We start from the raw sequence: 49,653 nt of genomic DNA on the forward strand, positions 1-49,653 counted from the left end.
AAGCTTGAAACATAAGCTCCCGACAACAAGCCTGCTTTAAGGGTAACTTTATAAAGCCCCTGGAAAATCTAATTTTTTCGGGGTTATTCCCTCCTAAAGCTGTTGTATAATAACTTTAGGTTCTTTATGAACCGGACGTGGTTAACGGATTGCTGCTGTCAATCAACAACAGTTATCCCCTGCGAAGCAAGGTATTCAGCGAGTTGAGTCCTCGTCATTACCCTTTTAGCCTTTTTAGGCTTCTTCGCAGTCATGTAGCCGTCAGTTTTGTAAGGCTCGTCCTTACTTAAGATGTGCCAGATGGCAGTCAGGAACATCTTACAGATTGCGATGATGGCTTTCATGTAACCACGTCTGCTTTTTATACGGTTAAAGCGACTTGTAATTTCCGGGTGGTCTTTTGAACGCACAACTGATCTGGCAATATTAACCAGCAGCGGTTTCAAATATTTCCCTGCCCGGGATATTTTTCTGCCTTTTACCTTGTGGGCACTTGAATCATGGCTCGGACATACACCTGCCCATGAACAAAGATGTCTGGCCGAAGGAAATACACTCATGTCCGGACCAATTTCTGCCAGCACCCGCATAGCGGTAAATGGGTCCCTGTCAAATCCTGGGACCGTCCTGATCAGCTCCAGCTGATGAGCATAGGGTTTCATTCTCTCTGCAACGTCCTGCTTGAGCACTGCTTCATCTTTCACAGTTCTATCTAACCTGCTGAAGGCCACTTTGAGTTTGGACAAAGAAGATATATCTACAGATGATGCCTTTGCTACTGCTTCTTGGATAACAGGGATTGGCGTCTTGCATCGTTTTCCAATGAATGGGGCCACATTAAATTTCTCACCAGGATGATTAAGCATATAGTCAATGATTGATCTTGATGTCTTCCCAAATACATCTGAAAAAACAACATCAAGCTTGATGCCTTCCCCAGTTAAGCAATTCAGTATGCGGTTTTTCTCTCCAGTCATTGCATTATGAATTTTCTGGCAGTACCGAATTGTTGACCTCATGATTCTGAATTCTTTTGATGGAATAAAACTTGCAACCACACGTCCACTGGCATAGGATTTTGCAATCCATTTTGCATCAGCGGGATCACTCTTTTTACCTTTTAATGGTTTGGTGTACTTGGGATGAGACACAAGGGGATGTAATCCGGCTTCTTCCGCTGCATCATATATTGGATGCCAGTATTGTCCGGTAGACTCCATACATACATCATGACAGTTTTTGGAAATGATCCAATCAGTCATTTTCTTCAGGTCTTTGGGATACGTAGTAAACTGGGCGGTATAATATTTAACCGGACTGTCACTATTGTCATAGATAAAGACGGCTGCAAATACTGATTTCTTATGGACATCAAGCCCACAGCATATGGGATGAATATATTCATTCCTGTCACCAATTTCTATGCGTTCATGCATTGCATCTTTCCTCCTTTCTACAATAAGGATAAATAAAGAAGTAAAGGTGAATGTAGCGGACATTGACTGATCATTCTGAATCAATCGAGACGATTGTACAAAGATATAAGCTTACGGGCTCTGTTGCCGGGCCGAAGCCTGGCGGCACCAATTTTCAATTCCAAAGAATGATCTCCATATTTAATTGAACGGGGTAGTTGCTGCCACAGCCCCACCACTCAGCTCCACGGGTTTATGTAGTATATCCGCCCATCCACCATAAGTATGTACCCCAATAGGGGATAAAACCAATAGAAAGTGATGTTAGACAACTCCCGTTTCTTTGATATTCAGTGGCGCACCGCGCCCAATCTCTAATTGAGGAAAAGACAAAATTGAGATGATTCCATTTTCTGCGTATTTTCCTTAACGATAAATCTGCGGTATCTATACACAATGCTTCCCGCCGCTTCTAGGGAAGCACTGATTAATTCATAGAGTCTGCTTTTATAAGAATTTTTATGCACTGCTTCGTCATGGGACTCCTTAAATAGCTCGCTATTCGCGTCGTCCCATTCCTTGCATTGCATAAAAATCCAAGAATAAAAGCAGACAGTGATTTAATCAGCGCTTCCCTAGCGAACCTGTTTTCCCAGAAGGAAGGAGACCATCATGGAAAGACCTTATATTATCTGTCATATGGAAACGAGCCTGGACGGCAAAATCATGGGAAAGTATCTGTGGCTCCCCGGCCCGGAGGGTGTGGAGGATTCCTTTTATGCAGTGCAGAGGAAATTTAATTTCCAAGCCATCATCATGGGACGCACCACCATCGATGACAACAGGACCCTGTACAAAAAGCCGGAAATCTATGAAAATGCCGTTCCCCTGCCGGAGGGAGATTTCCTTACCGGCGCCAAGGGGCCCTTCCTCATAGCGGTGGACGGGAAGGGAAAACTGGCCTGGGAGGAAAAGAGGGCCGAGGAAAACGGGATTTCCATGGACATTGTGGAAATCCTGACGGAATCTGCTTCCATGGGGTACAAAGATTTTCTCCGCCGGAAAGGTATCAGTTACCTGATCTGCGGCAAAGACAAGGTGGACCTTCCCCTGGCCTGCAGGAAAATCAAGAACCTCCTCCATGTGGACACCATGATTTTGGGCGGCGGCGGCGTGCTGAACTGGAGCTTCCTGCAGGCCGGACTGGCAGATGAGGTGAGCCAGGTCATAGCGCCTGCCGCCGACGGCAGCTGCCATACCCAGACCCTTTTCATGGCAAAGGAAGGCCTTTCCAAAGACCAGCCCCTCCGTTTCAGGGCCCTTTCTTCTGAAATCATGGCTGACGGCGCTGTGTGGATTCGCTGGAAGGTGGGGGAAAAGTCAAACTATGATTTTGACAGGGACCCCGATTTCCGGGCAGTGCAGGAAATGATTCACGCCAATCGTTCATAATTGCAAGGAGGCCCCATGAAAGCCATTGTAATCGGTGCCACCGGCGCGATAGGGCAGGATCTGGTGAAAACGCTTCTCTATGATGACCGTTATGAAACGGTGACCACCTTTACCCGTCGTCCTCTGGGTTTTACCCATCCCAAAATCCAATCATTTATCGTTGATTTCAACCTTCCCGACACCTGGTATCATCTGGTGCAGGGGGATGTACTTTTCTCCGCCCTGGGTACGTCTTTGAAACAGGCGGGTTCTAAAGAAGCCCAGTACCGGGTAGACCACGACTACCAGCTTTCCTTTGCCCGGGCAGCCAGGGAAAACGGCGTGCCCCATATGGTGCTGGTTTCGTCGGTAGGAGCAGACAGTTCTTCCCATTTTTTCTATTTGCAATTAAAAGGGCTCATCGAAAAGGATGTGGAAGCTCTCCAGTTTCCCAGCCTTACCATTTTCCGGCCCCCGTCCCTGATTCGAAAGCATGCCAAAAGGCCGGCTGAAACGGTGTCGGTGAAACTGCTTCAGCTGGCCAGCAGTCTGGGACTTTTCAAAGCCATGACTCCTGTGCCTACGGAATCGGTGGCCCGGAAAATGGCGGATGAAGGCGCTCATCCTTCGGAAGGCGTGGAAATTCTTTCCGCCCAGGAAACAAGGGGATAAATGGACACGCCTGCGGTGTGAGGGTTCATTGGACACGCCTGCGGCGTGAGGGGCGACGGGACTTCGTCCCGAGGGTTCTAAAGGTTCTTAGGTTTGACGGCCCTTTGGGCCGAGGGTTGTGGTATCGCCCTCTTGGGCGATGAGTATGAAGTCAGCGTTACGGGATTTACTTTCGGTGTCATATGGCAAAATAGGCATGACGATGATCAGCCACCTCCGGTGGCTTTCCCCCCTTTGGTGCCTTACGGCACCACCTTTCCCCCGCAAGCGGGGGCACTACAAAGCTCCGTTATGCTATGAGCTGCTTATGAAAGGACTGCTTTTCAAAGCTTTATTGTCCCACCGCTCCGCGGGGGGAAGGTGGTGGCGCCAGCCACCAAAGGGGGATTGCATTTCCGACGCCCGCAGGGCGGTTGTTAAGGTTTTATACAAACTGGCGCCTTATATAATTTAGAGGCGCCCTACAACAACCCTCGCCCCTAAAGGGGAAACAACTCACTATGATTTGTGCGTCGCTTTGCTCCTTCAAATCATGTTCGCTGTGCACGCCAAAGGCGCGTCAAACTTAAGCCCCTTAAGAACCTTCGGCCCAGCGGGCCGTCAACCCTCAATCCCCATAGGCGCTTGTTCATAGGCCCACCGGCTCACTGCTTTTTCGCCAGGGAGGGATTTCTTGTTTCTGCAATCCAGGCGGTAAAGTCTTCCGGCGACACATGGAGTACTCTTTCTGCCCAGGGTTTCCATTTTTCTGATTTCTTCCGGCTGTGAACGATATCTTCCGTCTTCACTCCGGTGTGCTGTTCCAGAAGATAGGCCAGGCGGATCCAGTGGTTGGAATAGCCTTCTTCCAGAAGGGTGAGGGCCCTTTGGGCGGAAATGCCGTAGAACCGCTCCAGCCGCTCTGCCCGGTGGAGAAGATAGGTTTTTTCGTAGACTGCTGCCGTAAGGCCCAGTTTCTTTTTTATCACGCCCCAGGGATCGTCCTTCCGCATGGCCAGAATGTCTTCCATAGAGGCTTCGGAGAGGCAGGAAAGAAGGGCCGCCTGGTCTACGTCGCCAAAGCGGAATCCTCTGTCCAAGGCAGCCTGCACTCTGTCTTCGGGGATTTCATATTTGAAATGGATGCTCCGGACCTGGTCTTCGGGAGATAGGGATGCTCGTTTCATACAAATGTCCTTTCTTTTATGAAAATATATCATGAATTTTTCATACTTTATTAATATACTATATTTCCCACTTTTCTGTGATACCTGATAGGCATACAGGGAATCGTTTCCTGCTGAAGTGGACCGCTGCGGCCCCATGACGCTCCCGTCATTTCGAGCACAGCGAAGCGGAGTCGAGAAATCTCCTGTCTGAAAGGTTTCCTATGGTGATGACACACATTGAACCCACGCCGGACAGGAAACTTTATGAAAACAAAAATCCCCTCCTTCATGGAGAGGATTTTTTGATTTCATATCAGATTACAGGCCGAATCTGGCGAAGATTTCGTCCACGTGCTTGAGCATGGGTTTGTAGTCGAAGCAGGCTTTGATTTCTTCGGGGGTGAGGTACTTTCTGACGTCTTCGTCTTTGCAGAGGTTTTCGTAGAAGTCTTCTCCCTGGAGCCAGCGTTTCATGGCGTTTCTCTGTACCCAGCGGTAAGCGGTGTCTCTGTAGGCGCCTTTGGCAACCAGGGCCAGGAGGACTCTCGGGCTGTAGATCAGGCCGCCGGTAAGGTTCAGGTCAGCCATCATCTTTTCCGGATAAACCAGCAGTTTGTCGATGAGGCTGGTGGTCTGGTCAAGGATGTAGTCAAGGGCAATGGTGGCATCGGGGAGGATCACTCTTTCTACAGAGGAGTGGGAAATATCTCTTTCATGCCACAGGGGGATGTCTTCGAAGGCAGGGAGGCTGTAGCCCTGGATAAGGCGGGCCATGCCGCAGATTCTTTCGGATTTCACGGGGTTTCTCTTATGAGGCATAGCAGAGGAGCCTTTCTGCTTGGGGCTGAAGTATTCTTCTGCTTCTCTGACTTCCGTTCTCTGGAGATGACGGACTTCCAGGGCCATCTGGGAGAGGACGCCGGCAATGACGCCCAGGGTGGCTACGTATTCTGCATGATGGTCGCGCTGTACGACCTGGGTAGCAACGATTTCCGGTTTCAGGCCCAGTTTTTTGCATACGTATTCTTCTACGAAGGGATCGATGTCTGCATAGGTGCCTACGGCGCCGGAGAGTTTGCCTACGGCCATTTCGTCAGCGGCCCGTTTCATGCGGTCGATGTTCCGGAGGGTTTCGGAGTACCAGAGGAGGAGTTTCAGTCCAAAGGTGGTGGGTTCTGCATGAACGCCATGGGTTCTGCCGATAGTGGGGGTATGTTTGAATTCTACAGCTCTTCTCTTCAGTACTTCTGCCAGTTTTTCCAGGTCGTCGATGAGGACTTCGGAGGCCTGTTTGAGCTGTACGTTGAGGCCGGTGTCCTTCACGTCGGTGGAGGTGAGGCCCATGTGGATGTACTTGGCTTCGTCTCCTACGTGTTCACCTACGTTGGTGAGGAAGGCGATAATGTCGTGGTTGATTTCGCGGTCAATTTCATGGATGCGGTCTACGTCAAAGTCTGCTTTGGCTTTGATCACTTCCACTGCTTCCTTCGGAATGCGGCCCAGTTCAGCATTTGCTTCGCAGGCAGCGATTTCCACATTCAGCATGGTCTGCCATTCATTTCTTTCGTTCCAGATCTTTTCCATGACCGGACGTGTGTACCTTGGTATCATTTGTCAGATTTCTCCCTTCGGTTTCCCAATGCGGGCGCAGATTTCGCGACCCACCACTACACCGGCGGCGGAGGCCTGTGCCAGGCCCCTGGTGATGCCGGCTCCATCACCAATAGCGAAGAAGTTGGGGATCTTCGTTTCCAGCTGGTTTGAAAGCTCGATGCGGGAGGAGTAAAATTTCACTTCCACACCATAGAGAAGGGTGTGCCGTGAATTGGCTCCCGGCGCCACTTTATCCAGCGCTTCGAACATCTCCATAATATCCTTTAAGAAGCGATATGGCAAGACCAAAGATAAATCTCCCGGTGTGGCAGAGGGCATGGTGGGGTGCACCAGACCCCGGCGGATACGTTCTGCCGTGGACCGCCTTCCGTCCCGCAGGTCTCCCAGCCGCTGCACGATGGGGCCGCCGCCCAGCATGTTGGCCAGGGAGGCAATGTACTTGCCGTATTCGATGGGTTCGTGGAAGGGCTGGGTGAACTGTTTGGAAACGAGAATGGCGAAATTCGTATTGCCGCTTTTCTTATGGGCATAGGAATGGCCATTCACCGTCATAAGGCCGTTGTTGTTTTCTGTTACCACAAAGCCGTAGGGGTTCATGCAGAAGGTACGCACCCGGTCGTCAAAGGATTTGGAGAAATAAACCAGTTTGGATTCATAGCAGATGTCGGTGATAGGTTCATAGATTTCCGCCGGAGATTCCACCCGAACGCCGATATCCACCGCATTGGAGGCGGTATGGAGCCCCAGGCTCTCCGCTTCCTTCGTGAACCATTCGGCGCCGTCTCTGCCCGGTGCAGCCACCAGGTATTTGCAGAGATAGGTCTCGCCGCCGGCTATGACGCCTTCCACCTTCCCGTCCTTAACCAGGATATGGTCCACCGGACAATTTGCCTTCACCGTCACATGGGAAGGGAAGCTGTCCCGCATGTGGGTAAGGATTTCCCCATTCACGTCGGTGCCCAGATGACGAATGCGGGCCGGAATGAAGGCCAGATCCGCTGCGGCCGCCTTCCTTTTCAGCTCGTGAATCTTATCCCGGTGCTCGTCGCCGTACACCTGGCGCCCCTCGCCGCCGAACCGGCAGTATACGGAATCCACATAGGAAATGAGCCGGGCCAGTTCGCCCTTATTCATATAATCATCCAGATTGCCGCCATAATCGGTGGTCAGCGTGAGCTTGCCATCGGAAAAGGCGCCAGCACCGCCCCAGCCGGACACGATATTGGCCCGACGGTCAGCGGCCGGTGCTGTCCTGTCCCTGTTTAAGGCAATGCGCTCCCGGATATCCAGGCCCTTCTCCAGAATCAGAATGGAAAGGCCCGTATCCGCCAACTCAAGTGCGGTAAAAATACCGGCAGGACCGGCACCGATAATGACTACATCATAGGATTTTGCCATAAAAAACACCCCGTTTGCATAAAATCATCCTGCTTTATCACGCATATGCGCTTTCTGGGGGAAAGCAGGCAACAAAAAAGCCCCATCCGGGGCCGGATAACCTGAAAAGATTATCCCTTTTTTCATTTTACAGAAACGGAAAGGAAAAAGCAAGGGGAAAAGGGGCCGCTCCGCGGCCCGGGTTCAGAAAGGTTCAGAAGGTTCAGAGGGTGGTGTTTTCCAGTATTCCCGTAGGGGCCTGCGCCTGCGGCGCAGAGAGGCATATGGCATCCATCGGGCCTCTGGCCCTCGGTGCCAAGGGTTGTGTAGAAAGGTTGCATCGCTTCGCTCAGGAGGCGACAGCGGCTCTGCCGCTGAGGGTGGTGGATTGCCCTACGGGCGATAAGGTATATATTATGTAGTTTCCTGTCCGGCTTGGAGCCGCTGCGTTTCAACTCGATAGGAAACTTTTGGGTACAGGAGATTTCTCGACTCCGCTTCGCTTCGCTCGAAATGACGGGAGCGGCATGGGGCCGCTGCGTGCCGCCTCAGCAGGAAACTTTTTACACTAAAAAATCCCGCCGGCCATGAAATTCATTCTTGTCCGGCGGGATATATTATTTCTTATCGTCTACGAAAATCCGCTGGGCTGCTTTGTAGCTCAGGGAAATGTCTCCTTTAGGTGTTTCCAGAAGGATGGGGCCTTCGTAGGGTTCTTTTTCCTTCACTTTGACTTCCATGTCAATGTCGATGCCCCGGCTCTGGAGGTAGTCCATGAGGCTGTAGTCTTCCATGATACGGCGGATGTGGGTGGTATCTCCTACTTCCAGATCAGCCAGCCGCTCGCGGGTGATTCCCAGACGGCTGCCATCTTTTCGGGGGATGGGATCGCCGTGGGGGCAGTGGGTGGGGTGGTTCAGGTAGGCTTCCAGTTTTTCAGAAAGAATGTCATTGGTCTGGTGTTCCAGTCCTTCCGCCATTTCATGGGCCTGGCTCCAGGAGAAGTGGAGGTAGTTTACCAGGAATACTTCCCACAGGGCATGGTAGCGGAGCAGGCGGCCTGCTTCTTTCCGGCCCTTTCTCGTCATCTTGCTTCCCTTGTAGGCTGTATAGTCCACATATCCCTGTTTCTGCAGTTTTGTGATCATCTCACTCACCGAAGGAGGGGAGACCTGGAGGGTCTGCGAAAGTTCCTTATTTGTGACAATATCATGGTTTTCGCTGAGCAGATATATTGCCTTTAAATAATCTTCCTTGCCCGATGTCATGATAGTACCTTCTTTCTCCTAAAGAAAAACAGAGTTGAAAATATGTGAAAAGTAGATTTGCCTCCTATTCATTTTTTATTATAGGCGCTATTCATAACAAGCACAAGAGAAAAAATAAATTTTTGCAGTATATGAGAGAAGGGCACGCTATGGACACACCTTCGGTGTGAAGGTTGACGGGGCTTCGCCCCGAAGGTTCTGAAGGTTCGTAAGTTTGACGGGGCCTTTGGCCCCGAGGGTTGCGGATTGCCCTGCGGTGCACAGCGAACACATTTTGAAGGAGCGCTAGCGACGCGCAAAATGTAGTGAGTCGTTTCCCCTTTAGGGGGCAATGCTTATAAAGTCAGCGTTACGGGATTGGCTTTTCTGTGTCATAGGGCTTGATTGGTATTCTGGTGATTAGCCGCTGCGCGGCTCCCCCTTATCCGGCTGCGCCGGACTTTCCCCCATCCGGGGGACAGAATAAAACACCGCGAAACATTCTCTTCATAAGCATCTCTACAGTAAGCACGGGTTGTTGTGCCCCCTCGAAGAGGGGATGGCAAAGGAACTAGATTCATAGGGGAGCTCTGCGACCCGCGAATCCAGTGACATGCTTCCCACCGGGCAAGGTGGTGGCGCCAGCCACCAAAGGGGGATTGCATTTCCTCGCCCGCAGGGCGGTTGTATGGTTTTCGCCGCCAAAGGCGGTATAAAAAATGGCGCCGAAGGCGCCGTACCTCGCCAGCGCAGCGATACTATATAACTCCCGAGGGCGGAGCCCTCAACCCGACCGGGAGGCGTCAGCCGGTCCCGGACAGAACCCTGGCAGCCCAGGGCCGAATGGCCCGGCGGCTGGCTCAACCCTCACGCCCGTAAGGGCATGTCAACCTTCGGGAATACTGTCCATCATGCCGCTGCCAAAGGGCAGCGAACAGCCGCTAGCTATCTATGGTCTTTGGCTTCTTCTTTGGCCAGGCGGTCGCAGAGTTCGTTATACCTGGTACCCACATGGCCTTTGACCCACTGGAAGAGGATGCGGTGTCTTTCCATGAAGCCGTCGATGGCTGTCCACAGGTCCCGGTTCAGCACCGGTGTGCCCTGCACGGTTTTCCAGCCGTTTTTCTTCCATTTTTCTACCCAGCCTTTGGTGAAGGCCTGCTGGAGGTACTTGCTGTCGGTGTGGAAGGAAATGGTGTGGACTGTGCCGTCGTCTGCCAGTTTCAAGGCTTCATAGGCCGCCCGAAGTTCCATGCGGTTATTGGTGGAGGAAGGCTCGCCGCCGGTTAATGTGAGCAGTTCTTTTCCTTCGCAGCTCAGGAAGACCGCCGCAAATCCTCCGGGACCGTCGGGGTTCACCAGGCAGGAGCCGTCGGTGTAGATGGTAAGCTCTTCGGGCAGGGAAAGGGCCATGGAAACGCCGTTATAGGAAAGGATACTGTTATCCAGGGGGTGGATGTGGGGCGGGTAGAGGACTTCCTGTTTCCTGATGTCGGGGATTTCTTTTTTGGGAGCCAAGACGGGGGCATGGGAGGCTTCCTTCACCGGTTTTCCGTACCAGGCTTCCGCTTCCTCCCGAGTCACAAATCCTTTGTACACAGCGCCGGGAAATCCCTGCACCTGTTTCTGGCAGTCCGGCCAGTTGTAGTAAACCCCCGGATTTTTACCTTTTTTGACAATATAATATTTCTTTTTGGCCGATGTTTTGAAATTTTTACGCTGCATATCTATTTCCTGTTTTGAAAAAAGAAGCGCGGATTCCTGAAAGAATCCGTGCTTGTTTACAATATAACAGTTCCGTCTTCCACCATTTTCCAGAAACAGAAGAGGGTGGCCCTGGTATCTTCCAGACTGTCATGCCAGGCGCTGCCTTCATAGCCGTAGTAGCCGGCGCAGGTGATGAGCTTCTGGTACCGGTAGTGGCCATACTGATTCAGGGGAAGATTCTTTTCTTTTCCGTAACGGTCGGAGAAGGGGCCCATGAGGTCGATGGCCCGAAGCTGCCTGCGGCCGGGGACGAAGACGCCGTTCTGGCGGAGCATTTTCAGATCGAAGAAAATGTTGTATCCCACCACTATCCGGGCATGGCGGAGAAGATGGGAAATAGCTTCCTTCCGCTCCCCTATGGAGGGCTTGTCCGCCACCATGGCCGGCGTAATGTGGTTCACCGCCATGGCACCGGGCCAGCTTACCGTGTGGTCTGGTTTGAAATATTCATTCATGAGCACCTGGCCCTGGCCGTCAAGGATAGACACCTGCAGAAGCTCTGCGTCTCCCAGAAAGCCGGTGGTTTCCGTATCCAGTACAAGAATGTCGCTTTTATTCATTCTGGTCACTTCCTATCAAAAAAGCGCAGCCTTCCCTGCGCCCTGACTACTCTTCTTCCCAGGCTGTTTCCCTGCGGTAAGCAGCTCCATTGGGAAGGTCTTTATTTTTCATGGAATGGCGGAGTCTCCTGTTCAGCAGGGTCCGTATTTTCTTCTTTGTGCCGTTCCTGCTGGGCTGTATCTTTTCCATGTCTTCATCTTCCATGATTTTTTCCGTCTTTTCTTTGCCGTACATCTTTCGGGCATACTGATTGGGCCTGGTCTCCCGGGTCACTTTCTGCGGTCTTTTCATGGCGTGATTCCTTTCTAGTAATAATCGTTTTCATTGTATCACACTTGGTCAGGGAAGTCATTGAGAAAATGCAGAGGGCGGCTGACGCCTTTGGACACGCCTGCGGCGTGAGGGTTCAGAGGGGAAGGGTTCTTAAGATTGACCGGCCCTTGGCCGGAGGGTTCTTAAGTTTGACGGGGCCTTCAGCCCCGAGGGTTGTGGATTGCCCTGTGGGCAATGCTTATAAAATCAGCGTTACGGGATTTACTTTCAGTATCATATGGCATAGTAAGCATTCTGGTGATTAGCCGCTACGAGGCTCCCCCTTATCCGGCTGCGCCGGACTGTCCCCCATCCGGGGGACAGAATAAAACACCGCAAAACATTCTCTTCATAAGCATCTCTACAGTAAGCACGAGTTGTTGTGCCACCTCCAAGAGGAGGAAAGGTGGTGGCGTTAGCCACCAAAGGGGGAATCTCCATCACCCGCCAGGGCGGTTATCAAGGTTTTATCATAAGAGGGCGCCTTCTATAAATGTAAGGCGCCCTCCACAACCCTCAGCGGCAAAGCCGCTGTCAAACTTAAGAACCCTCGGGGCGATAGCCCCGTCAAACTTTAGAACCCTCAAGCCCCATAGGGGCTTGTCCATAAGGCGTGTCAACCTTCGGGAATACTGGAAAGCACCGCCTTTTGAACCCTGTGAATTCCTGTGAACAGTGATTTCTACTACCCCTAGTAGGTTCAAAAGGATTTTCTCCCATTATCTTGTGAATGTACAGAAGGGGAAAGAGATGGTAAAATTAAGTTATTCACAAGATTCTTCACTTATGAACAGCTTTATTCAAAAGCTGAATTTTCCGTATTTATCGGATTTTACAGAATTTTCCGCGAAAAACTTTTTCACAGAAATTCACAGGTATTCACATATTATCCAAAGGAGATATTATGGATTTTTTTCTGCTTTGGGAACAGGTGCTGGACTACATTAATAAAAATGACAGCCAGTACTATCAGATGTTCTCATACAATGTATTTCCCACATCCATGACCGACACCACCCTGGTCATTACGCCCAATAAGCCTTACCTGGTGCGGTGGATCAACGGAGTGTACAGGGAAAAGCTGGAGCAGATTGTGAGCCGGATTGCGGGAAAACCGATGAAGGTGGAAGTGGCCCCGCCTCCTGATTCCACGGCTCCCTCACCGCAGATGCCGGTGCCTCCGGCACAAAAGGAAGCAGCGGCTCCCTCTCCGGCGCCTGCCGTTCCTCTGCCGGAGGATGAAGAGCCTCTTCCAACACCGGTTCCGCAGCCCCTTCCGGAAACACCGGCAACGGACCCCTTCCCGAAGGAAGTGGCGCCGCCCGATTTCTCCAACCTCAAACCGAAAACAGCGGACCAGGTGACTCTGCCGGATATCCGGAATTATGAAAGTCTCCACGAGCCTTCCCTTTTCGATACGCTGGGGACTACGGTGGAGACGAAGAAAAATTTCCAGCCCAATCCGGTGAACGAGGAATACACCTTTGAAACCTTCGTCCACGGCAACTGCAACGAAATCGCCTACCAGGCCGCCTATGCGGTGGCCCAGACCGCCACCAATCCGAACCAGGCGGACCAGAAGATGAATCCTCTTTTCATCTACGGCCCGTCGGGACTGGGGAAGACCCATCTGCTTCATGCTATCTGCAACTATATCCATACTTATAAGCCCAGCCTGTCGGTGCTCTTCGTTTCCAGCGAAACCTTCACCAACGAGCTCATCGATGCCATCCAGAACCACACCATGCCCAAGTTCCGGGCCAAGTACCGGAATCTGGATTTCCTCCTCATCGACGATGTGCAGTTCTTCGGCTCCAAGGATTCCACCAAGATGGAAATCTTCAATACCTTCAACGAGCTTTTTGATAAGAAGAAATACATCATCATGACCAGTGATCGCACGCCATCGGACATTGACAAGCTGGAGGACCGTCTGCAGAGCCGCTTTTCCAGCGGCCTGGTGGCTCCCATTTCACCGCCGGACTATGAAATCTGCTGTATCATCCTGCAGAAACGGGCGGAAAAAATGGGCATCACCCTGCCCAAGGATGTGGTGGACTACATTGCCAGCCACATCAATACCAATGTCCGTGAGCTGGAAGGGGCCTTCAACAAGCTGGTCACCTTCTCTCATATTAAAAAGGAACCTATTACCCTGTCCTTTGCCCGGGAAGCACTGAAGGACCAGATTCCCATTGAAAGCGGACAGGAGCTCACCGTAGATTTCATTATCGACACGGTATGCAAGTACTACGGCGTGAAGAAAGAAAAGCTTCTGGGAAACGGCCGCCCCAAGAGGATCGTCATTCCCCGGCAGATTGCCATGTACCTCTGCCGCAACGAGCTTCATGAATCCTATCCCACCCTCCGGGACTGCTTCAAGCGCAAGGATCATTCCACCGTCCTCTATGCCTGCGAAAGGGTAGAAAACGATATGGCCAAAGACCCCCAGACCCGGGCCGCCGTGGAAGCCATAAAGAAACTGCTTCGAAACAGGTGAGCCATAGTGCGGCCTGTATTATATAGGAAGCACTATCACCCCTAAGTACAGCAGGAAACGTTCCTCCTGCCCCTTCTCAAATGACTGTGAATAATGGGACCAGGGGCAGGGGATATTCCTGTTAACACACTGTGAATAAAGGGGATTTCCCAAAAAGCTGTGAATTCTGTGAATAGCGAAAAAAGTTATTCACTCCTTTCTGACAAACCGGGAAATTCGAGAAAATCTGGATTTTCACAAAGTTATTCACTTTTTCACAGCGTACTACTACTACTACTACTATCTTTTATATATCCCCGTCGTTTTTTAAAGGAGCTGCCATGAAAGTCATCTTCAACAAATCCGATCTCGTCAGTACCCTGGATCGTGTCCAGCGGGCTGCTCAGACCAAAGTCACATCCAATACAAATAATGGATTTTTCATTTCTGCTGCCGGAGGGAACATTCTCATCCAGGCCAATGATTACACCATCGGTATCAAAACCTCCTGTCCTGCCAACATAGAAGAAGAAGGAGTTACCGTCATTGCAGCACCTCAGCTGCAGAGCACCATTCGCATGATGCCGGCAGGAGACATTACTATGGAAAAAGGAGACCATGAAAATCTGGTTTCCTTCCAGAGCGGATCCTATGTATCCAAATTTCCTACCCGGGATCAGGTAGAATTTCCGGATGTACAGGAAATGGACCATCGGAACCACTGCCTGGTGAAATGCAGGGATTTTGCAGACATGGTATCCCTCGTTTCCTTTGCTGCTGCCAATGACAAACAGAAACCCATTTTTTCCGGTATTCTTTTTGAAGTCACAAAGAACACCTTCACCATGGCTGCTACCAATACCCATCGCTTGGCAGCCAAGGAAATTACCCTGGATGAAGAGGCGGCAGCAGAAGGCCGTTTCATCGTTCCTGCCGGTATCCTTTCTGACGTGAGCCGTATCCTTCCACTGGATGACGACACAGCCCAGGTAGAAATTTCCTGGTCCAAGAACCATGTGGCCTTCACCTTCGGAGACACCTACTTCATTGCCAGCCTGGTGAACGGGGAATATCCGGACTACCACCGCATTATCCCCACCCATTTCGATGCTCGGGCAGAAGTAAACCTGAAGGACTTTGAAGAAGCAGTCCGTTTCGTGAGCCCCATTTCCAGAGACATGAGCTACCAGACCATTAATTTCCATTTCGAAGGAGACACCCTGGAAATCTTCGAAGAAGATCCGGACATCGGCAAGGCGGACACCTCCATTCCCGTGAAACTGGAAGGAGACAATATCAGCCTCACCTTCAACTGCAACTACATTGAAGACATTCTGAAACATTCCAAAGGGGACGTGATCATTCTGAATCTGCAGAAAGCAGGCCCCATTGTGATTGAACAGGAAGAGGACAAGAGCTACAGCTACATGCTCACCCCTATGAGAGGAAGGAAATACTGATGAAAGATATCCCGATTTACGGAGACTACATCCAGCTGGACCAGTTTCTGAAAAAATTAGACTATATTTCCTCCGGTGGAGAAACCGGCGCCTTTCTGGAAGGACATACCATCACCCTGAATGGAAACAAAGTCCATGAAAAAAGAAAGAAAATCAGAAAGGATGATATCCTTTCCATTGACGGCGAAGAATTCCACATGACCGGGGCCTAGCCATGAAATGCAAATCCCTCCGCCTCATCCAGGTGAGAAGCTTTCAGGACTACAAGGTGGAGCCCTCCCCGGGGCTCACCCTTTTCACCGGTCCCAACGGCAGCGGCAAAACGAACCTCATCGAAGCCCTGTCCTATGCCTCCACCGGAAAATCCTTCCGCACCGGAAGCGATGGGGAAATCATCGGTCTGGGGGAAGAGGAGGGCACCATACTGGTGGACTTTGAAGCAGGAAAAACGGTGCAGACCATTAAAATCAAACTCACCAGAAGCCAGGGAAAGAAAATCTTCCTGAACGACACGGCTATCCGTAAAAAGGAACTGCTGGGCCTGTTCCGCACCGTCCTCTTCACCCCTGATGAACTGCAGCTCATCAAAGGCGCTCCCCAGCTGCGCCGCCGTTTCCTGGACATGGAAATTTCCCAGGTATCCCCCCGGTACTACGAAGAATTTCTCCGCTGCACCAGGGCGGTGCAGCAGCGGAACAGCGCACTGAAAAACGCCCAGCTCACCGGCCGGAAACCGGACCTGGACATATGGGACATGCAGATCGCTGCCTCCGCTTCCTACCTGGTCAGGAAAAGACTGGAAACCATAGACCAGATGAACCGCATGGTGCCGGCCATGGAAGAAAGACTGACAGGAAACAAAGAAAGCCTCTCTATCCGCTACATCCAGCAGGGCAGCGACAGCCCCCGCTATGACATGGAATGGTTCTTAGAGCAGCTCTCCCGGAGAAGAGAAGAAGACGCCCGCTTCTGCCACACCTCCCTGGGACCCCACCGGGACGACCTCCGGTTCCTCTTGAACGGACTGGACATATCCGCCTACGGCTCCCAGGGCCAGCAGCGGACGGCCATCCTGTCCATGAAACTGTCGGAAATGGAATTCATCAGAAAAGAAACAGGGGAATACCCGGTGCTCCTTCTGGACGACATAGGAAGCGAACTGGACAGAAGCCGGCGGGCCGCCCTCCTTTCCTTCCTCACAGAACAGGACATTCAGACCCTGGTCACAGGGACGGAGAAAATGTTTGAAGGAGAAGGAAAAGTGGTGGCCCTGGGATAGCAGGCGGCGGTCGGGATCGGGACCTGGGCGGTGCTTTACCGTATTCCCGAAGGTTGACACGCCTTATGGACAAGCCCTGACGGGCTTGAGGGTTGACGGCCCGCTGGGCCGAAGGTTCTTAGGGGGCTTAAGTTTGACGCGCCTTTGGCGCGAGGGTTGTTGTAGGGCGCCTCTAAATTATAGAAGGCGCCCTCTTATGAAAAAACCTTTACAACCGCCCTGCGGGTGTCGGAAAACAGGCCAACCGCCCTGGCGGGCGAGGGAGATTCCTCCTTTGGTGGCTGGCGCCACCACCTTTCCCCCGCAAGCGGGGGCACAATAACTCGTGCTTACTGTAGAGCCATTTATGAAGAGAGTGTTTCGCGGTGTTTTATTCTGCCCCCTGCATAGGGGGAAGTCCGTCGAAGCCGGATAGGGGGAGGCGAGCGCAGTGAACCAATCCGCAGAATGTCTATCATGCCATATGACACTGAAAGCTAATCCCGTAACGCTGACTTTATAAGCATTGCCGCAGAGCGGCAATCCACAACCCTCGGCCCGAAGGGCCGTCAAACTTAAGAACCCTCCGGCCAAGGGCCGGTCCATCTTAAGAACCTTTTTCCACAACCCTTCTACACAACCTGCGGCGAAGCCGCCACCACCACCCTTTGAACCCGGGCCGCAGAGCGGCCCCATCCCAAACCATTGAGACACTCCTTTTTTCAAAAGGACTATGTACACAGAGAGAGCTGAGGGAGCTCCGAAGGGCCCTCCTTTTCCTTCCGGCAGGCGCCTATCCTTGAGGAACCGGCGGGAGAGAAGGAAACTTCTCATGACTCAGCCTCTCTTCGGTACCGACAACTGAAAAATTTCTGAAAAAACTCCTGAGGAAAAACCTGTCAGACATCACGGTGGCAATATGGCTTCGGCCGATCTTCTCTGACGACACAGATATTCCGCTTCGGCGGCTGCTCCTGGCCGATTCACTGAAGACGGTGTTCCTGAGTCCTACCATGCATCGGCATGGGACGAATCAGGAGTTTTTTACTGCAAAAAAACAGGCCCGGCGCTTTTTGGCGCCGGGCCTGTTTCACGTGAAACAATTTTTTATTCCATCATAGGAAGTGACCTCCCCTTGGCAGCTTCGCAGATGGACCTTGATTCTGAGCTTTCTGCATCTGCGCTGTGAGGCGCTTTAGTCCCATTTCTTCTGGGGCATGTGCTTCAGCATGTCTTCTGCTTCTTTTACCGTAATATCAGACAGAGGCCGGTGGAGGAGGAGGGAAAGAAGTTTTCTCTTTTCTTCATCTGCCGACTCTTTGCGAAAGATTTTTTCTTTGGCCCGATGAATGAGGATATCCCTTGCTTCTTCATAGAGGCTGTATTCGCAGGGGAGGATGGCGCGGACCTGCTGATAGGTGTAGTGGGGATTTTCCTTCAGAATGAGGATGACCTTGTTTTTCTTTGTTCTGGCCAGTTTCCGTTGGCAGGCAGGGCAGATGGGGGATGCAGGCGGGCAGAGGCTGCCGCAGATGGAGCAGGGGTGGTAGCCGTCGGCCAGTTCTCCCTTTCGGATTTTCAGCACTTCTTCCATCATTTCAGCAAAGGGGGCACGGACGGCCTCTTTTTTGACGTGACCTTTGACCCAGTTCTGTATCCAGGCTTCTTCTCCTTCGGAGAGGCTTTGGCTGTACCGTTTCTGTTCCTTTTCAATGGCCGAATTTACAGGATCCAGGGTGGTGAAGGGCTTGTAGGGCTTTTGGGGAGAACCGGCAAGGAATTTGATATCCGTGAAATAGCGGCCGATTTCATCTTTGGAAAGCTCTTTCAGAATGTCCGCCTTCATCATGAAAAGCTGCTGGAGGAAGGCGGAGTTGGTGACCCGGACGAAGAGGAGGGGGCCTTTGCAGCCGGAAATGTAGGATTCCTCCGCCATGAGGCTGCCTACGATTTTTTTCCACCTTTTCTGGAACAGGTAAAACTGGAAGCCCTTATTTCCGAAGAGCTTCTGCCTCACATCGGATTCCGTAAAGACTCCGGCAATGCTTTCCATGGTGCGGTACCTTTTTCCTTCCGGTTTCTTGTCTTCTTCCATGGCGCTCCTCCTTTCTGCTTTTATTATACTATGACTGATAAGGGTTAATAGAAATTCTTTTTATGCCGATAAAAGGACATGTGTTTTATAATAAAAGGAAGAGTGTGATTTTGATAGACAGGAGGATGCTGTGATGGATGAAATCAAAGATGGCAAAGTGAATATTGAGCGGTATCGTATCAAGGAAGGAACGAAAGTCAATCTGAAGAAATATTCCACGGCCTGCGATGTGGTCATTGACAAGGCCAAGGTGAAATCTCTTTATTTCCCGGAGGTCATTGAAAAAATGAAGGACCTGCAGGAAAAGCTGTATGCCCAGGATACTTACGGTCTCATCATCGTGCTCCAGGCCATGGATGCCGCCGGCAAGGACGGCACGGTGAACCATGTCTTCGCCAACCTGGATCCCGGCGGCGTGAAGGTGGTGTCCTTCAAGCAGCCCACCAGTGAAGAAAAAGACCATGACTACATGTGGCGTATCAACAAGGCCCTGCCGGAGCGGGGAGACATCGGCATTTTCAACCGGTCCCAGTACGAGGACGTCATTGTCACCCGCATTCACGACCTTATCCATAAGGGCCAGCTGCCGCAGGACCTGATTCACAAGGACTTCTGGGAAGAGCGGTATGAGCAGATTAACAACTGGGAAAAGTATCTGCACCAGAATGGTTTCCAGATGGTAAAAATCTTCCTTCATGTATCGAAGAAGGAACAGCAGCGCCGCCTTATGGACCGCATTATCAACCAGCAGAAGAACTGGAAATTCTCCATGTCCGATATTAATGAAAGACAGTACTGGGACCGGTATCAGGAACTCTATGAGGAAATGATTACCAAAACCTCCAAGGACATTTCTCCCTGGTACATTGTGCCGGCAGACAACAAGTGGTATACCCGCTACGTGGTGGCTCTCATTACCCTTGAGGCCCTGAAGAAAATCAATCCCCAGTTCCCGAAGCTGGCGCCGGAAGTACAGGAACAGCTGGAACAGTTCAAGAAACTCATTTCCGAAGTGGATATCAAATCGCTGGAAGAAATCAAGAATTCCATAGATAAGAAGTAAAAGGAGCAGCTGGCAGGGCAGGCTGCTGCATGGGATTTCCAAAGGCAAAAAGGGGCGGCGCTGACGGGGCAGGCTGCGTTTTCTCCGCTAAGGGGGAGAGAAAGGGCGGCCGGGGATATGCCATAGCCCGAAGGAAAATCGCTTTTACTGACAAATCATTTCCGCATCATAGGATTACAAGGAGAGAAACCATCATGGAAAATCAAGGGAATCAGGAATCTGTGCCGGAAAAGAAATATGACGGCCCTGTAAAAATCGATATTGACCGCTATCGGGCCAGGGAGGGGGAGAAAATCAATCTGAAGAAATTCCCTACGGCCTGCGATGTGAATGTGGATAAGGAATCAGTCAAAATGAGTGCCTTTCCCAAAGCACTGGAGGAGCTGAACCTGCTGCAGGCCAAGCTCTATGCCCAGAGCACCTACGGCCTCGTCATCGTCCTCCAGGCCATGGATGCCGCCGGCAAGGACGGCACTATCCGCCATGTCTTTTCCCATCTGGACCCCAATGGTGTCCATGTGGTGTCCTTCAAGCAGCCCACCAGCGAGGAAAAAGACCACGACTACATGTGGCGTATCAATAAAGCCCTGCCCCGGCGGGGAGATATCGGCATTTTCAACCGCTCCCACTACGAAGATGTGGTGGTGACCAGGGTGCATGACCTCATCCACCAGGGAAAGCTGCCGAAGAACCTGATTACGAAAAATATCTGGGATATCCGCTACCGCCAGATCCGGGACTGGGAACGGTACCTGGGGGAAAACGGTTTTCACATGATTAAGATTTTTCTTCATGTGTCGAAAAATGAACAGCGGGACCGCCTGGCCCAGCGGATTCTGAACAAAAAGAAAAACTGGAAATTCTCCATGGCCGATATTAACGAAAGACGGTACTGGGACCGGTACCAGGAACTGTACAGCGAAATGATATCTGCCACCTCCACCGAAGAAGCGCCCTGGTACATTGTGCCGGCAGACAACAAATGGTACACCCGCTACGTGGTCTCCCAGATCGTCATCCGGGCACTGAAGGACATTGCGCCGAAATTTCCGGAAATGTCAAAGGAAATCAGGGAACAGCTGGAAGAATTCAGAAAGCTCATCGAAAGCGGCAATGTGGGCATGATCGAAGAAATGGAAGACGTGCTGCAGAAGGAATAAACGATTCATAGAAAAACAGGATTCCCGAAGGTTTAAAGCCGCTTTTCGGGACTGGGACCTGGGCGGTGCTTTCCAGTATTCCCGAAGGTTGACACGCCCTTACGGGCGTGAGGGTTGAGCCAGCCGCCGGGCCTTTCGGCCCTGGGCTGCCAGGGTTCTGTCCGGGACCGGCTGACGCCTCCCGGACGGGTTGAGTGCTCTCGCCCTCGGGAGTTATATAGTATCGCTGCGCTGGCGAGGTACGGCGCCTTCGGCGCCATTTTTTATACCGCCTTTGGCGGCGAAAACCATACAACCGCCCTGCGGGCGTGGAAATGCATTCCCCCTTTGGTGGCTGGCGCCACCACCTTTCCCCCTCTTCGAGGGGGCACAACAACCCGTGCTTACTGTAGAGATACTTATGAAGAGAGTGTTTCGCGGTGTTTTATTCTGCCCCCTGAATAGAGGGAAGTCCGGCGCAGCCGGAAAGGGGGAGGCGAGCGCAGCGAGCCAATCCGCAGAATGCTTATCATACCATATGACACTGAAAGTAAATCCCGTAACGCTGACTTTATAAGCATTGCCGCAGAGCGGCAATGCTTATAAAGTCAGCGCCGCAGGCGCTGTCGCCCCCTGAGCGAAGCGAACACAACCCTTCTACACAACCTGCGGCGCCAGCAGCGCCCCTTTTTTACTTGCGGCGAAGCCGCCACCATAACCCTCGGCCCAAAGGGCCGTCAAACTTAAGAACCTTTAGAACCCTTGGGACGAAGTCCCGTCAACCCTCACGCCGCAGGCGTGTCCCATATGATATAATATCCATAAGACTGAATCCATGAATGTGTCAATTCGTGAGGTGAATGATATGAAAAAAATACTTCTTATGCTGGCCCTGGCGGCCTCCATTTCCGGTGCGGCCTATGCCTCTCCCCAGACTTCCTTCCAGAAGGGAGAAACGGAAGTGAATGTGGGCATGTGGGATGCATCTGCCCATTCCAACGGCTATAAATCAGACGGAGAATGGAATTTTCTTGGGGGCCTGACCTACGGCATCAATGATCGCTGGGCTGCCCAGTATCAGTACACCGGCCTTCATACGGACCATACCAATGGCAATATGAATGAAGTGAACGCCCTGTATTCCCTTCATCCCCAGGTGGCTGCCTTTGCCGGCTGGAACCGGATTTCCATGAAGGACTTCCCGGATCGCGCTTTCGGTTCTTCCGAGACCACCAATAACATTGCCCAGCTGGGTATCATTGCCCGGCAGCCGGTGAATGATGTGGTGGACGTATACGCCAAGGGCGCTGTAGGCACCGAATCCACCTCCCTGTGGGAAGCGGGCGTGAACCTGGCAGTGGACAAGAATGTAGACCTCAACGCCGGCTATCGCTACCTCAATACCCGGGGCGATGATGACCACAATGTTTCCTACAAGGGCTTCCTGGCAGGCCTGTCCTACCGCTTCGGCGGCAGCAATGAAACCCTGCAGCCTGTGGAAGAAGAAAAGAACTACGATTTTGAAGAAGAAACGGAACCGTCCACGGTGACTGTGAAGCCTGCTGCAGGAAAGGCGGACACCCAGGAAGTACCGGCTGATACTCCGGTGAAAGCTCCGGAAAATGATTACTACTTCAACAGCATTCATTTCAAGAGCGATTCTGCATCCATTGACGATGCCCAGAAGGCAAACCTGGACGCTTTCGTGGAAAAGGCGAAAGAAACGGGCCATACCTTCAAATTGGTAGGCCGTGCTGATGCTACCGGCAGTGCCGACTATAACAGGGATCTCTCTGCCCGCCGCATTGACAGCGTGAAACAGTACGCCCTGGACCATGGTGTGGATGCCTCCAAGCTGGTGGCCATGGTGAAGGGTTCGGAAGATGGAAGCGGAGCTGAAGGACGGCGCGTGGATATTTTCGAACATAAATAATGAATGAGAAATAAAAAATTCCTGTGAAATCAGATGGTTTCACAGGGATTTTTTATTTGGAAAAAGGTTCTTAAGATTGACCGGCCCTCCGGCCGGAGGGTTCGGAGGTTTGACGGCCCCTGCGGGCCGAGGGTTGTGGTATCGCCCCTTTGGGGCGATGAGTATATAATCAACGTTACGTGCTTTCCGGGGAAGTGAGAAAAAATGATAACTGATGGTCGGCGAAAAGGAGGCGGAAGTTTGGCTGACCGCAGTCCGGATATATGAATCTATGGGAATCATCCATAGCGCCCCTCAGGGATGGCAAAGAAACTGGATTTGCAGGGGAGCGAAGCGAGCCCATACCGCCAAGGGCGGTATATAAAATTCATCGCCCCTATGGGCGGTACCACAACCCTCGGCGGCCAAAGGTCGCTGTCAAACTTTAGAACCTTAAGAACCTTCGGCCCAAAGGGCCGTCAACCTTTCTCTTTAAAACTTCGGAACCCCTTTATTTATCCCATCAAGAGAGGAATCAGTTCTCTGGGGGACGAGACGATCACCCTGGCTCCGTGGGAAAGGAGGAAGGGACGGGTGCGGAAGCCCCAGTCCACGGAAATGCAGGGAAGCCCTGCGTTTTTCGCTGTTTCCAGATCCACTTCCGAATCGCCGATATACACAGCCTGGGCAGGGGAAACATGAAGGTCCTTCAGAATGGCCAGTACCATATCCGGCGCCGGCTTGCGCCGGATTTCCTTATGATTGCCCATGGCCCGGTCAAAGAGGCGGGGGAAAAGGGCGCGTTCCAGCACCTGCACATCCCGGTCATCCTTATTGGAAGCCACGGCAGTCAGAATGCCATGGTTCCGAAGGGCAGAAAGCACCTCCGGTATGCCTTCATAGGGCGCCGTCTTTTCCCGGCAGTGGGCGGCATAGCGGGGTACGAAAAGACTTTTCAGCCTCTTCACATCTTCCCCGGTAAAGTGATAGCGGGAAAAGGGGATGGAACTGCCTATGTATTCCAGCTCCTCCTCCGGGCAGCCCCCTTCCAGGGCCAGCACCTTCTCCATGTCCGCATCAATGCCGCATCCGAAACAGAGCTTGATTTTCTCCTCCGGGAAATCATGGCGCTTCCCCATTTTCTCAAGGGCATAGTTGGAAGCGGCCGTGAGGTCGCCGATGGTATTTAAAATGGTGCCGTCCATATCAAAAATAACTGCTTTATACATGGTATGTCTCCTTTATCAGTGAGCTGGCGGGACAGTGGGACAGCGGAACGAGTGGAACAGTGAGGCGGCTGGCCGCTATCCACTGTCGGCTTACCGCTGGCAGTCTTCCCGCCGACTGGGATTCTTTAGTGAGCTAGTGGGCTAGTGATCTGGTGAACTAGTGGACTAGTAAGTGTCACTATCTACATGTACCAGAATTCTTCGCCTGGGGTCAGGATGGTCGGTCGGCCAAATAAAAGGAAGGCCCTTTAATGTGCAGGCTAAGGGCCAACTTTGGCCGACTCGCGCATTCTATGCAGAATGCGCGCAAGTGAGGGCGGGAAGGCAATCCCGTAACGCAGATTTCATACTCATCGCCGCAAAGCGGCGATACCACCACCCTTTGAACCCTTTGAACCTTCTGAACCTTCTGAACCTTTTCCTTCACAACCCTTCTACACAACCTGCGGCGTCAGCCGCCACCGCAACCCTCGGGGCCAAAGGCCCCGTCAAACCTAAGAACCCTTGGGCCGAAGGCCCATCCATCTTAAGAACCCTTTTCCCCATTATATCCTTTCCTGTCATCATAAGGAAAAATAAATATAGTTATTTTCGGTTCATTTCTTATTGTTTGCTTGCCTTGGATTCTGCTATAATGCTTTTGAAAAATATTTGAGGATTCATAGGAAAGAAGGATAATATCATGAATCTCACAACCCTTCATGCCGCTATCATCCTGTTTACGGTGGCCCTGGTCATCGGCATCGGTATTTATCATTCCCGGTCCATCAAGTCCGCTGCCGGCTACAGTGTAGGCGGCAGGAGCGCCGGGGTGCCTCTGGTGGCAGGCAGCATTGCGGGCACCGTGGTAGGCGGCGGCGCTACCATCGGTACGGCGCAGCTGGCTTTTAATTTCGGCCTCTCTGCCTGGTGGTTTACGCTGGGAAGCGGGATTGCCTTTATTCTGATGGGTCTTTTCTATGCCCGCCGCATGAGGGGCACGGGGCTGGAAACTATTCCCCAGTTTCTGTCTCTCAATTATGGAAAGAAGGCAGAGGAGCTTTCTTCCGTGATTTCATCCATTGGCATTCTTTTTTCCGCCGTGGCCAGCTGTCTGCCGGGTATTGAAATCATTTCCAGTCTGTCGGGGCTGGATCCGGTGATTTCATCGGTGCTTCTCATTGTCATGGTCATTGGGTATACCTTTTTCGGCGGCATGAAGAGTGCGGCAGTAGGGGGCATTATGAAAATGGTCATTATCTGGGTGTCCCTTTTTGTGGCAGGCTTCGAAGCCATGGAATCTCTCTACGGCACTCCGGAATGGGCTTCTCTTCCAGCCGCGGACATGGACCTTTTCGGACGGGGCTTCGAGCTTTCCATGGCGAATCTGTTTTCCGTGATTGTAGGGGTTCTCTGCACCCAGACCTATATCCAGTGCATCTTCTCTGCCAGCACACCGGTGACGGCGGCCTTCGGATGCTTTGCGGCAGCCCTCATTGTCATTCCGGTAGGTCTTCCCAGCGTGGCCATCGGCATGTACATGCATGCCTTTGATCCAAACGTATCACCGATTCTGGTTCTCCCGTCTTATCTGATTAATCACAGCTCCACCCTCATCGGCGGTCTGGCCATGGGCGGCATCCTTCTTTCCCTCATCGGCAGCATCGGCGGCCTGTCCCTGGGCATTGGCACCATGATTTCCCATGATATCATCATGCCTATTACAAAAATCACCGATGATCTGAAGCTGCTGAAGGTGACGAAATTGACGGTACTGGCTGTCATGATTCTGGCCTGCCTCATTTCCATTGCCAACAGGGGCTCGGAAGTGCTTTTCTGGAATTATCTCTCCATGGCCCTTCGCGGCGGCGGCATTTTCATCCCCTTCACCCTGGCTGTTTTCCTGCCGGGTCATCTGACAAAGACCTGGGCCGTGATTTCCATGGCCGGAAGTACCCTGGCCGCTCTTCTGTCTGTCTTCATGGGTCTTCCTGTGGAGCCTCTCTTTGTGGGTCTCATAGCCAGTGTGATTTTCATTCTTCCGGGAATCCGGATAAAGAAGATACCGGGCACAAAGGATTACGGGCTGTAGAGTCATGGGTGGCGGGCAGCTGTATTCCCGAAGGTTGACGCGGCTTCGCCTTCCGGACAGGTTCTGAGGGCTCCGCCCTCGGGAGTTATGAAGTATTGTGGAGGTCCTGAATAGGACCTCCAAGTCAGCCAAAGTAGGCTCTTAGCCTGCCCATTAAAGGGCTTACCTATTGGTTGGCTGACCGTGCCCGCTAGGGAAGTACGGCGCCCCTGGGGGCGCCATTTTATATGCCGCTTCGCGGCAATAGCTGCATGGAACTCAGTCACATCCGCCGACAGGCGGATTATAATGGCGCCGGTAGGCGCCTACCTCGCCAGCGCAGCGATACTATATAACTACCCTGGGCCGCCAGGCCCTCAAACAGTCCGGGAGGCGTCAGCCGGTCCCGGACAGAACCCTGGCAGCCCAGGGCCGAAAGGCCCGGCGGCTGCCTCAACCCTCACGTCCGTAAGGGCGTGTCAACCTTCGGGAATACAGCCACCCGCCGCTCATGTGGCACAAAAACAAAAAAAGCCCCCGGATTACTCCGGGGACTTTTTTCATTGGTTTCAGGCTTCGATATCCACAGTATCCGGTCTGCCTGCATCATCAAGACCGAGATAAGCCACTTCTCTTACATGTCCGTCATAAGTGAGGGTTACATGATAATGGAAAGTCTGGCCATCGAAAATTTCATCGCCCAGCTGAATAGCTGTGGTATAGCTGTCCGGACGATATTCTCTGACTGTGTCGCCAACTACCGGGAACTGCAGGAAAATATATTCTGCACCCTGGTATGTTACGCTGCCGTAAACACGCTTCAGATCTGCTACAGCGTATTTATCAACGCCGCACACAACAATACTTTTTTCAGTTACTTCTGCCATGTTTATCACCTCTACGACCAATTTATAGCAACGAACCATTGCTATTTCCTTATATAGTTTACCACTTTTTCATGATAAACAGAAGATTTCCCGGGGAAATATTTCTTTTTTTCTGTAAAAAAAGGAAAATTCCTTTTATGGGAAGGAAATGGAAAGGTTTTTAAGTTCTGTCATTCTTTATGAAAGGATGGCATGAAGGTTTGAGAAAACCGTTCTTTACGGCTGTCCGGCGGCTTTTTTTTCATGGCTGCCATGGCCGTCGCAGACGCAGTGCAGCTTATTTTTGAAAATCTCGCCCATAATGGTGTGGAATTCCTTTAAGGCTTCAGGATTGAGGGAATAGAAAATATTCTTGCCGTCCCGGCGGTCAATGATGAGCCCGGACTCCACCAGCACCTTCATGTCATGGGACAGGGTGGGCTGGGTAATGGCAAAGGCTTTCTGCAGCTTGCAGGCGCACTGCTCCCGGCAGGAAAGCATATCCACGATTTTCAGCCTTTTAGGATCGGAAATGGCCTTCAGGATTTTGGCGGTATCAATGTAAATTTTTTCCATAAGATATCTGAACTCCTGTGATAAATAGAATTATTTCTATAGTGAGAGTATCAGAGATGAAAGAGTTTGTCAAATGGGAGAAGGGCCGCTATGAAATACAATGGAATCACATCACTCCCGTCATTTCGAGCGGAGTCGAGAAATCTCCCCGTTGAAAAGTTTCCTGCCGCTATGAAACACAATGGAGCCCCAGCGAGCAGGAAACCTCATATTTCTTTTAGAAATCATCGGCCCTTTTGCCCCTTTTATGTTATAATATAAAGGACTATCTATGAAAGGAAAAGACCATGGGAACTATCATCAGCATCATCAACCAGAAGGGCGGGGTAGGGAAGACTACCACGGCGGTGAACCTGTCGGCGTACCTGGCAGACAAGGGGAAAAAGACTCTTCTTATCGACGAAGATTCGCAGGGAAATTCAACCAGCGGTCTCAGCAGGTCTGTGACCTTTGACAAAAGCTTGTATGATGTACTGCTGAATGATACCTCTCCGGAGGAGGCGGTGGTGAAGACCGCCATCCGCAAGCTCCATCTTCTGCCGGCATCCATTGATCTGGCGGGGGCAGAAATCGAAATCGCGCCGCTGGCGGAGCGGGAGTCTCTTCTGAAGCGGAAAATCGAGCCGCTCCGGGAGCAGTATGATTACATCATCATCGACTGTCCTCCTTCTCTGGGGCTCATGACGCTGAATGCCCTGGTGGCTTCCGATTCCATTATCATTCCCATCCAGGCGGAGTTCTATGCCCTGGAAGGGCTGTCCCAGCTGGTGAAGACGGTGCAGGTGGTTTCCCGCAGGATGAATCCCCGTCTCCATATTCTGGGCATCCTTCTCACCATGTTTGACGGCCGGACGAACCTGTCCCTCCAGGTGGCGGAGGAAGTGAAGAAATATTTCGGTTCCAAGGTGTTCCGGACGGTGATTCCCCGGACAGTGAAGCTGTCGGAGGCGCCCAGTTTCGGAGAGCCGGTGCTGACCTATGCCCCCAAGTCCAAGGGTGCAGAAGCCTATAAGAAGCTGAGTCGGGAGGTTTTAAAACGTGAATAAGAAAAAATTGGGACGGGGCCTCGGCGAGCTTCTGGGAGATGCCCTGGATGATACAGGCAGGGTGATGGAAATTGCTGTCCGTGACATTTCCCCCAATCCCTGGCAGCCCAGACGGGATTTCCCGAAGGAATCCCTCACGGCGCTGGCGGAGTCCATTAAGGAAAACGGTCTCATCCAGCCGGTGGTGGTGAGGCAGAAGAAAAACGGCACCTATGAGCTGGCAGCCGGCGAAAGACGCTGGCGTGCGGCCAAACTGGCAGGCCTTGAGACTATTCCTGCCGTGACCCAGGACTATGATGACCGGTCCATGGCGGAAATGGCACTGGTGGAAAACCTGCAGCGGGAGGATTTGAATCCTGTGGATGAAGGCCTGGCATACCAGAAGCTCATGGACGACTACGGTCTCACCCAGGAAGACATTTCCCGGAAGGTGGGAAAGAGCCGGCCCTATGTGGCCAACATGGTGCGTCTTCTGGGACTGCCGGAGGAAGTGAAGGATTTCCTTTCCAAAGGACAGCTCACTGCCGGCCAGGCAAGGCCTCTTCTGGGGCTTGGAAGCGATGCGGAAAAAGTGCAGCTGGCCCGCCGCATTGTGAAAGAAGGACTCTCGGCCCGGCGGGTGGAAGAAATCATCCGGCAGGGCAGGGAATCGAAGAAAAAAGACAATCCGCCGCCGGCTGAAACCTTTATGAAGGCGGTGGAAGAAAAACTGGGTCTTTCTGTAGGATCCAAAGTACGTATACGAATAGGAAAGGGAAAGAATGCCCACAAAGGCACCATTTCTATTTCATTCAGCAATGACGAGGAATTTCAGCGCATTGCCGATATTCTGAATCAGAATCATAAGTCAAGATAGGTGGAGTTTCTGCGAATATGATTAATCCCAATGTATTCATGTATGCCGCTATCGGCGTAGTCATTGTAGTTTTCCTTTTTATTCTCCTGCAGTATGTACTGCTTAGAAATAAACTGAACCGTCTGGCCAAGAAATATAAATATTTCATGAACGGCGAAGATGGCGGTTCCATTGAGCTGAAACTGTCCACCGAAGTCAGGGAGCTTCGGGAAATGGTGGCTTCCTCTGAAAATATGCTTCATCAGCAGGAACTGCTGGCTACCATGCAGCTCCAGTCCTTCCAAAAGGTGGGTCTGGTGCGCTATGATGCCTTCGATGATACGGGAGACAAGCTGTCCTTCTCCCTTACCGTGCTGGACGGGAAGAATAACGGCTTCATCCTGTCTTCCCTGGCCGGTCATGATACCTCCCGCATTTACGCCAAGAAAGTAGTGAACGGCCAGTGCCGGGAAGCCCTTTCTTCGGAAGAAGCGGAAAGTATCAATATCGCTCTGGATACCCTGATGCCCGATATGGCAGAAGAAGCAGGAAATCAGGCAGCCCCTGTTTCTCCGGAATCCAAGCCCCAGCAGCATAAGATCGATACCGCTAAGGGACGGTAAAAGGCACTGCCTTTGACGGCTATGGGCTGTATGAATCCTATGAGCCTCATGTAATCGGGAATACCTTAAGGTACCCCAAGTCTACAATGTAACCTCCGGAATATGGGGATACTTCCGGCAGTTGATTTCAGATAAAAGGTAATCCATGAAAAAGACACTGAATAAAGACACAGGAGAAGTGACCTTCTCCTTTACAGACAAAGAAATCAAAAAACTGAAAATCCTATCCCTGGCAGGCGCGGCTGTTTTCGTCCTGAGCCTGGGCACAGCGGTGTATGCCGCTGTTTCCATGAACTCCCTGAAGAGCGAAAATGAGCTCTATAAGAACCAGCTGAAAATGGCGGAAGAAAAAATGAACGCCCTGTCCGATAAGACGAAAACCATTGAAAAACTGTCCTCCCAGCTGCAGGATATGATTAAAGCCAATAACAACGGCGCAGGACAGAATATTTCTGCTTCTGGTGAAGGCGGCCAGGGCGGTGCTTCCACAGTGCCCGATAAAGCAAGGGATGTGAAGGCCTCGGAACATGACAATGGAGCAGAGGATGGAGACAGTGAAATTTCCACCCCCGGCCAGCTGCTGAGCAGCATGAGGAAGCTGGATAAACGGCTGGACAGCCAGATTAAAACCATGATCGTCCTCCGGGAAAAGCTGATCAATGAAACCTATGGCATGCAGGCTCCGCTCCTCCATACCTCTTCCACCACCCCTGATATGTGGCCGGTGAAGGGCACCATTTCCAGTACCTACGGCTTCCGGTCAAGTCCCGGCGGCATCGGCTCTACCTACCATGAAGGCATTGATATTGCTGTCGATTACGGCAGTCCCATCGAAGCCACCGCCTCCGGCGTGGTAACCCAGGCCGGCTGGGTGGGAGGCTATGGCAATCTGGTAGAAATCAAACACGATGGCGGTCTTGTTACCCGCTACGGCCATAACTCCGCCCTTCTGGTGTCCGTGGGACAGCAGGTGGAACAGGGCACCGTCATCGCCCTGGCCGGCAGCACAGGAAACAGCACCGGTCCCCACTGCCACTATGAAGTAAGGATTAACGGCGACGCCGTGGATCCTACCTACTTCCTGCCTGGAAACTATTGATAAAAACGCAGCGCGTCATAGAGACGGGCTGCGTTTTTTAGAAATGTTTCACGTGAAACAATAGGGCCGCTCTGCGGACCGGGTTTATAAGGGAAGGTTCTTAAGATGGATGGGCCTTCGGCCCAAGGGTTCTTAAGTTTGACGGCCTTGCAGGCCGAGGGTTGTGGTGGCGGCTGACGCCGCAGTTTTTAATGCCGCCTGCGGCGGCAAAAGCCGAAAACCAAACAACCGGGCCTGGGGCCCGTTGGAAATGCACTCCTTCTGCCTGCGGCATCTCCCCCGGCGGGGGAGATTTGCTCTGCGCTTACTTTAGTGCTGACTTAAACAGCTCAACCCATAGCGGAGAATAAAGTCCCCCCAGGGCGGTTGTATGGTTTTTATCATATAATTTGGCGCCTTTTATAATTTAGAGGCGCCTACCACAACCATCAGCGGCATAGCCGCTGTCAAACTTAAGAACCCTCGGGGCCACAGCCCCGTCAAACTTTAGAGCCCTCACGCCGCAGGGCGTGTCCATAATGGCGCCCACAAAAACCCTCGCGCCAAAGGCGCGTCAAACTTAAGCCCCTTAAGAACCTTCGGCCCGAAGGGCCGTCAACCCTCAAGCCCCAAAGGGGCGTGTCCATTTGAACCCTCAAGCCTCAAATACGATTTCCAAAGGAGACCTTTATGACTGATACCATCGAACAAGCACAGCAGTTTCTTCTGACAGGCGATTTCTCCGCCTCCCTGGCCATGTATAACCGTATATACAACGATTCTGACAGTGATGAAGACAGAGGCACCGCTGCGGCCATGCTGTCCCATATGTATGGATGCAGTATGACAGGGGAGGTAAACGACCGGCTGGCCGACGATTTCCTGGCCAAAGCCGTCAGGCTCGAAAGTCCTCTGGGCCTCTTTCTGGTGGAATCCAAAGATCCCGATATTTCATCGGCTGAGTTTGAGAGGCTGGTGAAAAAGCTGAAAAAGCTGGCAGATCAGGGAAATACCTTGGCCATGATAGAGATGGGACTCATGTTTGAATACGGCTACCACCGGAGAGTGAATCTGAAAAAAGCGCTGGTCTGGTATGAAAAGGCCGCATCCCTGGGCCATGTGGATGCCATGGTAAAGGCCGGATGGATTTGGGAGAGTCACAGTTTCAAGGACCATGATGACCATAAGGCCTTTCTCTGGTATCTGAAAAGTGCGGCCATGGCCTATGGAAACGGCGAGTGCCAGCTGGGCTTCTGCTATCGTGATGGCATCGGTACTGGGAAGGATATGGACCGGGCCCTCATCTGCCTTGAAAAAGCAGCGTCCCATGGATCTGCCGAAGCAGCCATGCTGCTCTATAAAATCTATTCCGGTGAAGGGGCAGAAGGGGAAGAAGATCTTGAGCTCCGCGATAAGGAAAAGAGCTTTTCCTATTTGAAGATGGCCGCCAAGCAGGGGGAAAGCGAAGCTCTCATGCGTCTGGGTCATATGTATTATCAGGGGGAAGGGACAGAGGCGGATACGGAAAAAGCGATTGAGTGCTATGAGAAAGCCTGGAACGCTGGAAATCCCATGGCCGGTACCATGCTGGGTCTCATTTACATCTATGGCTTCGACGATGAGGAGAGTGCAAAAAAGGGGATTTCCTACTTTTATCAGGCAGGTCAGGAAGGTGACATTGATGCATTCCGGGAAATGGCTCTCTGCATCCTTTATGGCCGGCGTATACCAAAGGACGAATCCCAGGGACTTGCCATACTGAAAAAGCTGGCAGAAGAAAATGAGCCCCTCAGTATAACTGCTCTGGGCAACTGGTATATGAATCAGAAAGAGCCGGACAAAGCCCTGCCATACTTCCGCAGAGCAGCGGACATGGGTGAACCGAATGCGGAATTTGCCCTGGGATACTGCTACTTCTCCGGCACCGCCGTTCCCAGAAACCTTAGAAAAGCACAGGAACTGTTTCAGCGGGCTGCCCTGAAGGGACAGAAAGAGGCAGAAAAGGAATTGAAAATCCATTTTTCATAAAACACGGCGGCGTCATGCCGCCCCGTCATTTCGAGGGTCGGAAGCGGAGCCCCGAAATCCAGCGGCAAAAAGTTTCCTGTGGGTAAGAAGCACAGCGGTGCCCCGCCGGGGAGTAAACTTTTTAGATTACCAAAAGGAGCCAAACCATGACAGAAGGAGAAAGTCTGTTTTTACAGGGAAAAATTGATGAAGCCTATGAAGTGCTGGAAAAAGAGAAAACAGGACGGGCCCTCTATCTGTTAGGCCTCATAGAACGGGAAGGCTATGGCCACCGGAAGGCGGACGAAGAGAAGAGCCGTCAATTCTTTGAAGAAGGAAAGAAACAGGGCGACCCTCTCTGCAGCGTGGCCCTGTTCCAGGGAGAAACGGGAAAGACTATGTGGGACACGGTGAACCAGGATTTCTCCCGGGTCCTTCTTTCCGCCAACCATGGCGACGTACTGGCTATGGACGAAGCCGGCCTTTTCTACATCGGAGGCGGCGTCATTCTGGACTACGAAGAAGGAGTGAAATGGCTGGCCAAAGGCGCTTTCTATGAATACTGGAAAGCCCTCTATGACCTGGGCATGTTCTACTATGAATTCAACACCAACGCCGACAGCGAAGAAAAAGCTATGGTCTGCTTCAAGAAGGCAGCAGAATTTCATGACAAAGAAAGCCAATACATGCTGGGTCTTATGCTGGCCATGAAAGCCAGGACGGAAAAAGACATGAGTGAAGCTGTTTCATGGATGGAAAAATCCTGGGAGGAGGGAAACGAAGAGGCCGCCCTGTTTCTGGGGAAACTGTATGAAGGAACCGTAGATACAGACATAGAAATGGCTCCTTCGCCGGAAAAGGCAAGAGCCTGGTTTGAAAAAGCGGCGGCTAAAGGAAATGGAGAAGCCCTGGCAGAACTGGCCTTCTTCTACGAAAAGGGCATCACCGTACACAAAGACAGCCAAAAAGCGGCAAACCTTCTGAAAGACGCCGTGGGCTGCGGCTATGACGAAGCCCTTTTCTCCCTGGCCCTTCATTACCTGGACGAAGGAAAAGAGGACGAGGCCCTGCCATACATGGAAGCCGCCGCAGCCAAAGGAGAAGAACGGGCCCTCTACCTGGCAGGCATGATGTACCTCTATGGCAAAGGAACAGAACCGGACAGAGAAAAAGGCATAGACTACCTGCGGGAAGCAGAACTCCATGGCTCGAAGGAAGCAGCGGAAGAATTAAAGAAACAGGGGATTTATGAAATATAGCGGGCCTGCGGCTGCTGTCGGGATCGGGACCTGGGAGGTGCTTTCCAGTATTCCCGAAGGTTGACACGCCTTATGGACAAGCCCTGACGGGCTTGAGGGTTCAGGCGCCTTTCGGCGCCCGGGTTCTATGGTCCGTGTGCTGCGCACCGGACCATGGGTTCAGCCCACAGAGCGGGCTGGTTCAGAAGGGAGTTTGATATGCCGCCTGCGGCGGCAGGAAAACCATACAACCGCCCTGCGGGCGTCGGAAAACAGGCCAACCTCGCTCCGCTCGAGGAAATGCATTCCCCCTTTGGTGGCTGGTGCCACCACCTTCCCGTCCCGTTGGGAAGCGTGTCACTTGATTCTCAGTCGCCTACGGCTCTTTGCGAATCAAGTTCCCTTGCCACCACTTCGTGGTGGGACTATGGATGCTTAACCATGGGGCGAAGTCTCTACAGGAAAGCATGGAGCAGTTTATTCTGTCCCCCGGATGGGGTGGCAAGGGAACACGATTCGTAAGGGAGCAAAGCGACCTGAGAATCGTGTGACACGCTTTCCCGTGGAGAAAGTCCGGCGCAGCCGGATAAGGGGGAGCCGCGCAGCGGCTAATCACCAGAATGCTTATCATACCATTTGATATAGAAAGCCAATCCCGTAACGCTGACTTCATACTCATCGCCCGAGAGGGCGATACCACCACCCTCGGCCCGAAGGGCCGTCAAACTTAAGAACCTTTAGAACCATCGGGACGAAGTCCCGTCAACCCTCACGCCGCAGGCGTGTCAATATATCCACAAGAAACGAGGAATCACAATGACGGAATTAGAAAATGCCGAAAAATTATTTCAGTCCTATAAAGTAAAAGAAGCATACCCTCTCTTCCAGAAGCTGGCAGGGGAAGGACAGAGCCGGGCCCTTTATTTTCTGGCGCTTTATGAGCAGTATCCTCTGGATGTGGTTTCTCCGGACCCCAAAGAAGCCATACGAAAAGCGCTTGAAGGCGCCCGGGCCAATGATGGGCTCTGCGGCGTTTTCTGCATGCTCCACTACGACCTGTTGAGCCATGAGGAATTCCATGAAATTATGGATGCTAAAGAAAAGTGGATAGACGCTGCTAAAAAGGAAAGCGATGTATTTGCCCTGGAAGCCCTGGGCTGCCTCAGCGTGGTGCATGGGGAAACAGCCGAAGAGGTACATACGGGCCTTCATCTGTTGGAAGCAGCTGCCCTGCAGGGGTACTGGAAAGCCTGGAATGACCTGGGCCAGTTCCATGACCGCCATGTGAAGGATAACAATCCTCTCCTGAAACCCTATATTGACGATAAAAAAGCCATTTCCTGCTATCGGAAATCCATGGAAGCCGGCTATCCGGACAGTATGAACCGCCTGGCCTATTTCTATTACCTGGGCGACGGTATGCCGAAGGATGAAAAGGAAGGCATTCGCCTCTTTAAGAAAGCCTTTTCCAAAGGCCACCTGAAGGCAGGCACCGCCCTGGGCATGCTCTATCTCTTTGATGAAAAAGGGGGGAGCAAAAAAGAAGGCTTCCGGTATACGAAGAAGGCGGCCGAAGGGGGAGAGCCTACTGCCATGGGCAATCTGGCCAACTGCTACTACTATGGCAATGGCACGAAAAAAGACCGGCGCCTGGCCAAAGAATGGTATGGCAGAGCCTCCGATGCCGGCATGGACTCCTCCACCACCCAGCTGGGAGTCATGTATCATGAAGATGGACATGATGATAAAGCCTTTGCCCTTTTCAAAGAGGCCGCAGACCGGGGATTTCCGGAAGCCATGGGCTGGCTGGCCGCCTGCTATCAGTACGGCTATGGTACAGAGGTAAACAGTCTGGCCGCTGTGCAGTGGCTGGAAAAAGCGGCCTCCCTGGGAAGCCGGGAAGCAGAACAGGCCCTGCAGTATCTCTATAACGAAATTAAAGGAATGAAATCATGAAATCCCTGATTGGTAAAAATTCTTCGAAAATCATAGCAGCTGCCCTTCTGGCCCTGTCCTTTTCCCTTCCTGTTTCAGCACAGGATGGATCTATAGAAGACCAGCTCCTCCAGAGTGCCCTGGCTGCGGGCAGGGAAGAAGGGGCCCTTCCTTCCCAGATAGAAGAAAAGACGGGACCCCAGGAAAAGCTCATCCTTCTTACCTGGCAGGAAGATCCGGAATCAGTGCGCTACGAAGTGGAAATTTTCCGGGGACTGCCGGAGAACCTGGACCGGAACAGCCCGGTGGAAAAACATCTGTACGATAACCAGCGCATTTATACGAACCAGGTTCTGGTGGACCTGTCCACCTTCCCGCCGGGAGAAGCGCCCCTCTACTGGCGGGTGCGGCCCATTGACGCCAACTGGGAAGGCATGGGACCTTTTTCCTCGCCCATGGAAGTAAGAAGCACCATGAAGCCCATCATCAGGAACGCCCCCTATCCCCATGTGTACCGTCCGGGGAACGGCTCCACCCTTCTTTATCCCGTCTATTCCTATGCAGGAAATCCGGGCGCTGTGAAATATGAAGTGGAAGTGACGGACCAGTATCCGGAAAACAGGGACGGCACAGGACCTTCGAAATACAGGGTATTTTCCAAAGAAACCAGCCTGTCCAACGTATATGATGATAATCCGCGCATTGGCACCTTCTACTGGCGGGTCAGAGGCATGGATGAAAATGGAAATCCCCTGGGCATCTGGAGCCTTCCGGAAAAAGTGCGCACCAATCCGGAAGAGCATTTCGAAGTGGGCATTTTCGGCGACAGCATTACCCAGGGCGGCGGCCACCTGTACCACAGTCCGGCCGATATGGCCTACAGCTATGTGACCTACCTGGACTTTCCGGCTGTCAATATGGGCAGAAGCGGCGACACCACGGAAATGATGGAAGACCGCTTTGACCGGGACGTACTGCCTTTCCATGTGAAATACCTTCTCATCATGGGCGGCATCAATGATCTTCGCATGGGTGCAGACCCCCAGAAAGTCATCGGTCATCTGGAAGCCATCCGGAAAAAATGCATAGAACACCATATTGTGCCCATTCTTCTCACCATCGTTCCCATCAACCCGGAAAACATACAGAAATACTACGGCGACGTCACCTACAGCGGCTGGAAGGAATCGGTGGACACCGTGAACAGCTGGATCCGCACCCAGCCCCATATAGATACGGCCGCTCCCTTTGCAGACTACCCCGTCATGCCGGGAGAACTGGCCATGGACGGCATCCACGGAGACTGGAACGCCAAGCAGATGATAGCTGGAGAAATCAACAGGCACATGGGAGAGTTTATGAAATAGTGAGCCTGTGGCGCGGTCGGGATCGGGACCTGGGCGGTGCTTTCCAGTATTCCCGAAGGTTGATACGCCTTATGGACAAGCCCCTTTGGGGCTTGAGGGTTCTAAAGTTTGACGGGGCTATTGCCCCGAGGGTTCTAAAGTTTGACAGCGGCTCTGCCGCTGAGGGTTGTAGTATGGCGCCTTTTAATTGATAGAAGGCGCCAGTTTGTATGAAATCTTTAAAACTTGCGGCGAAGCCGCCACCACAACCCTCGGCCCGAAGGGCCGTCAAACCTAAGAACCTTAAGAACCCTCGGGACGAAGTCCCGTCAACTCTCACGCCGCAGGCGTGTCCAAGGGCCGCGGAGCGGCCCCATTTGTTTCACGTGAAACAATGGAGATAAACAATGAATTCAAAAATCATCATTTCTACTGTACTGGCAGCTCTTCTTGCCGCAGGCACCGTGTCTGCAGAGGGGCTGCTTCATTTGTCCTGGAAGCCCGACTATGATGCCGTGAAGTATGATGTCACCTTCAGCCGCCAGGATCAAGGAAAAATGGCAGGCACCTGGAAAACCACCGCCTATATGAGCGATATGCTTCTTCCTGAAAACGGGCAGTTCAAAGACCTGCAGGAGCTGTACTGGCAGGAAAAGCCCCTTGATTTTGACGGGTACCCCATAGGAGCGGAAAGCAGCTCCCGGCCCTTGGAAAGCTCGGTGACTCCTGTTTCCAGAAACGCGCCCCTTCCCCGGCCGGACAGAAGCGGAGAAAGGGGAGGGGCTCTGCTCTATCCTGTCTATTCCTACATAGGAAATCCCGGAGCTTCCTCCTATGAAATCGAAGTCCTGTCTGCCTATCCTGAAAATACGGAAGGCACTGCCCCTTCCATGTACCATATAGGCGGCGGAGATTTCCTTTATACCGATTTCTACGACGACACTCCCCGATTCGGCACCTGGTACTGGCGGGTGCGGGGAAAGGATGAGGAAGGAAATCCGGTGGGCCAGTGGAGCCTTCCCCAGAAGCGGCAGTTTTCTACGGAAGGCTATACCATCGGCCTCTTTGGCGACAGCATTACCCATGGCGGCGGCCGCATGTCCTATGGCCCCAATGACTTGGAATACAGCTATGGCCACTATCTGGACTTTGACACCATCAATCTGGGGGATTCAGGAAATACGAGCCATGACATGGTGGAGCGCTTCGACCGGGACGTCCTTCCCTTTCATCTGAAATACCTCCTCATTTTGGGCGGCAGCAACAGCCTCCGCGGCGGCGTGCCGGCGGAAGAGGTCATTCGTGATTTGCAGGAAATCCAGCAGAAGTGCAGAGACCATGGCATTGTGCCCATCCTTCTCACCCTGCCGCCCATCAATCCGTCCAGCATAGATAAAGTCTTTCACGAACCGACAGCAGAAGGCTGGGAAGAAGCCTTCCGAAAGGTTAATGCATTCATCCGCACCCAGCCCCATATCGACACGGCAGCGGCCTTCCTCTACGATAACCTGATGCCGGAACACCTGGCTCTGGACGGCCTCCACGGCGACGTGGAAGCCAAAAAGAGGATGGCAGATATGATTAACCGGCATATAGGGGAATTTGTGAAATAATGGACTAGTGAGCTGGTGTATTAGTGTACTAGTGTACTAGTGAGCTAGTGAGACAGTGAACAGTTTTCCGCTGTCTGCTTACCGCCGGGCTGTATTCCCGAATGCCGGGAGACTTCAGACGTCAGACATCAGACTTCCCGCCGACCGGCATTTAATAACACATGAGTCACTATCGTCAGGTACCGAGATTCTTCGCCTGCGACTCAGAATGACCTTGCCAGGCGGGAAGGTAAGTGGAGAGTAAAGTCCCCCCACCGGGGGGAAGGTGGTGCGCAGCACCAAAAGGGGTGCATTTCCAACGGGCGTAGCCCGGTTGTACGGTTTTTACTGCCGCCGATAGGCGGCATATAAAACTCATCGCCCGTAGGGCGATACCACAACCCTCGGCCCGAAGGGCCGTCAAACTTAAGAACCCTCCGGCCGCAGGCCGGTCCATCTTAAGAACCCTCACACCGCAGGCGTGTCCAAAGGCCGCGAAGCGGCCCTTTTAAGTTATCCACATTTTGTTCAAAACTCTGTGAATTCCTGTAGAAATTCACAGGAAAAAAGTTCTGAATTACCGATTTTATCGACAAAGTTAGTCACAGAGATTCACAACAGAGTTATTCACAATCTGTGAATATGTAGTGAATGGAAAGTTTTCTGTCGAAAAGTTTCCTGTGGGTAAGAAACGCCATGTGAACTAAGCCGGACAGGAAACCTCAAAGAAACCATATTGACAAATACTCTCAGTTAGCCTATTGTTAGGATAAGTTAATTCAAAATTTTATTTAAAGGAGAACATAATGAATATGGATATTTTCTGGGGACTCTTTATCCCCTTTCTGGGCACCTCTCTGGGGGCGGCCTGTGTGTTTTTTATGCGGGGAGAAATGCATCGCGGCGTGCAGCGGGGGCTCACAGGTTTTGCTTCCGGCGTCATGGTGGCAGCCTCCATCTGGAGTCTTCTCATTCCGGCCATTGAGGAATCGTCGGACTGGGGGAAGCTGGCTTTTCTGCCTGCAGTGATTGGATTTGGCGGAGGCATTCTTTTTCTGCTTTTCCTGGATCACATCATTCCCCATCTTCATATGGGGGCGGAAAGGGCAGAAGGGCCCAGGAGTCATCTGGCCCGCACCACTATGCTGGTACTGGCAGTGACGCTCCATAATATTCCGGAAGGTATGGCCGTGGGGGTGGTGCTGGCAGGCTTCCTGTCAGGCCACGGGGATATTACCTATGCATCAGCCATGGCTCTTTCCATCGGCATTGCCATTCAGAATTTCCCGGAAGGGGCCATTATTTCCATGCCTCTTCGGGGCGCTGGTATGGGAAAGATGAAATCCTTCGTCGGCGGTATGCTGTCAGGGGCGGTGGAACCAGTAGGCGGTATGCTCACCATTCTCCTCACGTCACTGGTGGTGCCTCTTATGCCCTATCTTCTTTCCTTTGCGGCAGGCGCCATGATGTATGTGGTGGTGGAAGAGCTGATTCCTGAAATGTCGGAAGGAGAGCATTCCGATATAGGTGTCCTCACCTTCGCCCTGGGCTTCATGGTGATGATGACATTGGATGTGGCCCTGGGATAGGGGAGAGCAGGCCTGCTTATGGACACGCCCTTATGGGCGTGAGGGTTCTAAAGTTTGACGGGGCTATCGTCCCGAGGGTTCTTAAGTTTGACAGCGGCTTTGCCGCTGAGGGTTGTAGTATGGCGCCTTTTAATTGATAGAAGGCGCCAGTTTGTATGAAATCTTTAAAACTTGCGGCGAAGCCGCCACCACAACCCTCGGGGCCAAAGGCCCCGTCAAACTTAATAACCTTAAGAACCTTCGGGGCGAAGCCCCGTCAACCCTCACACCGAAGGTGTGTCCCTACAAATTAGAAAATGATTAAATGCGAAAAAACCTCTTGCAAAATTTTACAAGGGGACCTATAATGCAAACATCAAATTCATACAGGTGGATGAAACATATGGGAGAAAGCCGTAAGGCTTACCGAAGGAGTGACACTCTCAGGTATCTGAAAAGATGAGTACCGTATGCGGACACACTCTGGAGAGTCTCGATTAAAGAGCGCCGAAGGTGTAAGGATGGCAGCATCCCAATCTCTCAGGCAAAAGGACAGAGAAAGCAGCGTCACACTATGTGTTCCGCTTTAAGGTAGACAATGCCGGCTTCCAGAGTTTTATTTTTCATGGAAAGCCGGCTTTTTTGTATCTATCTTATGATCTGGAGGGCGTTGTTAAAATGGATTTGAATTACATGAATGTGTTGAATTCGCTGGATAGTTTTATCTGGGGGCCGCCGCTGCTGGTTCTTCTTGTAGGAACCGGTATCCTGCTCACCATCAGACTGAAGCTGCTGCAGGTATTCAAATTACCGAAGGCACTGAAGCTGATTTTCAAAGCACAGAATGCAGGCAGTGGTGATATTGATTCTTTCAAGGCTCTCTGCACAGCCCTTTCTGCCACAGTAGGTACCGGCAACATTGTAGGCGTGGCAACAGCCATCGCAGCCGGCGGCCCGGGCGCCATTTTCTGGATGTGGCTTGCCGCATTCTTCGGAATGGCTACCAAGTATGCAGAAGGTCTTCTGGCCGTCAAGTACCGCGAAGTAGATGCCAAAGGTGAAATCGCCGGCGGCCCTATGTTCTACATTAAAAACGGTATGGGCGAGAAGTACAAGTGGCTGGGCACCCTCTTCGCCATCTTCGGCGTTCTGGTAGCCTATTTCGGAATCGGTACTTTTGCTCAGGTGAATTCCATTGTGGATATCACCCGGATGACTATCGGATTGGATCCCATGTGGACAGCCGTGATTCTCACGGTTCTGGTAGCAGCCATTACTCTTGGCGGACTCCAGTCCATCGCCGCAGCCGCTTCCAAAATCGTTCCGGCTATGGCAGTGATTTACTTCATTTCAACCATTGGTGTATTGATTTTCTTCGCTGATAAGATTCCTGGCGCTGTGGAAACTATTATTTCCAACGCATTTACAGGCAGTGCAGCAGCTGGCGGTTTCCTTGGTTCTACCATGATCATGGCTATGAGAAATGGTATCGCCAGAGGCGTATTCTCCAATGAATCTGGCCTGGGCTCTGCTCCTATCGTAGCAGCCGCTGCTAAAACCAAATGGCCTGCCGAACAGGGACTTATTTCTATGACCGGTACCTTCATTGATACCATTATCATCTGCACACTGACCGGTCTTACCATCGTCGTTTCCGGTGAATGGCTGAACGGCCTGAACGGTGCAGCCCTGACCAATGCCGCATTCAAAGATGCATTCCCCGCTTTTGGCGGCTACATGCTCATGATCGGCCTGGTACTCTTCGCTTTCACCACCATCCTTGGATGGAACTACTACGGCGAACGCTGCATGATTTACCTGGCTGGTACCAAAGGAGTTCTTCCTTACCGTATCATCTTTATCGCACTGGTTGCGAGCGGCGCATTTTTGAAACTTGAAGCCATCTGGGTTCTGGCAGATATTGTCAATGGACTCATGGCTATTCCTAACCTGATTGCCCTGTTGGCCCTGTCCGGCGTGGTGGTAAGAGAAACTGCCAAGTATTTCGACCACCTGAAGACAGGCAAGGACTACGAAGAATACGTAGACCAGGACCCCAGCAAGGAAGTAAAGGCCAAAATTTCCGCCAATGCGGAAGACTGAGCCTTTCAATCGGGCACTGATATTACATATTATTTCCAGACGGAAAGGTTTTCCCATTTTCCTTCCGCCGGGATTAATATGACACCCCATCCGGCAAAGGGCACCCTGGTGGATAAGCCCTCCTAAACTGATTCATCAGGGAGTGCCGGGCTTCGGGAAGTATCCCTGGAAATATTTCCCGAAGTGGAGGCCCTGCTTTTCTAAAAATGGTTCCATAAGATCAATATCCTTAATGTATGTATAGGATCAGGCAATGCCTGTGAATATATGCCGTAATGCACGGCAGGCTTTGGTAGGGGGAATTCAGATCTGGTCCCGAAGAAGCCAAACAGCAAAATATGGTGGATGATGTACACTGAAAAATGAGAGGTTCAAAGCCCCTCTGCCGAAGGAGTAATACTATCAGGCGTTCAGAAGAACACGAAACTGTGTACGGACACAACTCTGGAGAGTCCCATTCGATTGGGCGCCGAAGGTGTAAAGGGATTTCACCCGTAAATCCCGAATCTCTCAGGCAAAAGGACAGGGCTGGCAGCCGGGTAACTCCCGCTATGCATGGATGCATACATACATATAACCGCCAGCCTCAGACTTTTTTCACCAGCAGCCTGAGTGCGGCGGTTGTTTTTTTCTCAGAAAAACGGGTCAAATGTAAGGGGGATATTATTATGGACATGGCTGCAATCAACTCGCTCGTCAATACCATTGACGGCATAGTCTGGGGCCCGGTAATGCTGGTGCTCCTTGTCGGTACCGGCGTGTACCTCACCTGTTTATTGAAATTTCAGACCTGGCGGAATCTGCCCTATGCAATCCACAGCGTCCTTTCTAAAGAAGCCCGCACCACCAAACGAGGCAAAGGCGATGTTTCTCCATTCTCCGCATTAATGACTGCCCTGGCTGCCACCATCGGCACCGGCAATATCGTAGGCGTTGCCACCGCCATGTTCTCCGGCGGCCCCGGCGCCCTGGTATGGATGTGGATTTCCGCATGCTTCGGCCTCACCACCAAATTTTCCGAATGCATGCTGGCTATTAAATACCGTGAAGTGAATGCCAAAGGTGAAATGAAGGGCGGCCCCATGTTCACCATGAAAAACGGCTTCAAAAATAAAATGGCCGGCCGCACCCTCGGTTTCCTCTTCGCACTCTTCTCTGTCATCGCTTCTTTCGGTATCGGCAACATGACCCAGGCAAACTCCATTTCCGGAGCTGTGCAGACAGTCTTCGGCATTCCGCTGGAAGTCTGCGGCGTGGTTCTGACCATCCTGTCTCTCATCATCATCGTAGGCGGTATCAAGACAATTTCCAAAGTTTCCTCTGTCGTTGTTCCCGGTATGGCTGTGTTCTACATCATCGCAGGCGTTATCTGCATTCTTATTAATATCCAGAACGTACCTCACGGCCTCTATCTGATCTTCATGATGGCCTTCAATCCGCAGGCTATCGGCGGCGGCGTCCTTGGCACCATTACCGTCACTGTGATGAACTCCATGCGTTACGGTGTGGCCAGAGGCTGCTTCTCCAATGAAGCCGGCCTGGGCTCTGCAGCCATCACCGCTGCTGCTGCCACCACCGATGATCCCGTCCGTCAGGGCTACATCAACATGACCGGTACCTTCTGGGATACCATCGTTGTCTGCACCATTACTGGTCTTACCATTGCCTCCTCCGGCGTCCTGGGCACCACCGATGCCAGCGGCGCTCCTCTGAAAGGCATTGCCCTCACCATGGCAGCCTTCTCTACCAATATCGGCGTCATCGGAACCTACATCGTAGCTATTGGTATCATCCTCTTCGCCTTCTCCACTATCCTTGGCTGGGAATACCACGGCGAAAAAGCATGGGAATACCTCTTCGGAACCCATAAATTCAATATGATTTACAGAGTTGTATTCTCCCTGGTTGTTTACGTAGGTGCTACCCAGACCCTGGATCTGGTATGGAACCTCTCCGATATTGCCAACGCACTCATGGCAATTCCAAACCTCATTTCCCTGCTCGTTCTCTCTCCTGTCATTAAAGAAGAAGTCGTCCGCTTCCAGGGCGTACTTGCTAAGGAAAGAGCTGAAAAAGCAGCACTGGCTGCTAAAGAAGAAGGCGCAAAGGCTCATATCTGAGACCACCCTTCACCCTGCAGGGACGCGATGAACAATGGTTCATCTTCCATATCGTTGTCCCCCCTCACTTCTTCGGAAGTGAGAAACAACCCCTATCCTGCTCCTCTGAATTCCGGCAGGATAGGGGATTTTTTTGTTTTTTATAAAACTTGCGGCGTCAGGGAAACCATGGGTTTTTGTGAAGAATTGGTGGGAAGCTGTATTCCCGAAGGTTGACACGCCCTTACGGGCGTGAGGGTTGAACCAGCCGCCGGGCCTTTCGGCCCTGGGCTGTCAGGGTTCTGCCTGTGATCGGCTTCGCCTTACAGGCGGGTTGAGGGCCCCGCCCTCGGGAGGTATGAAGTACCGTTCCACTGGGGAGGTACGGCACCTTCGGCGCCATCATATATTAAAACCTTGAAAACCGCCCTGGCGGGCGATGGAGATTTCCCCTTTGGTGGCTAACGCCACCACCTTTCCCCCGCAAGCGGGGGCACAACAACCCGTGCTTACTGTAGAGCCATTTATGAAGAGAGTGTTTCGCAGTGTTTTATTCTGCCCCCTGAACAGGGGTGGCAAGGGAACACGATTCGTAAGGGAGCAAAGCGACCTGAGAATCGTGTGACACGCTTTCCCGTGGAGAAGTCCGGTGAAGCCGGATGGGGAAGCGAGCGCAGCAAGCCAATCCGCAGAATGCTTATCATGCCATATGACACAGAAAGGTAAATCCGTAACGCTCTCGTTTCCCCTTGAGGGGAAGTCCCGCGTAGCGGGAAAGGGTGTACGAGGTAAGCGGAGAGAATAGATACCCTATGCTGACGTGACCGCCGCAGGCGGCTTATAATACTCATCGCCCGAGAGGGCGATACCACAACCCTCGGCCTGAAAGGCCGTCAAACTTAAGAACCTTAAGAACCCTCGGGCCAAAGGCCCGTCAACCCTCACACCGAAGGTGTGTCCAAAAGCGCTCCCATCACCCTCTCCCGCTGGCCTTGTCCAGATCCGCCGCATTTTTCAGGATTTCCCGATTTCCATCCCGCTTCATCAGCAACTTCTGCAGCTTTTTCCGCTTGGATCTTTCAATGTACTGGTGGGCCAGCACGTCGGGCAGGGTGGCGCCCAGGGATATGCCCAGAAGGATGAGCATGGCTTCCACGCCGGTCCGGAAGGCCATCATGAGCTCCAGCAAGTTCATATGGGAAATGTCGATAATGGCGAAGAGGAAGCGGTACAGCAGTACGCCGGGAATGAGAGGGATAATGGCAGGAATGGTGACTACAAATACGGGAGCGTGGAAATATTTGGAAATACTGAAATAGAGCAGGGAAAGCACGGCGGCGCCGAAGAAGGAGGCGCTGGCCATGCCGGTGTGAAAGAGCACCATGCATACGTCCCGCACGTCCACGGTGATAATGGCCCCCAGACAGGCGGCGGGGATGTAGCGTCTGGGCACATTGAACATGATGGAAAAGCCCAGGGCCGCCATGGCAGCCGCCAGTGCCTGGGTCAGGTACAGGCTCTCCGGTGCAATGTTCACGTCGGTGAAGCTGGGTACGTCGGTGATTCCCACAGCACCGGCAATGCCGAAGGTCATGGCCAGCATGATGAGAAGGGTATGGGTAATGCGGGTCATGCCGGAGGTGAGGTAATTGTTTAGAAAATCGTCTACCGCATTAATGAGGGGCACCCCTGGTATCAACGTGAGGGCGCAGGCCACAATGGGCAGGAAAGGGGAAATGGCACCGGGCAGGTACATGGTGAAATAGGCGGTTACTGTAGCAGCAAAAGCGGAGGCTGCAATGGTGACATACACATTGAATTCCACCCGGCTGCAGAGGTAGCGCACCAGGGCGCCGGCCATGGCTGCCAGCATGGTATAGAGCGCTTCCACCGCATGACCGCCGAAAATGAGGCAGAAGGCAGAAGAGGCCAGCCCGATGGCCAGAATCACCATCCATTCCGGATAAATGCGGCGGGTGCTGGACTCCTGGATATGGTTCAGATGGGTCACAAACCGGTCATAAGGCGCATTCTGGTAGAGGGCATTCCGGGAAGCCCGGCTGGCCTGGAGCACGGCAGTCATATTGATGCCGTGGCGGTAGCATTTTCGAAACATGGTATGCGTGGTTTTTCCGTCATCCACATTAATCATAATGGTGGAGTAGGTCAGATGAATCTGCACATCCTGCCAGTAAATACCAAGATAGGCGGCAGTTTCCAGCATATCCCTGACGATACGCTTGCTGCCGGAGCCATTCTCCATCAAAAGCTGCCCCGTGTCCAGGATCAGCTTCATCTTATCCCGGATGGTGAGGTTATTTCTATCTATATTTTCCAATATAAGCCTTCTTTCATAAATTGAGGCAAAAGGAAGAGATGCCTGTATCCCTGCATGCGAAAAAAGGGCGCGGAACCCGGCGGCTCCGCCGCCCTCAGAGCCTTGTATTCTGGATGAAATCGATATATTCCTTATACTGCTTTGCCAGCTCGTAATCATGGAGCGGGAAGCATTCGCTGAGCCAGCGTATCAGGAGCCAGAGGCAGCCGAAGAAGACCAGGAACTGGAGGATGCGATGGATACAGGAATAGGATTTCCTTCCCTGCTTCTTCCAGCGGGGAGACAGGTTATAGGCACTGTTGTAAATCCACTGCCAGTACAAAACCACAAAGGCCACCAGGCCTGCGCCCATGAGAAGGAGATTCCAGAGGCCCACATGAGGCAGCACAATGCGGTGAAACCAGCGCACCGGCTGGTATAGGGCAAAAAACATTTCCCGGGGAGACATCATAATATGCATAAAGGCATAATGCATGAGAAATATGAAGGCACTGAAAGTAAAGAAACAGACTGCCAGAAGACAGATAGAGGCAGCCAGCTTCCGCCCTACATAGACCCGGCAGATCACATTCATCATGAAAAAAATCAGAAGCAGCGTACCGATGGCAGTGAGGAAATAGGGACTCAGGTGGTTAAATGTGGGATCCTTCATGCCGTTCACCGCATGAATCAGCACATAAGGAAATACCAGGACCCAGGAAAAGAAGGGAATGTACCCGATGCGCCAGAAAGGATGGAGTAGATTTTTTCCGGTCATAAGCTCCGTCAAGAAAATCAGAAGGAAACACTCTCCCATATTTCTTCCAAACCGGTACCACTGAAAAAGGCCGGTAATCCCCAGCGCATCATAATATAGGAATATTATAAGCAGCAGGCCAAGAGCGCTGACGAAATACAGCGCCAGTTCTTTCATGGAAATATCATGACACCAGGCCATGAACTTTTCTTTTTCCTGTTCTAAAAACAGCATCTGACTTCCCCCTGTTATCATACTTCCTTAAGTATAGAGAAGTGGAGCTCCGGCGGCAAGAGGCGAATTTCCGGGGATAAGAGGAAGAGCGCTTTTGGGAAAAACTGTAGAAAAAATTCCTGTCCTCATCACAGGAAATGCCATGAGAACAGGAACCCTTTATTTTAAATAATCATATATTTTTCGTACCGATTCGATATCCTTCATCTGGAAAGGAGACAGCAGGTGTACCAGAGAGCCGATGATGCTGTGGAGCTTCAGAAACTGACGGGCATTTTTCACCGAAGAGGCGCCGCCGTTTTCCTCATACCCCCGTATGACGGCAGCAACGCGAGACCTCTCTTCCCTGTAATTTTCCCGGCAGATGCCCTGGAGAAGCAGGAGGAAATCCAGGGCTTTCAGCGTTTCCCGGTCCCGGGCATACATTCTATTCTCCCAGTCCAGAAACGTGAGCTTTCCATCCAGATAGGTGATATCCCGGAGAGCAGGACGGCCGTGGATGATGCCGGCATGATGAAGAGAAGCCAGGGCGGCGCCGGTATCCTCCAGAATCCCTTCCTTTTCCGCCTCCTCCCGTTTGGAGCCTAGCACATTCTTCAGCGTAGGGCCTCCGTCCAAAGTGACCATGTAGTCCGGCGTAAGGCATACCATATGAGGCACCAGCTCCGGATGAAACCGGCCGGCAATGGTCATGCGGGCGATTTCATAATAAAATTCCTTCTCTACAGAATACTTGACCAGCTGGTTCCGCCCGTTTCCCAGCTTCCGCTTGATCCAGTACTTCTGCCCCTCCAGCGTGAAATCCAGTATCCGGCGCTTCGGATTCTCCCGGATCAGCTGCTCCGCCATGGTCTGTATCCTTCCTGCGTCCACAGGCATGCCTCCGTTCCCTTATATAAGTATAAGAATATGAATCATTTAGCTAGCTTATTGTAACAGAAATGAAAAGATTTTGTAAGGAATAACTTAGGTCGAGGTCGGGGTTGGGGCGGTGCTTTCCAGTATTCCCGAAGGTTGACACGCCTTATGGACAAGCCCTGACGGGCTTGAAGGTTCTAAAGTTTGACGGGGCTATCGCCCCGAGGGTTCTAAAGTTTGACGGGGCTATCGCCCCGAGGGTTCTTAAGTTTGACAGCGGCTCTGCCGCTGAGGGTTGTTGTGGGCGCCTTACATTTATAGAAGGCGCCCTCTTATGATAAAACCT

General features: G+C 52.1%; 37 protein-coding genes and 2 riboswitches. Of the genes, 22 read left to right on the forward strand and 15 right to left on the reverse strand.

Annotated features, from left to right (window positions below; all coding sequences use genetic code 11):
* Positions 1–158: 158 nt before the first annotated feature.
* On the reverse strand, positions 159–1,436 hold the full coding sequence (locus tag HMPREF9453_RS05175) for an IS110 family RNA-guided transposase (RefSeq protein ID WP_008858654.1): 1,278 nt from the start codon (positions 1,434–1,436) through the stop codon (positions 159–161).
* A 651-nt stretch (positions 1,437–2,087) separates the two neighbouring features.
* Between HMPREF9453_RS05175 and HMPREF9453_RS05180 the strand changes: the two genes are divergently transcribed.
* Entirely contained in the window at positions 2,088–2,867 is a 780-nt protein-coding gene (locus HMPREF9453_RS05180) for a RibD family protein (protein ID WP_008859509.1), read from the forward strand.
* Positions 2,868–2,882: 15 nt separating this feature from the next.
* On the forward strand, positions 2,883–3,518 hold the full coding sequence (locus HMPREF9453_RS05185) for an NAD(P)H-binding protein (protein WP_008859510.1): 636 nt from the start codon (positions 2,883–2,885) through the stop codon (positions 3,516–3,518).
* Between the two features lie 644 nt (positions 3,519–4,162).
* Here the strand turns inward: HMPREF9453_RS05185 and HMPREF9453_RS05190 are convergent.
* The 7 genes from HMPREF9453_RS05190 to HMPREF9453_RS05225 form a co-directional block, all read right to left on the reverse strand.
* A complete protein-coding gene (locus tag HMPREF9453_RS05190) occupies positions 4,163–4,684 on the reverse strand; it encodes a hypothetical protein (protein WP_008859511.1) in 522 nt (173 codons plus the stop codon).
* Positions 4,685–4,984: 300 nt separating this feature from the next.
* Positions 4,985–6,277, reverse strand: a complete 1,293-nt coding sequence (purB, locus tag HMPREF9453_RS05195) for an adenylosuccinate lyase (protein ID WP_008859512.1) — start codon at positions 6,275–6,277, stop codon at positions 4,985–4,987.
* Positions 6,278–6,280: 3 nt separating this feature from the next.
* On the reverse strand, positions 6,281–7,678 hold the full coding sequence (locus tag HMPREF9453_RS05200) for an NAD(P)/FAD-dependent oxidoreductase (protein ID WP_008859513.1): 1,398 nt from the start codon (positions 7,676–7,678) through the stop codon (positions 6,281–6,283).
* A 596-nt stretch (positions 7,679–8,274) separates the two neighbouring features.
* Positions 8,275–8,925 carry a metal-dependent transcriptional regulator gene (locus HMPREF9453_RS05210; protein ID WP_008859514.1) on the reverse strand — a complete coding sequence of 217 codons (651 nt, stop codon included), beginning with the start codon at positions 8,923–8,925 and terminating at the stop codon, positions 8,275–8,277.
* A 924-nt stretch (positions 8,926–9,849) separates the two neighbouring features.
* Entirely contained in the window at positions 9,850–10,629 is a 780-nt protein-coding gene (locus HMPREF9453_RS05215; protein WP_008859515.1) for a ribonuclease H family protein, read from the reverse strand.
* Positions 10,630–10,685: 56 nt separating this feature from the next.
* On the reverse strand, positions 10,686–11,231 hold the full coding sequence (locus tag HMPREF9453_RS05220; RefSeq protein ID WP_008859516.1) for a 3'-5' exonuclease: 546 nt from the start codon (positions 11,229–11,231) through the stop codon (positions 10,686–10,688).
* Between the two features lie 46 nt (positions 11,232–11,277).
* Positions 11,278–11,523, reverse strand: coding sequence for a hypothetical protein (locus HMPREF9453_RS05225; protein ID WP_008859517.1), 246 nt, complete (start codon positions 11,521–11,523; stop codon positions 11,278–11,280).
* Positions 11,524–12,448: 925 nt separating this feature from the next.
* Between HMPREF9453_RS05225 and dnaA the strand changes: the two genes are divergently transcribed.
* The 4 genes from dnaA (at position 12,449) to recF (ending at position 16,762) form a co-directional block, all read left to right on the forward strand.
* Positions 12,449–14,044 (forward strand): chromosomal replication initiator protein DnaA, encoded by a 1,596-nt coding sequence (dnaA, locus tag HMPREF9453_RS05235; RefSeq protein WP_008859519.1) that lies wholly within the window; start codon positions 12,449–12,451, stop codon positions 14,042–14,044.
* A gap of 320 nt (positions 14,045–14,364) precedes the next feature.
* The gene (gene dnaN / locus HMPREF9453_RS05240; RefSeq protein WP_008859520.1) at positions 14,365–15,483 is read left to right on the forward strand and encodes a DNA polymerase III subunit beta; all 1,119 of its coding nucleotides are present in this window, start codon (positions 14,365–14,367) and stop codon (positions 15,481–15,483) included.
* Positions 15,483–15,695 carry an RNA-binding S4 domain-containing protein gene (locus HMPREF9453_RS05245; RefSeq protein WP_008859521.1) on the forward strand — a complete coding sequence of 71 codons (213 nt, stop codon included), beginning with the start codon at positions 15,483–15,485 and terminating at the stop codon, positions 15,693–15,695. Before dnaN ends, HMPREF9453_RS05245 begins: the two co-directional genes overlap by 1 nt.
* 2 nt (positions 15,696–15,697) lie before the next feature.
* Entirely contained in the window at positions 15,698–16,762 is a 1,065-nt protein-coding gene (gene recF / locus HMPREF9453_RS05250) for a DNA replication/repair protein RecF (RefSeq protein WP_008859522.1), read from the forward strand.
* Positions 16,763–17,936: 1,174 nt separating this feature from the next.
* Here the strand turns inward: recF and HMPREF9453_RS05260 are convergent.
* Entirely contained in the window at positions 17,937–18,836 is a 900-nt protein-coding gene (locus HMPREF9453_RS05260) for a DciA family protein (RefSeq protein WP_008859524.1), read from the reverse strand.
* A 133-nt stretch (positions 18,837–18,969) separates the two neighbouring features.
* On the opposite strand from HMPREF9453_RS05260, the gene HMPREF9453_RS05265 reads away from it, so the two are divergent.
* The 3 genes from HMPREF9453_RS05265 (at position 18,970) to HMPREF9453_RS05275 (ending at position 22,971) form a co-directional block, all read left to right on the forward strand.
* Positions 18,970–19,899 carry a PPK2 family polyphosphate kinase gene (locus tag HMPREF9453_RS05265; protein WP_008859525.1) on the forward strand — a complete coding sequence of 310 codons (930 nt, stop codon included), beginning with the start codon at positions 18,970–18,972 and terminating at the stop codon, positions 19,897–19,899.
* 29 nt (positions 19,900–19,928) lie between these two features.
* The gene (locus HMPREF9453_RS05270; protein WP_232217321.1) at positions 19,929–21,059 is read left to right on the forward strand and encodes a polyphosphate kinase 2 family protein; all 1,131 of its coding nucleotides are present in this window, start codon (positions 19,929–19,931) and stop codon (positions 21,057–21,059) included.
* Between the two features lie 844 nt (positions 21,060–21,903).
* Positions 21,904–22,971, forward strand: a complete 1,068-nt coding sequence (locus HMPREF9453_RS05275) for an OmpA family protein (RefSeq protein WP_008859527.1) — start codon at positions 21,904–21,906, stop codon at positions 22,969–22,971.
* Between the two features lie 494 nt (positions 22,972–23,465).
* On the opposite strand, the gene HMPREF9453_RS05280 is transcribed toward HMPREF9453_RS05275, so the two are convergent.
* Positions 23,466–24,179 (reverse strand): HAD family hydrolase, encoded by a 714-nt coding sequence (locus HMPREF9453_RS05280; protein ID WP_008859528.1) that lies wholly within the window; start codon positions 24,177–24,179, stop codon positions 23,466–23,468.
* Positions 24,180–24,861: 682 nt separating this feature from the next.
* On the opposite strand from HMPREF9453_RS05280, the gene HMPREF9453_RS05290 reads away from it, so the two are divergent.
* Positions 24,862–26,250, forward strand: coding sequence for a sodium:solute symporter family protein (locus HMPREF9453_RS05290; protein ID WP_008859529.1), 1,389 nt, complete (start codon positions 24,862–24,864; stop codon positions 26,248–26,250).
* A 548-nt stretch (positions 26,251–26,798) separates the two neighbouring features.
* Here HMPREF9453_RS05290 and HMPREF9453_RS05295 read toward each other — a convergent pair.
* Complete coding sequence (locus HMPREF9453_RS05295; RefSeq protein WP_232217322.1) at positions 26,799–27,116, reverse strand: glycyl-tRNA synthetase; 318 nt, start codon at positions 27,114–27,116, stop codon at positions 26,799–26,801.
* Positions 27,117–27,332: 216 nt separating this feature from the next.
* The gene (locus tag HMPREF9453_RS05300) at positions 27,333–27,671 is read right to left on the reverse strand and encodes an ArsR/SmtB family transcription factor (protein WP_008859531.1); all 339 of its coding nucleotides are present in this window, start codon (positions 27,669–27,671) and stop codon (positions 27,333–27,335) included.
* Positions 27,672–27,958: 287 nt separating this feature from the next.
* Here HMPREF9453_RS05300 and HMPREF9453_RS05305 point away from each other — a divergent pair, with 287 nt between their 5' ends.
* The 12 genes from HMPREF9453_RS05305 to HMPREF9453_RS05360 all read left to right on the forward strand — a co-directional run bounded on the left by HMPREF9453_RS05305 (position 27,959) and on the right by HMPREF9453_RS05360 (position 45,162).
* Positions 27,959–28,717 carry a ParA family protein gene (locus HMPREF9453_RS05305; protein WP_008859532.1) on the forward strand — a complete coding sequence of 253 codons (759 nt, stop codon included), beginning with the start codon at positions 27,959–27,961 and terminating at the stop codon, positions 28,715–28,717.
* A complete protein-coding gene (locus HMPREF9453_RS05310; RefSeq protein WP_008859533.1) occupies positions 28,710–29,573 on the forward strand; it encodes a ParB/RepB/Spo0J family partition protein in 864 nt (287 codons plus the stop codon). The genes HMPREF9453_RS05305 and HMPREF9453_RS05310 overlap by 8 nt, the downstream gene beginning before the upstream one ends.
* Positions 29,574–29,590: 17 nt before the next feature.
* Positions 29,591–30,175 carry a DUF4446 family protein gene (locus HMPREF9453_RS05315; protein ID WP_008859534.1) on the forward strand — a complete coding sequence of 195 codons (585 nt, stop codon included), beginning with the start codon at positions 29,591–29,593 and terminating at the stop codon, positions 30,173–30,175.
* 145 nt (positions 30,176–30,320) lie between these two features.
* A complete protein-coding gene (locus HMPREF9453_RS05320) occupies positions 30,321–31,274 on the forward strand; it encodes a M23 family metallopeptidase (protein WP_008859535.1) in 954 nt (317 codons plus the stop codon).
* Between the two features lie 669 nt (positions 31,275–31,943).
* Positions 31,944–33,281 (forward strand): tetratricopeptide repeat protein, encoded by a 1,338-nt coding sequence (locus HMPREF9453_RS05325; protein WP_008859536.1) that lies wholly within the window; start codon positions 31,944–31,946, stop codon positions 33,279–33,281.
* 146 nt (positions 33,282–33,427) lie between these two features.
* On the forward strand, positions 33,428–34,519 hold the full coding sequence (locus HMPREF9453_RS05330; protein WP_008859537.1) for a tetratricopeptide repeat protein: 1,092 nt from the start codon (positions 33,428–33,430) through the stop codon (positions 34,517–34,519).
* Between the two features lie 795 nt (positions 34,520–35,314).
* The gene (locus tag HMPREF9453_RS05335; RefSeq protein ID WP_008859538.1) at positions 35,315–36,454 is read left to right on the forward strand and encodes a tetratricopeptide repeat protein; all 1,140 of its coding nucleotides are present in this window, start codon (positions 35,315–35,317) and stop codon (positions 36,452–36,454) included.
* Positions 36,451–37,800 carry an SGNH/GDSL hydrolase family protein gene (locus HMPREF9453_RS05340; protein WP_008859539.1) on the forward strand — a complete coding sequence of 450 codons (1,350 nt, stop codon included), beginning with the start codon at positions 36,451–36,453 and terminating at the stop codon, positions 37,798–37,800. Before HMPREF9453_RS05335 ends, HMPREF9453_RS05340 begins: the two co-directional genes overlap by 4 nt.
* A gap of 386 nt (positions 37,801–38,186) precedes the next feature.
* Positions 38,187–39,392: an SGNH/GDSL hydrolase family protein gene (locus HMPREF9453_RS05345; protein WP_008859540.1), complete on the forward strand. Its 1,206-nt coding sequence runs from the start codon at positions 38,187–38,189 to the stop codon at positions 39,390–39,392.
* 785 nt (positions 39,393–40,177) lie between these two features.
* On the forward strand, positions 40,178–40,960 hold the full coding sequence (locus HMPREF9453_RS05350) for a ZIP family metal transporter (RefSeq protein ID WP_008859541.1): 783 nt from the start codon (positions 40,178–40,180) through the stop codon (positions 40,958–40,960).
* Between the two features lie 452 nt (positions 40,961–41,412).
* Positions 41,413–41,505: riboswitch (glycine riboswitch) on the forward strand.
* Positions 41,506–41,632: 127 nt separating this feature from the next.
* Positions 41,633–43,042, forward strand: coding sequence for an alanine/glycine:cation symporter family protein (locus HMPREF9453_RS05355; RefSeq protein WP_040379961.1), 1,410 nt, complete (start codon positions 41,633–41,635; stop codon positions 43,040–43,042).
* Positions 43,043–43,476: 434 nt separating this feature from the next.
* Positions 43,477–43,578, forward strand: a riboswitch (glycine riboswitch).
* Between the two features lie 132 nt (positions 43,579–43,710).
* Complete coding sequence (locus HMPREF9453_RS05360) at positions 43,711–45,162, forward strand: alanine/glycine:cation symporter family protein (protein WP_008859544.1); 1,452 nt, start codon at positions 43,711–43,713, stop codon at positions 45,160–45,162.
* A 952-nt stretch (positions 45,163–46,114) separates the two neighbouring features.
* Here the strand turns inward: HMPREF9453_RS05360 and HMPREF9453_RS05365 are convergent.
* From HMPREF9453_RS05365 to HMPREF9453_RS11045, 3 genes are all read right to left on the reverse strand, one after another.
* The gene (locus HMPREF9453_RS05365) at positions 46,115–47,479 is read right to left on the reverse strand and encodes a threonine/serine exporter family protein (protein ID WP_008859545.1); all 1,365 of its coding nucleotides are present in this window, start codon (positions 47,477–47,479) and stop codon (positions 46,115–46,117) included.
* A gap of 94 nt (positions 47,480–47,573) precedes the next feature.
* Entirely contained in the window at positions 47,574–48,449 is an 876-nt protein-coding gene (locus HMPREF9453_RS05370; protein WP_008859546.1) for a hypothetical protein, read from the reverse strand.
* 159 nt (positions 48,450–48,608) lie between these two features.
* Positions 48,609–49,322 (reverse strand): BUD32 family EKC/KEOPS complex subunit, encoded by a 714-nt coding sequence (locus HMPREF9453_RS11045; RefSeq protein ID WP_008859547.1) that lies wholly within the window; start codon positions 49,320–49,322, stop codon positions 48,609–48,611.
* Positions 49,323–49,653 lie beyond the last annotated feature (331 nt).

Source organism: Dialister succinatiphilus YIT 11850 (assembly GCF_000242435.1).
Lineage (GTDB): Bacteria > Bacillota > Negativicutes > Veillonellales > Dialisteraceae > Dialister > Dialister succinatiphilus.

What these genes read in the sequence shown, in the direction of transcription:
- HMPREF9453_RS05175 (WP_008858654.1), bottom strand. Translation starts at nt 1,436, where the DNA reads ATGCATGAACGCATAGAAATTGGTGACAGGAATGAATATATTCATCCC.
- HMPREF9453_RS05180 (WP_008859509.1), top strand. Translation starts at nt 2,088, where the DNA reads ATGGAAAGACCTTATATTATCTGTCATATGGAAACGAGCCTGGACGGC.
- HMPREF9453_RS05185 (WP_008859510.1), top strand. Translation starts at nt 2,883, where the DNA reads ATGAAAGCCATTGTAATCGGTGCCACCGGCGCGATAGGGCAGGATCTG.
- HMPREF9453_RS05190 (WP_008859511.1), bottom strand. Translation starts at nt 4,684, where the DNA reads ATGAAACGAGCATCCCTATCTCCCGAAGACCAGGTCCGGAGCATCCAT.
- purB (WP_008859512.1), bottom strand. Translation starts at nt 6,277, where the DNA reads ATGATACCAAGGTACACACGTCCGGTCATGGAAAAGATCTGGAACGAA.
- HMPREF9453_RS05200 (WP_008859513.1), bottom strand. Translation starts at nt 7,678, where the DNA reads ATGGCAAAATCCTATGATGTAGTCATTATCGGTGCCGGTCCTGCCGGT.
- HMPREF9453_RS05210 (WP_008859514.1), bottom strand. Translation starts at nt 8,925, where the DNA reads ATGACATCGGGCAAGGAAGATTATTTAAAGGCAATATATCTGCTCAGC.
- HMPREF9453_RS05215 (WP_008859515.1), bottom strand. Translation starts at nt 10,629, where the DNA reads ATGCAGCGTAAAAATTTCAAAACATCGGCCAAAAAGAAATATTATATT.
- HMPREF9453_RS05220 (WP_008859516.1), bottom strand. Translation starts at nt 11,231, where the DNA reads ATGAATAAAAGCGACATTCTTGTACTGGATACGGAAACCACCGGCTTT.
- HMPREF9453_RS05225 (WP_008859517.1), bottom strand. Translation starts at nt 11,523, where the DNA reads ATGAAAAGACCGCAGAAAGTGACCCGGGAGACCAGGCCCAATCAGTAT.
- dnaA (WP_008859519.1), top strand. Translation starts at nt 12,449, where the DNA reads ATGGATTTTTTTCTGCTTTGGGAACAGGTGCTGGACTACATTAATAAA.
- dnaN (WP_008859520.1), top strand. Translation starts at nt 14,365, where the DNA reads ATGAAAGTCATCTTCAACAAATCCGATCTCGTCAGTACCCTGGATCGT.
- HMPREF9453_RS05245 (WP_008859521.1), top strand. Translation starts at nt 15,483, where the DNA reads ATGAAAGATATCCCGATTTACGGAGACTACATCCAGCTGGACCAGTTT.
- recF (WP_008859522.1), top strand. Translation starts at nt 15,698, where the DNA reads ATGAAATGCAAATCCCTCCGCCTCATCCAGGTGAGAAGCTTTCAGGAC.
- HMPREF9453_RS05260 (WP_008859524.1), bottom strand. Translation starts at nt 18,836, where the DNA reads ATGGAAGAAGACAAGAAACCGGAAGGAAAAAGGTACCGCACCATGGAA.
- HMPREF9453_RS05265 (WP_008859525.1), top strand. Translation starts at nt 18,970, where the DNA reads ATGGATGAAATCAAAGATGGCAAAGTGAATATTGAGCGGTATCGTATC.
- HMPREF9453_RS05270 (WP_232217321.1), top strand. Translation starts at nt 19,929, where the DNA reads ATGGGATTTCCAAAGGCAAAAAGGGGCGGCGCTGACGGGGCAGGCTGC.
- HMPREF9453_RS05275 (WP_008859527.1), top strand. Translation starts at nt 21,904, where the DNA reads ATGAAAAAAATACTTCTTATGCTGGCCCTGGCGGCCTCCATTTCCGGT.
- HMPREF9453_RS05280 (WP_008859528.1), bottom strand. Translation starts at nt 24,179, where the DNA reads ATGTATAAAGCAGTTATTTTTGATATGGACGGCACCATTTTAAATACC.
- HMPREF9453_RS05290 (WP_008859529.1), top strand. Translation starts at nt 24,862, where the DNA reads ATGAATCTCACAACCCTTCATGCCGCTATCATCCTGTTTACGGTGGCC.
- HMPREF9453_RS05295 (WP_232217322.1), bottom strand. Translation starts at nt 27,116, where the DNA reads ATGGCAGAAGTAACTGAAAAAAGTATTGTTGTGTGCGGCGTTGATAAA.
- HMPREF9453_RS05300 (WP_008859531.1), bottom strand. Translation starts at nt 27,671, where the DNA reads ATGGAAAAAATTTACATTGATACCGCCAAAATCCTGAAGGCCATTTCC.
- HMPREF9453_RS05305 (WP_008859532.1), top strand. Translation starts at nt 27,959, where the DNA reads ATGGGAACTATCATCAGCATCATCAACCAGAAGGGCGGGGTAGGGAAG.
- HMPREF9453_RS05315 (WP_008859534.1), top strand. Translation starts at nt 29,591, where the DNA reads ATGATTAATCCCAATGTATTCATGTATGCCGCTATCGGCGTAGTCATT.
- HMPREF9453_RS05320 (WP_008859535.1), top strand. Translation starts at nt 30,321, where the DNA reads ATGAAAAAGACACTGAATAAAGACACAGGAGAAGTGACCTTCTCCTTT.
- HMPREF9453_RS05325 (WP_008859536.1), top strand. Translation starts at nt 31,944, where the DNA reads ATGACTGATACCATCGAACAAGCACAGCAGTTTCTTCTGACAGGCGAT.
- HMPREF9453_RS05330 (WP_008859537.1), top strand. Translation starts at nt 33,428, where the DNA reads ATGACAGAAGGAGAAAGTCTGTTTTTACAGGGAAAAATTGATGAAGCC.
- HMPREF9453_RS05335 (WP_008859538.1), top strand. Translation starts at nt 35,315, where the DNA reads ATGACGGAATTAGAAAATGCCGAAAAATTATTTCAGTCCTATAAAGTA.
- HMPREF9453_RS05340 (WP_008859539.1), top strand. Translation starts at nt 36,451, where the DNA reads ATGAAATCCCTGATTGGTAAAAATTCTTCGAAAATCATAGCAGCTGCC.
- HMPREF9453_RS05345 (WP_008859540.1), top strand. Translation starts at nt 38,187, where the DNA reads ATGAATTCAAAAATCATCATTTCTACTGTACTGGCAGCTCTTCTTGCC.
- HMPREF9453_RS05350 (WP_008859541.1), top strand. Translation starts at nt 40,178, where the DNA reads ATGAATATGGATATTTTCTGGGGACTCTTTATCCCCTTTCTGGGCACC.
- HMPREF9453_RS05355 (WP_040379961.1), top strand. Translation starts at nt 41,633, where the DNA reads ATGAATGTGTTGAATTCGCTGGATAGTTTTATCTGGGGGCCGCCGCTG.
- HMPREF9453_RS05360 (WP_008859544.1), top strand. Translation starts at nt 43,711, where the DNA reads ATGGACATGGCTGCAATCAACTCGCTCGTCAATACCATTGACGGCATA.
- HMPREF9453_RS05370 (WP_008859546.1), bottom strand. Translation starts at nt 48,449, where the DNA reads ATGCTGTTTTTAGAACAGGAAAAAGAAAAGTTCATGGCCTGGTGTCAT.